At 52.3% G+C, this 56,572-nt stretch carries 60 protein-coding genes, 1 tRNA gene and 1 pseudogene (2 of these 62 only partly in view); 13 read left to right on the top strand and 49 right to left on the bottom strand.

Features of this window, described 5'->3' with window-relative positions; genetic code table 11:
* The 17 genes from QZJ86_RS09890 to QZJ86_RS09810 all read right to left on the bottom strand — a co-directional run.
* On the bottom strand, positions 1-783 hold the beginning of the coding sequence (locus QZJ86_RS09890) for a phage tail tape measure protein (RefSeq protein ID WP_301938584.1). It extends 867 nt beyond the left edge of the window; 783 of the gene's 1,650 nt are visible here — the first part of the coding sequence; its start codon is at positions 781-783; its stop codon lies off the left edge, out of view.
* Between the two features lie 17 nt (positions 784-800).
* A complete protein-coding gene (locus QZJ86_RS09885; protein ID WP_301938583.1) occupies positions 801-1,118 on the bottom strand; it encodes a hypothetical protein in 318 nt (105 codons plus the stop codon).
* Between the two features lie 214 nt (positions 1,119-1,332).
* On the bottom strand, positions 1,333-1,830 hold the full coding sequence (locus QZJ86_RS09880; protein ID WP_301938582.1) for a hypothetical protein: 498 nt from the start codon (positions 1,828-1,830) through the stop codon (positions 1,333-1,335).
* A 62-nt stretch (positions 1,831-1,892) separates the two neighbouring features.
* Complete coding sequence (locus QZJ86_RS09875; RefSeq protein ID WP_301938579.1) at positions 1,893-3,230, bottom strand: phage major capsid protein; 1,338 nt, start codon at positions 3,228-3,230, stop codon at positions 1,893-1,895.
* A gap of 25 nt (positions 3,231-3,255) precedes the next feature.
* A complete protein-coding gene (locus tag QZJ86_RS09870; RefSeq protein WP_301938578.1) occupies positions 3,256-4,041 on the bottom strand; it encodes a head maturation protease, ClpP-related in 786 nt (261 codons plus the stop codon).
* 744 nt (positions 4,042-4,785) lie between these two features.
* Positions 4,786-7,014, bottom strand: coding sequence for a bifunctional DNA primase/polymerase (locus QZJ86_RS09865; protein WP_301938577.1), 2,229 nt, complete (start codon positions 7,012-7,014; stop codon positions 4,786-4,788).
* 245 nt (positions 7,015-7,259) lie between these two features.
* Positions 7,260-7,496 (bottom strand): hypothetical protein, encoded by a 237-nt coding sequence (locus QZJ86_RS09860; protein ID WP_301938576.1) that lies wholly within the window; start codon positions 7,494-7,496, stop codon positions 7,260-7,262.
* 128 nt (positions 7,497-7,624) lie between these two features.
* Positions 7,625-8,671, bottom strand: a complete 1,047-nt coding sequence (locus tag QZJ86_RS09855) for a hypothetical protein (RefSeq protein ID WP_301938575.1) — start codon at positions 8,669-8,671, stop codon at positions 7,625-7,627.
* Positions 8,672-8,783: 112 nt separating this feature from the next.
* Entirely contained in the window at positions 8,784-9,083 is a 300-nt protein-coding gene (locus QZJ86_RS09850) for a HigA family addiction module antitoxin (protein ID WP_301938572.1), read from the bottom strand.
* Positions 9,080-9,394 (bottom strand): addiction module antidote protein, encoded by a 315-nt coding sequence (locus QZJ86_RS09845; RefSeq protein WP_301938570.1) that lies wholly within the window; start codon positions 9,392-9,394, stop codon positions 9,080-9,082. The genes QZJ86_RS09850 and QZJ86_RS09845 overlap by 4 nt, the downstream gene beginning before the upstream one ends.
* Positions 9,387-9,716: a type II toxin-antitoxin system RelE/ParE family toxin gene (locus QZJ86_RS09840; protein ID WP_301938568.1), complete on the bottom strand. Its 330-nt coding sequence runs from the start codon at positions 9,714-9,716 to the stop codon at positions 9,387-9,389. Before QZJ86_RS09840 ends, QZJ86_RS09845 begins: the two co-directional genes overlap by 8 nt.
* Positions 9,717-9,760: 44 nt before the next feature.
* Complete coding sequence (locus tag QZJ86_RS09835; RefSeq protein ID WP_301938566.1) at positions 9,761-9,994, bottom strand: hypothetical protein; 234 nt, start codon at positions 9,992-9,994, stop codon at positions 9,761-9,763.
* Positions 9,995-10,007: 13 nt separating this feature from the next.
* Positions 10,008-11,078 (bottom strand): tyrosine-type recombinase/integrase, encoded by a 1,071-nt coding sequence (locus QZJ86_RS09830; RefSeq protein ID WP_301938565.1) that lies wholly within the window; start codon positions 11,076-11,078, stop codon positions 10,008-10,010.
* Complete coding sequence (locus QZJ86_RS09825; protein ID WP_301938564.1) at positions 11,078-11,620, bottom strand: hypothetical protein; 543 nt, start codon at positions 11,618-11,620, stop codon at positions 11,078-11,080. The genes QZJ86_RS09830 and QZJ86_RS09825 overlap by 1 nt, the downstream gene beginning before the upstream one ends.
* Position 11,621: 1 nt before the next feature.
* Positions 11,622-11,978, bottom strand: coding sequence for a hypothetical protein (locus QZJ86_RS09820; protein ID WP_081733734.1), 357 nt, complete (start codon positions 11,976-11,978; stop codon positions 11,622-11,624).
* A gap of 145 nt (positions 11,979-12,123) precedes the next feature.
* A tRNA-Met gene (locus QZJ86_RS09815) sits at positions 12,124-12,200 on the bottom strand.
* A gap of 130 nt (positions 12,201-12,330) precedes the next feature.
* Positions 12,331-13,155: a GlcG/HbpS family heme-binding protein gene (locus QZJ86_RS09810; protein WP_301938560.1), complete on the bottom strand. Its 825-nt coding sequence runs from the start codon at positions 13,153-13,155 to the stop codon at positions 12,331-12,333.
* Between the two features lie 169 nt (positions 13,156-13,324).
* Here QZJ86_RS09810 and QZJ86_RS09805 point away from each other — a divergent pair, with 169 nt between their 5' ends.
* Positions 13,325-13,948 carry a HEAT repeat domain-containing protein gene (locus QZJ86_RS09805; RefSeq protein WP_301938558.1) on the top strand — a complete coding sequence of 208 codons (624 nt, stop codon included), beginning with the start codon at positions 13,325-13,327 and terminating at the stop codon, positions 13,946-13,948.
* Positions 13,949-13,958: 10 nt separating this feature from the next.
* Here the strand turns inward: QZJ86_RS09805 and QZJ86_RS09800 are convergent, their stop codons facing one another.
* The 10 genes from QZJ86_RS09800 to QZJ86_RS09755 all read right to left on the bottom strand — a co-directional run bounded on the left by QZJ86_RS09800 (position 13,959) and on the right by QZJ86_RS09755 (position 23,417).
* Complete coding sequence (locus QZJ86_RS09800) at positions 13,959-14,456, bottom strand: phosphatidylglycerophosphatase A family protein (protein WP_301938557.1); 498 nt, start codon at positions 14,454-14,456, stop codon at positions 13,959-13,961.
* On the bottom strand, positions 14,440-15,375 hold the full coding sequence (thiL, locus tag QZJ86_RS09795) for a thiamine-phosphate kinase (protein ID WP_301938556.1): 936 nt from the start codon (positions 15,373-15,375) through the stop codon (positions 14,440-14,442). Before thiL ends, QZJ86_RS09800 begins: the two co-directional genes overlap by 17 nt.
* Entirely contained in the window at positions 15,375-15,818 is a 444-nt protein-coding gene (nusB, locus tag QZJ86_RS09790; RefSeq protein WP_301938555.1) for a transcription antitermination factor NusB, read from the bottom strand. The genes thiL and nusB overlap by 1 nt, the downstream gene beginning before the upstream one ends.
* Positions 15,818-16,309 carry a 6,7-dimethyl-8-ribityllumazine synthase gene (gene ribH, locus QZJ86_RS09785; protein ID WP_301938553.1) on the bottom strand — a complete coding sequence of 164 codons (492 nt, stop codon included), beginning with the start codon at positions 16,307-16,309 and terminating at the stop codon, positions 15,818-15,820. Before ribH ends, nusB begins: the two co-directional genes overlap by 1 nt.
* 45 nt (positions 16,310-16,354) lie before the next feature.
* A complete protein-coding gene (ribBA, locus tag QZJ86_RS09780; RefSeq protein WP_301938551.1) occupies positions 16,355-17,467 on the bottom strand; it encodes a bifunctional 3,4-dihydroxy-2-butanone-4-phosphate synthase/GTP cyclohydrolase II in 1,113 nt (370 codons plus the stop codon).
* Positions 17,464-18,120 carry a riboflavin synthase gene (locus QZJ86_RS09775; protein WP_301938548.1) on the bottom strand — a complete coding sequence of 219 codons (657 nt, stop codon included), beginning with the start codon at positions 18,118-18,120 and terminating at the stop codon, positions 17,464-17,466. Before QZJ86_RS09775 ends, ribBA begins: the two co-directional genes overlap by 4 nt.
* A 37-nt stretch (positions 18,121-18,157) precedes the next feature.
* On the bottom strand, positions 18,158-18,418 hold the full coding sequence (locus QZJ86_RS09770) for a hypothetical protein (RefSeq protein ID WP_301938546.1): 261 nt from the start codon (positions 18,416-18,418) through the stop codon (positions 18,158-18,160).
* 4 nt (positions 18,419-18,422) lie between these two features.
* Positions 18,423-19,514: a bifunctional diaminohydroxyphosphoribosylaminopyrimidine deaminase/5-amino-6-(5-phosphoribosylamino)uracil reductase RibD gene (gene ribD / locus QZJ86_RS09765; RefSeq protein ID WP_301938544.1), complete on the bottom strand. Its 1,092-nt coding sequence runs from the start codon at positions 19,512-19,514 to the stop codon at positions 18,423-18,425.
* A complete protein-coding gene (gene nrdR / locus QZJ86_RS09760; RefSeq protein WP_301938542.1) occupies positions 19,504-19,962 on the bottom strand; it encodes a transcriptional regulator NrdR in 459 nt (152 codons plus the stop codon). Before nrdR ends, ribD begins: the two co-directional genes overlap by 11 nt.
* A gap of 83 nt (positions 19,963-20,045) precedes the next feature.
* Positions 20,046-23,417, bottom strand: coding sequence for a mechanosensitive ion channel domain-containing protein (locus tag QZJ86_RS09755; RefSeq protein ID WP_301938540.1), 3,372 nt, complete (start codon positions 23,415-23,417; stop codon positions 20,046-20,048).
* A 43-nt stretch (positions 23,418-23,460) separates the two neighbouring features.
* Between QZJ86_RS09755 and QZJ86_RS09750 the strand changes: the two genes are divergently transcribed.
* Both QZJ86_RS09750 and grxC read left to right on the top strand, forming a co-directional pair.
* Positions 23,461-24,123 carry a class II aldolase/adducin family protein gene (locus QZJ86_RS09750; RefSeq protein ID WP_301938538.1) on the top strand — a complete coding sequence of 221 codons (663 nt, stop codon included), beginning with the start codon at positions 23,461-23,463 and terminating at the stop codon, positions 24,121-24,123.
* Between the two features lie 35 nt (positions 24,124-24,158).
* Positions 24,159-24,413, top strand: a complete 255-nt coding sequence (gene grxC, locus QZJ86_RS09745) for a glutaredoxin 3 (protein WP_301938536.1) — start codon at positions 24,159-24,161, stop codon at positions 24,411-24,413.
* A gap of 10 nt (positions 24,414-24,423) precedes the next feature.
* Here the strand turns inward: grxC and QZJ86_RS09740 are convergent, their stop codons facing one another.
* From QZJ86_RS09740 to smpB, 14 genes are all read right to left on the bottom strand, one after another.
* Complete coding sequence (locus QZJ86_RS09740; RefSeq protein ID WP_301938533.1) at positions 24,424-25,005, bottom strand: PilZ domain-containing protein; 582 nt, start codon at positions 25,003-25,005, stop codon at positions 24,424-24,426.
* 92 nt (positions 25,006-25,097) lie between these two features.
* The gene (locus QZJ86_RS09735; protein ID WP_301938531.1) at positions 25,098-26,282 is read right to left on the bottom strand and encodes an O-succinylhomoserine sulfhydrylase; all 1,185 of its coding nucleotides are present in this window, start codon (positions 26,280-26,282) and stop codon (positions 25,098-25,100) included.
* 12 nt (positions 26,283-26,294) lie between these two features.
* Positions 26,295-27,803, bottom strand: coding sequence for an amidophosphoribosyltransferase (gene purF, locus QZJ86_RS09730; protein WP_301938530.1), 1,509 nt, complete (start codon positions 27,801-27,803; stop codon positions 26,295-26,297).
* A gap of 12 nt (positions 27,804-27,815) precedes the next feature.
* Entirely contained in the window at positions 27,816-28,334 is a 519-nt protein-coding gene (locus tag QZJ86_RS09725; RefSeq protein ID WP_301938528.1) for a CvpA family protein, read from the bottom strand.
* 42 nt (positions 28,335-28,376) lie between these two features.
* A complete protein-coding gene (locus QZJ86_RS09720; RefSeq protein ID WP_301938527.1) occupies positions 28,377-29,186 on the bottom strand; it encodes an SPOR domain-containing protein in 810 nt (269 codons plus the stop codon).
* 11 nt (positions 29,187-29,197) lie between these two features.
* Positions 29,198-30,463 carry a bifunctional tetrahydrofolate synthase/dihydrofolate synthase gene (gene folC, locus QZJ86_RS09715; protein WP_301938526.1) on the bottom strand — a complete coding sequence of 422 codons (1,266 nt, stop codon included), beginning with the start codon at positions 30,461-30,463 and terminating at the stop codon, positions 29,198-29,200.
* Between the two features lie 11 nt (positions 30,464-30,474).
* Complete coding sequence (gene accD, locus QZJ86_RS09710) at positions 30,475-31,416, bottom strand: acetyl-CoA carboxylase, carboxyltransferase subunit beta (protein WP_301938525.1); 942 nt, start codon at positions 31,414-31,416, stop codon at positions 30,475-30,477.
* A gap of 24 nt (positions 31,417-31,440) precedes the next feature.
* On the bottom strand, positions 31,441-32,244 hold the full coding sequence (gene trpA / locus QZJ86_RS09705) for a tryptophan synthase subunit alpha (protein ID WP_301938524.1): 804 nt from the start codon (positions 32,242-32,244) through the stop codon (positions 31,441-31,443).
* Positions 32,241-33,443, bottom strand: coding sequence for a tryptophan synthase subunit beta (gene trpB / locus QZJ86_RS09700; RefSeq protein WP_301938523.1), 1,203 nt, complete (start codon positions 33,441-33,443; stop codon positions 32,241-32,243). The genes trpA and trpB overlap by 4 nt, the downstream gene beginning before the upstream one ends.
* Positions 33,436-34,068, bottom strand: a complete 633-nt coding sequence (locus tag QZJ86_RS09695; RefSeq protein ID WP_301938522.1) for a phosphoribosylanthranilate isomerase — start codon at positions 34,066-34,068, stop codon at positions 33,436-33,438. The genes trpB and QZJ86_RS09695 overlap by 8 nt, the downstream gene beginning before the upstream one ends.
* Positions 34,069-34,190: 122 nt before the next feature.
* Positions 34,191-34,949, bottom strand: coding sequence for a DUF2231 domain-containing protein (locus QZJ86_RS09690; protein ID WP_301938521.1), 759 nt, complete (start codon positions 34,947-34,949; stop codon positions 34,191-34,193).
* 51 nt (positions 34,950-35,000) lie between these two features.
* Positions 35,001-36,026 (bottom strand): FAD:protein FMN transferase, encoded by a 1,026-nt coding sequence (locus QZJ86_RS09685; protein ID WP_301938520.1) that lies wholly within the window; start codon positions 36,024-36,026, stop codon positions 35,001-35,003.
* Between the two features lie 24 nt (positions 36,027-36,050).
* Complete coding sequence (locus QZJ86_RS09680) at positions 36,051-36,617, bottom strand: hydrolase (protein WP_301938519.1); 567 nt, start codon at positions 36,615-36,617, stop codon at positions 36,051-36,053.
* Positions 36,618-36,622: 5 nt separating this feature from the next.
* The gene (smpB, locus tag QZJ86_RS09675) at positions 36,623-37,108 is read right to left on the bottom strand and encodes an SsrA-binding protein SmpB (protein WP_301938518.1); all 486 of its coding nucleotides are present in this window, start codon (positions 37,106-37,108) and stop codon (positions 36,623-36,625) included.
* Between the two features lie 101 nt (positions 37,109-37,209).
* Between smpB and QZJ86_RS09670 the strand changes: the two genes are divergently transcribed.
* The 4 genes from QZJ86_RS09670 to QZJ86_RS09655 all read left to right on the top strand — a co-directional run bounded on the left by QZJ86_RS09670 (position 37,210) and on the right by QZJ86_RS09655 (position 39,799).
* Complete coding sequence (locus QZJ86_RS09670) at positions 37,210-38,568, top strand: sodium-dependent transporter (RefSeq protein WP_301938517.1); 1,359 nt, start codon at positions 37,210-37,212, stop codon at positions 38,566-38,568.
* Positions 38,568-39,005 carry a type II toxin-antitoxin system RatA family toxin gene (locus tag QZJ86_RS09665; RefSeq protein ID WP_301938516.1) on the top strand — a complete coding sequence of 146 codons (438 nt, stop codon included), beginning with the start codon at positions 38,568-38,570 and terminating at the stop codon, positions 39,003-39,005. The genes QZJ86_RS09670 and QZJ86_RS09665 overlap by 1 nt, the downstream gene beginning before the upstream one ends.
* Positions 39,006-39,009: 4 nt before the next feature.
* Complete coding sequence (locus QZJ86_RS09660; protein ID WP_301938941.1) at positions 39,010-39,276, top strand: RnfH family protein; 267 nt, start codon at positions 39,010-39,012, stop codon at positions 39,274-39,276.
* Positions 39,277-39,409: 133 nt separating this feature from the next.
* The gene (locus QZJ86_RS09655; RefSeq protein ID WP_301938513.1) at positions 39,410-39,799 is read left to right on the top strand and encodes a bleomycin resistance protein; all 390 of its coding nucleotides are present in this window, start codon (positions 39,410-39,412) and stop codon (positions 39,797-39,799) included.
* Positions 39,800-39,841: 42 nt separating this feature from the next.
* On the opposite strand, the pseudogene QZJ86_RS21615 reads toward QZJ86_RS09655, so the two are convergent.
* A pseudogene (locus tag QZJ86_RS21615) lies at positions 39,842-40,270 on the bottom strand (transposase).
* A gap of 202 nt (positions 40,271-40,472) precedes the next feature.
* Between QZJ86_RS21615 and QZJ86_RS09645 the strand changes: the two are divergent.
* Positions 40,473-41,075: a GNAT family N-acetyltransferase gene (locus QZJ86_RS09645; RefSeq protein ID WP_301938511.1), complete on the top strand. Its 603-nt coding sequence runs from the start codon at positions 40,473-40,475 to the stop codon at positions 41,073-41,075.
* Complete coding sequence (locus QZJ86_RS09640) at positions 41,068-41,928, top strand: carbon-nitrogen hydrolase family protein (RefSeq protein WP_301938510.1); 861 nt, start codon at positions 41,068-41,070, stop codon at positions 41,926-41,928. Before QZJ86_RS09645 ends, QZJ86_RS09640 begins: the two co-directional genes overlap by 8 nt.
* A gap of 214 nt (positions 41,929-42,142) precedes the next feature.
* Here the strand turns inward: QZJ86_RS09640 and QZJ86_RS09635 are convergent, their stop codons facing one another.
* The 7 genes from QZJ86_RS09635 to QZJ86_RS09605 form a co-directional block, all read right to left on the bottom strand.
* Positions 42,143-42,904: an ABC transporter permease gene (locus tag QZJ86_RS09635; RefSeq protein WP_301938507.1), complete on the bottom strand. Its 762-nt coding sequence runs from the start codon at positions 42,902-42,904 to the stop codon at positions 42,143-42,145.
* Positions 42,901-43,881: an ABC transporter ATP-binding protein gene (locus QZJ86_RS09630; protein WP_301938505.1), complete on the bottom strand. Its 981-nt coding sequence runs from the start codon at positions 43,879-43,881 to the stop codon at positions 42,901-42,903. The genes QZJ86_RS09635 and QZJ86_RS09630 overlap by 4 nt, the downstream gene beginning before the upstream one ends.
* 227 nt (positions 43,882-44,108) lie before the next feature.
* Positions 44,109-44,570: a ProQ/FinO family protein gene (locus QZJ86_RS09625; protein WP_301938504.1), complete on the bottom strand. Its 462-nt coding sequence runs from the start codon at positions 44,568-44,570 to the stop codon at positions 44,109-44,111.
* Positions 44,571-44,696: 126 nt separating this feature from the next.
* Positions 44,697-46,001, bottom strand: a complete 1,305-nt coding sequence (locus QZJ86_RS09620) for a cytochrome P450 (RefSeq protein ID WP_301938503.1) — start codon at positions 45,999-46,001, stop codon at positions 44,697-44,699.
* A gap of 54 nt (positions 46,002-46,055) precedes the next feature.
* A complete protein-coding gene (gene fba, locus QZJ86_RS09615) occupies positions 46,056-47,066 on the bottom strand; it encodes a class II fructose-bisphosphate aldolase (protein WP_301938502.1) in 1,011 nt (336 codons plus the stop codon).
* 325 nt (positions 47,067-47,391) lie between these two features.
* Positions 47,392-50,511 (bottom strand): bifunctional proline dehydrogenase/L-glutamate gamma-semialdehyde dehydrogenase PutA, encoded by a 3,120-nt coding sequence (gene putA, locus QZJ86_RS09610; RefSeq protein WP_301938500.1) that lies wholly within the window; start codon positions 50,509-50,511, stop codon positions 47,392-47,394.
* Between the two features lie 150 nt (positions 50,512-50,661).
* A complete protein-coding gene (locus tag QZJ86_RS09605; protein WP_301938499.1) occupies positions 50,662-51,855 on the bottom strand; it encodes an NAD(P)/FAD-dependent oxidoreductase in 1,194 nt (397 codons plus the stop codon).
* Between the two features lie 699 nt (positions 51,856-52,554).
* Here QZJ86_RS09605 and QZJ86_RS09600 point away from each other — a divergent pair.
* The 4 genes from QZJ86_RS09600 to QZJ86_RS09585 all read left to right on the top strand — a co-directional run.
* Positions 52,555-53,763: a PepSY-associated TM helix domain-containing protein gene (locus QZJ86_RS09600; protein ID WP_301938497.1), complete on the top strand. Its 1,209-nt coding sequence runs from the start codon at positions 52,555-52,557 to the stop codon at positions 53,761-53,763.
* Positions 53,764-53,957: 194 nt separating this feature from the next.
* The gene (locus QZJ86_RS09595; RefSeq protein ID WP_301938495.1) at positions 53,958-54,485 is read left to right on the top strand and encodes an RNA polymerase sigma factor; all 528 of its coding nucleotides are present in this window, start codon (positions 53,958-53,960) and stop codon (positions 54,483-54,485) included.
* Positions 54,486-54,556: 71 nt separating this feature from the next.
* Positions 54,557-55,540, top strand: coding sequence for a FecR family protein (locus QZJ86_RS09590; protein ID WP_301938493.1), 984 nt, complete (start codon positions 54,557-54,559; stop codon positions 55,538-55,540).
* A gap of 169 nt (positions 55,541-55,709) precedes the next feature.
* Positions 55,710-56,572 carry the 5' portion of a TonB-dependent siderophore receptor gene (locus QZJ86_RS09585; protein ID WP_301938491.1) on the top strand. Its footprint extends 1,501 nt past the window's final position, so only the first 863 of its 2,364 coding nucleotides appear in the window; the start codon lies at positions 55,710-55,712; its stop codon lies off the right edge, out of view.

The raw sequence follows: 56,572 nt of genomic DNA, 5'->3' as shown, positions 1-56,572 counted from the left end.
TAGGTGGTTTATTTTGTCCAGGTCGGCAATCAGCTTTGGAATGCCGGAGAATTTATTCAGCTTGGTGGCCTGGTTGATAATCTCACGAATGCCGGTACCGGCCTCTTCACCTGAAATACCCGTGCTGGTAAAGACCGAGACCAACGGCAGCATTTGGTTTGCCGCCTTTAGGCCTTCTTCACCAGCGACTTTCAACGGGCCAGAGACACGGGACATAGCATATTGCAATTCATCCAGCTTGGTGCCGTTGAACAACACCCTTTGGATAGAATCGGAAAACGGCACCATATCACTGTCGGCAATGTTAAACGCCCGGCTGAGCTTACCCATTGATTCCGCCGCACTGTCATAAGTCACATTGATGTCTTTGCCAACGACGCCAAGATACGCAGTGGCCCTCAATACGCCATTGGCGATAGAGTCCGCATTCACGCCAAAGGCTTTTAGTGTTGACGACATCGCGTTAAAGTCGGCTGTTGTTCCGGGTAACTGAGTTCCCAGCTTTATCGCTTCCTCGCTGATTTTCTGGAATACCGCCGGGATATTCCCGTTCTTATCCATCAAGGTGTTTTGCAGGTAGACTGCAGAATTCTCCAAATCCATAAACGCTTTGGCCGGTACCGCCATCGCCGCGACGAAACCAGCGCCAAGCATCGGCGCACCATTACCGACAACTCTTAACTGCCTATGTAATAGGTTTAGGTTTTTGGTGATGTGCTTCAAGCCTGGCGACATCCGGTCAACCATGCTTATCACGGCTTTTAAATCGAAATCTTTTGACATGGTTATTCTCCTGTCAACTATTGGACGGAATACAAGCCGCCGAAGCGCTCGTGTTGGGTTTTAAACCACGGTGGCGCATCGGTCGTTGCCGACCGGCAGAACGCTTTGCCTTGATCTTTAAATAACTCGACTGCCCAAAGCTTTACCTCGGGATGAGCGGCTTCAAGTTTCTGCTTAATTTCAGCTAACTGTTTTAGCTTTCGCACCGTTACGCTTTTCTCGACAGTCTTTTCAAATGTTGTGTCCAGATAGATGCCTTGGCCTTCCTGCTTAAGCTCGCAGCGTGTCAAAAAATGCCCTTCGGCGGTGGTAATGGAAAATCCCATTTTTTTCATAACATAATCCTCGGTTAACGCTTAACCATTAGCTATGGCGTGGCTGACATGCCCGCCCTTGCGCGCGATTTAGTGTCTTGCGCATTTGTCTGCTCAGCCAATAGTCGCCATAGGTAAAGAATCCGGCTCGTTGCCAGGGTGGCCTGTCAATAACGCCAAAGTGAATTACCTCGCCTTTGATATGATCGCCAGCGAGTTTGCTGGATTGGCGCATTTAGTTAAAAATCGCCTGGATGCGGCCGTCAATATCGGCAATACATGAAAGCAAGCGCTTGTCATCGACAACCAGGGGCAAGGTGCGCAATTCTTCAAATATGCCGTTGAGCAGACCCGTTTTGTTGGGCGTTAATGGGCCGGCAGACTGTACCCGTTCATGCAGATTATTGACGGCCTGCTGAATGATTAACGGTTTCAACTGCTGTAATTTTTGTTCCTCGGCTTGAATAGCTGACAACAATTTGCGCCGTCTGCCTTCGATCTCCGTGGCCAGCTCGCTATATTTGCGCTGCGCTTGCGCTAGCTTAAGCGTCGAGTCGGCAACCTCTTTCTCGGCTTGTGTAAGCTGATCGGTAGGCAGTTCACGCAACGCTTTGGACAAGCTATGGATTTTTTCAGCACAAGCCTGTCTGTCGTCCGAGCGTTCTTGCAAATCGTTCTGAAACAGCTCATCGATAATTCGCGATTTTTTCAGGATATTTTCTAAGAATTTCATACTAGCTCTCCATCCATTAATGGCCGGGCTACGACCTAAGCCATAACCCGGTTGCGAGTTGATTACGCTGGTGTTAAATCACCGCCGCGAATTGCCCCTGTTTGCTCGATAGCAAGCGCCAGGCGGCGCTCGGCTTTCACAGTAAGCAAGCCCTTGGTGAAGTTGTCGCCATCGCTATCTGACACTTCAATCCCTACATCCTGCCGATCAAAGATCGACGCGGCGGCTAAGGCATCGAGAACCACGAAGGTATCGATTGTCACCGAGCTTGTCTCGACGACCGGCACACCGAACAACATCTGCTGGAAGCCATTGGCGATATCACTTGAGCTGACAGCCGCCGGCGTGGAGGACAATAGATCTAAATCAAACGCTAACCAGTCCGCCGGATTAAGCAATATGGCGCTCGGCGTATAGCCCGCTGAGCGCAAATCTGCTATCACCTTGCGTATTAAGCGATGCTTTGGCAACGGCGTGCCAACCTGTGCGGCTGTGTAGCCGTGCGCGGTGAAATTCCCGGTTTGCAGCAACCCGTTCATATTCGGTGCCGTACCGTTACCGTTCACAATTTGTGCATCAACACGCCGTTGAACGCCGTACATCAGGCGGGCGTTGATGTACGCGGCCATGAGGGCGTTATCCGCCGCCAGTTGTTTGCTGACCTTCATAAAATGTGTGACGCTCGATACGGGTTGTTGAACCAGAGTGACAGTTAAGCTGGATTCACTCGCCGATCCCCCTTCGGTGGTCTCTGCGGCGGCATTGGTGAACACGTTCTCACGGCTGTATTCAATCAACGGCGAATCTGTCGGAAAATGCTGGAATAAATCCTCAACGCGCAGCGGCGCAAAGGCCCCCGGCACCATGCCGGGGCGACGGTCGACGCCGCCAATATTACCGCTACCGGTTAACGTATTATTCTGAATATCGAATTTCGCACGCGCCCGGCCCCCGCGCATCATCTCGTTAAAGGTAGCGTTGTTAACGATTTGACCACCCCAACCTTGAGAACGCCCGCTAAAACTGCCGCCATCGGCACTGGCTACGCCTTTTTGCTCTATCATTAACAGCCTGTCAGCAAACTCGCGCTGCCTCAACTGGACATCATCTAGTGCATTTTTAGTTTCGGTAGAGACCCGACCAGATTCCTGAAGCTCGCGCTGGGCTTTCATTTGGAAGTCAGCAATCGATTTTTCCACGCCGTCCAGCATTTTCATAACCGCGTCGGAGTTGCCGACCGTGCCCGCCATCAACAAGCCAGTGAATAACGGGCTATGATCCAGCGAGGCCAGTCCGGACAGTCCAGCGGCGACCTCATGAGGTGCGGCACCGACATTGAACGCCAGGATTAGCAATCCAAAGGAAGCCATGCAAAGGCCGATAAATTTAAAAGTCTTCATAAAATAATTCCTGTAAAAAATTTGTTTAGTTGAGGATCGATTTGGGTATTTTTAAATTTTCCAATCGCTCCACAATTTCGTCGTCGGCGTTGTCGACTGCTTGACGATTGACCACGTTTTTCAATCTGCTCACAAAGGCGGTTGCTTCACGCTTGGTGAAATGCAAGTCTCGAAGCAGTCGCTCAAAGTCTCGCTCATTCTCCACTTCATCGAAGTCCGGCTCACTCATGGGCGACATCTTGAAGCGGTGGTCAAAGGGCCGGGATTTGGCTGCCAAGCCAACACGACCTATAACCTCATCGCAGAAGCCTAACGTCTTAGCTTCTGTTGCTGATAACCAGCTCTCTTTGGCCATCATGTCAAGAATGGTCTGGCGGTCCAGGCCGGTACGCCGCACATAGATATCGGCGGCACTGCCCTGGAGCTTTTCCATTAATGCGGCCATGTCGCGCAGTTCCGCCGCGTCGCCGAAGGCACCGCCTTGGGCGTTGTGGATCATGAGGTAAGCATCTTCCGGCATGGTGATCCGGTCAGCGGCCATCAAAATAATTGAGGCCGCGCTGGCCGCCAGGCCATCGACATGGCCCAATATTTTGGCCGGATGGTTTTTCAGCGCGTTATACATCGCCAAGCCATCCAACAGGCTGCCGCCAGGGGAATGAATGTTAAGTTCTAGCGTGGTAACGTTACCCAGCGCCCGTAATTCGGCAATGAATTCTGCCGCTGTAATGCCACCAAGCCCAATCTCGTTAAAGATGCTGATTTTGGCGATAGCTGCCGTTAGGTTTTTAATTTGATACCAGTTTTTCATTGGTTGTCTCGCACAAAAGACGACAGAAATCCGTCGATTAAAATCGTGGTTTAAAAAATACGATTGACATGTGCTTTGCTGCATCTCGCAGCCGAGGGTTTGTCTGATCGCGGCCAGCATCTCACCGGGTCGCTAGTCTTGCCGGAATCACTCCGGAAAAGGTTGATGCCAACATAACATGACCCGCTGCCGTAAAAAGAAAGATAAATCGGAAAATTATCAAACTATCTTTCACTTTTAATATCAATCACATAGTGGGCTTTTTCTTTTCAAAAACTCCTAAATAAAAATTTAGCTGGCTAACGGGTCACGGGTAACGAACCACATGACTTTTCACCCCCATCCCCCATTGCTATACCCCCTCCCAAAACTCGCGCGGCTGCAAGAAACTAATCGCTATCGGTCTAGCCTGGGGTTGCGTTTGACTTTCCACCCGCCCCCTTGGACAGCAGCCCAAGATAACGGGACGGATCACCCGTATTTTTTCAACAAGGGGACGGCTACAAGCCGCGTCGTGCGTGGCTTTGGCGGCAATCCGTCCCCTTGTCCCCTGGTTTTTTTGATACTGCTTTCTTTCGTGTGTTTGCATAAGTGTCCTGTTATTACCGTTACTCTCTATATCTCTAACATGTGTGAAAAATAAGGGGACAAGGGGACACATAGCCCCTCAGCCCACGGATAGCAAGGTCTGAGCGCGTCCCGTTATCTGTCCCGTCGACAATAATAAATAGGGACACATGGTGACTAATCTCTTCGTGCGTCATACTCATCCAGCCACTTGATGGCCGACTGCTGCCGCCACTCCTCAACATCCCGCACCGCAAATAAGGCAACCTTCTCGCGTTTGCCGGTCGAGCGCTTACACATCATCGGCAAACACCCCAACTCAGCCATCACCACCCCGACAGATTTGGCGCTGTATTTATCGCGCATGGCTTTAGCCACATCGATAGACCGCACACAATCAACGTTGAACGGATAATCGCCCGCAGCAATCATGTCCTCAATCTGGTGTTTGAGCGGCGACTTACTGGTGCCAATCAGTTCCGATTTGAACCGAGTCAAAGGCGCTGGTTGTTTGGGATTGAAGTCGCTTAGGTCACGGTCCAGAAGCCAGCGCACCACCAAGCCATTGCCGCCGCCATCAAGCCACCGCGCCAAGTCGTTGTAATATTCCTTAGGTCTGGGTACCGCATCGGTCCAAACCGCAAAATAACGGCCGTCGCCCTCAGATATGTGCAGGGCATCTTTATAGTTGCTCATAAAAATGGCCTGAACAATATTCGGTGTTTCGTAAAATCCCCGCCCGAACAATCGCACCCGCAACATATCCGGCGGCGCGGCCAGCATCGGCTTCAGTTTGTTTTCCAGATTCAAGCCCTCGAAGGTTTGAATCTCCTGGAAAATGACCAGTTTTGAATGATGCAAATAATCGGTGAAGGATTCCTTCAACTCTCCCGCCGGCGGCTCACAAACATTGGCAGAGCCCAGACCGTAGCGCAGCGGATTAAGCAGCATGTCCTTGCCGACTCGCGAGGTTCCCGCAATCAACAAGGCATGATTGATTTTGCACTGTGGCCGCTGCAAGGTGCTGGCCATCCAGTTCAAGATATGGTCTTGCTCAGTCAGATTGGGATACAAATAAGCCAGATGCTCTAGCCACTGTTCCACATCCTCATGTGTCGCTTCATCAGGCAAACTGACGCAGGGATCGCGCCAGATATTCCACAGCACCGCACCGTCACGATGAACCGGGTTATCGGTTTCGCCAGGCAGATAAATCAGGCCATCAACTTTGATAGTGGCCTGATTTTTTAGAAAAATCGCCGAGGGTTTGTGATCAGGAAAGACATGCAGAAACGCACCATCAAAGCCGTCTCGACTCAACTCGTTGCGCGTCACGGTATCGAATATCCGATTGTGATTTTTCAGAAATACAAAGCGCTGAAACTGCTCAGTATTGCCGGATGGCGCCGCATTGGGTTTACGCTTTGATTTATTTGACTGCGCTGGTATTGATGTTTCAATCTGAGCGGCTTCAGCCTCGTAAACAGACAAAGGCGGTTCTGGCTGCCGAGTGACCTCCGGCGGTGAATAACCGTTGCCTCTGGCAATGCCAAACAAGGTCGCCAGGCTTACCCCACCACCCGGCTTGAAAGAATTCCAAACTCGCCGCTGATCAGCCAAGTTGAATTTATCCGACTGCTGCGACCATTCACCCCACAACCCAAAGGCCTGATCACCTGCCCCGGTTGAGTGTAACGCCATGCCTATGGTGCGCCATTGGTCCCGGCTGTCAAAGTCCGAAATAAACGCGAGTGCCGCCCGAATTTTCTTAACCTCGATCACCGGCAAAAGCTTGGCGTTTTCCGCCGGATGCTTCACCGCGTGTTTTTTATCGCGCAACTTTGCCAGCAAATTACGGGGCAACTCTGGCAATTTTGCACCGTCCAAAGGCGATGAACCGTCCCAAAAATAGTCGCCACCAGCGACATGATTTGATGGCTCTACGACAATAAAACCGCCATCGCCGCGCAGATCGATCCCTGGGTAAAAGTTGGTTGTCGATCGACATTCCGGGCCGGCGTATCTGAAGCAGATGTGGCTACCGCCCGAACCCGTGACTTGTACAACATCATCCGGAATTGCGCCTAGTTCGCTCTTCAACTGCTCCAGCGCATCATCACCCCCATGGCGAGGATCAACATCGAGTACAAAAATCCCGGATGCCGCGCCGGTTCGAATGCCGATATTTGCTCGCGGCCATTTGTTAAACCAGGCATTTAATGTCTTTGTATCCGTAGCGGCATCAAGCAGCCCTTTCTGCAATAGCGGATGTTTGCCAGCAGACCGGCAATCAGTTTTGCCACAGCTGCATATACCCCGCTCGGTAATCCAATGCAATGGCAACACTGGCCAGCCCAGCGCCGCATATTTCGACGCGTACTCAAGTCTGGATTCAATTGTTGGCACTGGACAACCTCTTGTAATGCGCGGTAACGAATGCCACCCGGTTACCCCGCAAACAAGTCGCGCAATATCCATCACGCATTAAGCGCTTTTTGCAGGTGCCGCCGCATCGCCGGCATTGCCACATCGGTTCCTGCTTTTTGTAACAGTTCTTAAACTTCATCATCAAAATCACCCATTCTCATTTGCCATCGGTCCGACTCGACCGCAATCCGCGCGGCCACGTTGATAAGTCGTCTGAAAGAGAATTAGGCTTTTTGACTAGCAAACCACTGCGTAAACAATGGCTCGTTGATGTAAAACTTTCTGGCCGACAAAATCACCGCGCCGGACTTCGACAATCCATTGCGTGCGCGATTACGCATGAACCAAGTCAATTGACCGGGCGTGAACTTGTCGGCGTGTTTTTCCTGGAATTTTTCGAGGATGAAGATGTTATCCAGCGCGAGCGCGGCTGGTTCGATTGGGTTTTGGTTCGTTTGCATAAATGCCCTGGTGATTTGTGAAAATCCGCCGCGTTTAGCGGCGTGTGTGCATTATGTGAACGATTGACGGCGATGTAAGAAAGATACAGCAACTGCTTTTAAGTATTATCTTTCTTATTATTTATCAATTAGTTGATAGAGTTGTTGGCGGTATTTATTGCCTTATTTTTGCGTTTATCTTCCTTTTTCTGCTTGCGTTCATATTCTTCAGCAGTTGTATCTATATCTTTCCGCCAATCCGAATCGACATATCTCTTAAATTCAACCACTGGAAAAGGAGGATTGAACAACCTATCGAAGTCAACCCGGCGGAGAGTTTTGATTTTCTCCGGCAACAGCCCATCATCAACCATACGGCTAAGCAACCCGAGAAAACCCCTGGCAAAAAATGCAGGGTTAAACTCCTTTCGTTTTGAAGCCTTCAGCGCATCCCGATAAGGCGAGTTACGACCAAAATCTTCAGCAACTTGTTGCCCATAGGCAAGCATCAAGCTTTCAAATGTCGGCATAGGAAAATCCGTGCCATAAAAAGCCCCAACATCACCACTAAATTTCTGGAATTTTTGCGCCAAGACTCCGTCTGATGCGTCATAAGCGACCCAATCTGCCCACTGTCGAATAGGCTCAGGCAGCGAGTTTGATTGAATATCGACCGCGCGTTGTAGCAATGCAGCATAAATCGAGGATTGAGGGCCACTAATCCAATGAACGCCACCAATTTCAGCCAAACCATTGACTAACCCAACAATTTCCTCCGTTTTTTGTTTGATTTGCCCCCTGATCTCATCAGCTTTTTTACTCCGTGAACAGCCCTTTGCTAGGGGTGATAAGCCTAATTCACACGCACTTTTTTCTTTTCCGATTCCCCAAATCATCCAAGCTCTATGTAAACAGAAACAAAAAATCATCATGTGTTCGTCACTTTCTAAAAGCTCACAAATCTTTCGCAACGACTCGACACAGTGATTTTTTGAGGCAATAAACTGACTGATTATTTCAAGGTGGCCACCTTCGTGCGCAGCATAAACAGTGAATGTACGAATGATATCGTGAGCTTTTTTGAAATCCTGAAAATCAGGATTTTCGAAACCAAGAAACGGATACCGAAACAAATGCCCCGCCCTAGGCGGCAAATTTTGGCTAGCGACCCATCTATCGATCTCGCGCTCAGTCATACTAACTATGACCACATCAACACCTCTCTAGTGTCATTCTCAAAAAAGATACCAAGCCAGGCGGGTGAGATTTCCGCATTTCGCCCCGTCGGGCTAGGCTTGGTAAAACAGGTTAAGCCGCCTCTGGTCGAGGTGCCGGCGTGACATTGGGGCGCGGTTTCTGGCGGGCCTGCCATAGGTCATACTCGGCCTGCATACGCACCCAGGTTTCCGCAGTCTGGCCACTGGTCCAGGCTTCCAATCGAATCGCCATTTCTGCGCTGATCGCCGCCTTGCCGTTGATGACCCGCGACAATGCCACGCGGGACACACCCAATTGCGCAGCCGCCTCGGTAACGCCAATCCCCAGTTCGGGCAAGATGTCCTCTTTCAAAATACTGCCCGGATGGGGCGGGTTAAATTGGGCGGTCATGCTGCCGCCTGCCGATGTACCGACAGTTTCAGCCCAACCGCCTTAGTAACGGCCAGCAGGGTTTTGATGGTGGGGTTACCTTTGGGGGACAAGGCCCGGTATAAGCTTTCGCGTTTAATACCTGCGCGCTCGGCAACCTCTGTCATACCTTGCGCTTCCGCAATCTGCCGTAGCGCCGCCAATAACGCTTCGCGGCCGCCAGGCTGGTCAACCTCTTCTAACGCTGCCGCTAGGTATTCATTGGCAAACTCAGGATCTTCGCGTAATAGCTCGATAACCGTTTGGTCGTGTGGTTTTGATGCTTCACTCATGGTCTGTTCTCTGCTTCCAGTCTTTCCAATAGGCAACGGCTTTGTCGATGTCGCCCTGCTGTTTGCGCTTGTCGCCACCGATCAGTAACAGCAGCAGCTTGGCCCCGGCCTGCGCGTAATACACGCGATAGCCGGGACCGTAATCAATGCGCAGTTCCCATACGCCGTCTTGTAAGGGCTTGCAGTCGCCAAGATTACCCGCAGCCATGCGTTGCACCCTGGTTAATACCCGTGCTTTCGCTTGTCTATCCGCCAAGGCTGACAACCAATCCTTGAAGGGTAGCCGCCCATCGGCGGCCTGGTAGTCTTCAACTTGATACATTGTGAATTATAAGTTACAGATAGGCAACTACAAGCGGTTTACTGTTACGCGCCGGCTTCGCCTGAGGGCCAGGCTTTGATGGTGCGATCGATAGCCGTCAATTCATCTATTACCACCCCAATTGCTGGTAATAATTCGCTGTTCTCTAACGGAACAAACAATAGCTCTAAAATGCAACGCGCCCGCTCGGTTTTAATCACTATTTCATCAAATAGCTCTATCAGGTCGCCCGCATTACTACCATTGTTGGTTTCACGATCTTGATTTTCTATATTCACGGTATTCTCCTAATTATTTTTGCCGAATGGCGGCGGTCATGACGCGTTCCACCAGCTTCGATTTGTGCTCGGTGGATAGGTGCGCGTAGCGTTTGGTGGTTTGGGTGGATTTGTGGCCTAGCACTTCGCCAACCTCATAAAGGGAAGCGCCGGACATGGCCAGCAAACTGGCAGCACTGTGGCGTAAATCGTGAAATCGGAAGTTTTCGACGCCCGCTTCTCGTAACGCCTTGTCCCAATGTTTTTTGAACTCGAACGGTCGTTCGGGCTTGTTCTCGCTGGCAAAGATAAGCGAGACACCGACTTGGCGCAGCGGCCGTAGCTGGTCCACAACAAAGTCAGGCAGAGGACACCAGCGGGGTTCGCCGTTTTTGCTGGTTGCCAACCTGGCCAGGTTGTTATCGAAGTCGATGTCACTCCAGCGGAGGTTAAGCACTTCGGCTTTACGCATGCCGGAAGTCAGCGCCATCAACACCAACAAATGCAGCTTATCCCAGTCTGATTTTTGACACGCCGCCAGCAGCCGTACCCGTTCGCCTTCATCCAGGAATCGATTAATCTGGTTGTTCACCTTGCGAGCGGCGACCCGGGCGACCGGGTTGGCAACAACATAGCCCTCGAAAATCGCATATCTGAAAATCGCCGACAGCACGGTACGATAACGATTGACCGTAGACGGCGAACGGTCTCGATTGATTGCTTTGGTCTTGCCGGCGCCATCGCCACGCAGCACCTTGCCCGCTTCAAAAGCTTTAAGCCTTTGGCGAATCATATCTGCGCTGATGTCGACCAACTTATAGTCGCCGAGGCAGTTTTGCCAATACTGGGCCCGCCTGGCTTGGTTGACCGCGTCCTTGCCTTGCCATTGCCGCATGTATTCGTCGACCAAATCAGCAAACCGCAAACCAGCACCGCGCGAGCCCAAAGCCTCCATCATTTCGTGGTCAGACTCGATGCGCTTTACCCAGGCTTGCGCATCACCTTTGCGGGTGAAGGTTTTGGATTTTATTGCAATGCCGCGCTGGGTGATGATCGCTTTATAGACGACACCCGACTGGCGTTCAATTTTTCGGATGGTGGCCATTAGGCTGGCCTCTCGTCGCTGAAAGCTGCCGAAAATTGCGGCAAAGCGTAGTCTCTCAGGTCGAGTGATAACGCAAGCTGCCGCAATGTTTCCGGATCAGAGTCTACCGGCAGCGATTCAAGCAATCGCTCATATACGTCTCGGCCCCGTGACAGGGAATAAAGTATGCGTTTTCGTGGATCGTCATCACCCTCGCCAACATAAAAGCAGCGCAGATCTTGAAGGCAATATCCTGTCAGGCCAAAAACGTTGCCAAAGCGCCGCGCCTCACCCTCTGTGGGAAAGCCGGGAGAGGCCAACAAATGATTGTCAGGATGATGAACAGTCCAAAGTCGAATGACTGGGTGGTCGTAGGCGCCGCATGTCGTGCACTGCACGCTGCCGCCGTCGGGAAAATACGGATAAACCTCAGCAGGCAAGAAAAACCCTTCAGGATCACCGCATGAAGGACAATGCGCAAACCGGTCAAATAAAAAATAATCTGAAATGACACAAGAAACGACCGGACCCGCGTTGTGTTGACTTTTAGGAATAGTGGTCATGTCATTCCACCCCGCGGCTAGTTAACGGCTCCACGACCTGTGGAAACCTATCGAAGACCAAGGGGCTGCTTTCCGAATAATTGCAGCCAACATCCTCAGCCAAACAATTGATGGTGTTCTGTGCATCACCGGCAATTGAGTGTATTGCCTGGAGCGCATTACGTAAAAGGCGTGGGTTGGTATGAAATTTTGAACTTTCAGACGCGCAAATAAGCAAATCTGAAAATAATTCGATTAAATCAAACGCTTCTTGCGAAGTTTGATCAATATGAGTGATGGTTTGTTTGAACGTTTGGACATCAGCACCAGGTTCTGGCCGTGATGTTGATGGGGTTTGTTTTGAATTTATTGCGGACATAAAAAAAGCCCTCGATGTAACACAGGTTCTCTGGAACCTTTTTGAAAAAATCCACATGTGCCCTAAACGGTGCCCTGTGGGGTTTTTTTCAACGTGTTAAACCGATGGCTTTATGATTCTTATCCTTAAGAGTCAATCAGTTATCTGGTAGCGGGGGCAGGATTTGAACCTACGACCTTCGGGTTATGAGCCCGACGAGCTACCAAGCTGCTCCACCCCGCGATTGATTTAGCTTATTATACAGACCAAAAAAAAATTAGCAAGCAATAAACATGCAATTTATCTCTTAGCGCACCAATTCCAGCATAAACAACACAAGAGCGAAAAAACTTGCCCTTGATTCAGTTTGCTTTTAAGGATTGCTACCGATAGGAGCAGTTAAAATAAGCGAGGCATTTTTAACGTCTTCGTCACCCAGGCATTTGGGATGGCCGAAACCGCTCTGATCAGCTTTTGGCTTATCAAGATCGAAAATAATATTGTCGCCAGCAACACCGGAAAGACCGCTTGGCACAAAATCAAGTTTCAAGGTATCGCGCACGCGCCATGCGATATTATGATCGGCGCATGAGGTGTCGCCGCTTACGCCGACCGCGCCAACCAATTTGCCGCTTTCGTTATAAAGCGCCAAGCCGCCGCCAAAGACATTGACGCCGCCGACTCTGCGACCGGTCATCGGATCATCGGCTCGACCGAATTTTTTAGAATTGCCGGCATATGCCCAGCTGGTATCGACGGGATTACTGTGCTGCAAACCAAACAGGCTGCCGCCAGGTTGAACCGCAGAATAAAGATTGGCTGTCGACAAAGCCAATCCATCCAACGCTCCAGCAGTTGGATTCGCGCCATCGGTCAAGCTGAACGCATTCGCGGTATAGGCTTTTTGCGCCGAAATGACGCGACTGCCCAACCATTGAGCATTTAAGCCATTGCCTGATTTAGCCACGGCGCAAACCACGCCGTTCGCATTCACCACGGACGCCCACATGTGAAAACCCAATCCGCCGTTAGCTTGAGCCTGCGCAGATTTAATGGCGCTTTCCAGAGCCGCGTGACCGACGGGGCAGGCATTATCGAGGTTATCGTCGCTACCATGTCTATCGTCTCTGTCCGCAAATGCAACGTTAGCCGTCGTCAGCGCTAAAATCGAAGCAAAAAATAATAGTTTTTTGTTCATAATTCCACCTAGTTATTGATTGTTATAGATACTGCGGGAAGGTTTGTTGGTAATGTCCGGGGTTGAAATAGTGCACGACAATAACCTACAAATCGCGGCGGATTTTAGCTGCCAGATCCAATTACGGTCAACTGAACGAAAGAAGTAAGCATTTCAACGACACAAGACGATGACGATAGGAAAAATTTTAATTAGCTTGACGATTTGCGGCACCGCGATTGTCTTCGGTTACCAAAGCCAGATCCATGCGTGGATTGTCCATGCTTATCGGCAATTTTCCCCGGAGGACACCACATCTGCGCCCGGCAACACGCCCGCGCAAATCAAAGGTCAAGTCGATCTGCTATTGCAGCAGCAAGCCCAAATGGTGTTGAGCCAACCGCCCTTGGAAGACGAATTAAGCGAGGACGAAAAACTGCAAAAACTGAACGACGCCTTACATCAATTAGATAGCGCCGAGGACGAATACGACCGGGAATTGGCGGTGATGGAATTGGGGGAATTGAAGGGCGCCGAAGCCCAACAAGGAATCCGCACCGCATTGCACGACGCCTCCAATTTGGTCGTCAGCCAAGCCATCCGCCAGATCAATAAGTGGCAAAACCCAGCGGAGAGGACCGCGCTACTGTTGATTGCTTTGCAAAACCAAAACGACGATATCGTCGAGCAAACCCTGCTGACCATCACGGAAGTCGAAGATAAAAAGCTGATCGCCCGCTTAAGGCAACTTGGCAATCACCCTAATCCCGACATTCGCAATGCCGCTAAATTGGCACTCAATCTGGCCCCATAGCGAAGACTTATTAAAACCAGAAACGCAAAACCATCGCCGCGAAAATGCCGGCCACCACATCGTCCAACATGATGCCAAAACCGCCTTCCACATGCCGGTCCAGCCATTTAATCGGCCAAGGCTTAACGATGTCGAACAGCCGAAACAACACGAAGCCGACCAATAAGCTTTGCCAGGAATAAGTGATCCCGAACATGGTAATCAAAAACCCGGCGATTTCATCCCAGACTATCCCTCCGAAGTCGTGGACATCCAGTTTTTTCGCGGCCCGATCGCAGATCGATATTCCGACGACGACAATGGCGAGGGTAATCAGTAAATAGACGATTTGTCCGGTTTGCAGCAAAGCGAGATAGACCGGAATCGCGGCAAGAGTGCCCATCGTGCCGGGCATGACTTTCGATAAACCCGATCCAAATCCAAATGCCAGAAACAGAATGGGATCTTTAACGATCTGCAACGCGCTTAATCGGCTGTTGCCGTAATGCTCTCTAAGAAAAATGCTCAAAACCCTTTGCCTCGAACGTTTCCACACGCCCTGCCTTATCAATCCGCAAACCTGGCGACGATTGAATCTCACCCACGCAATGACAACCGGCTGGCAATAGTCGAGAACAGTCTGCAGGGACGGTAAAACACAATTCGTAATCGTCGCCAGCCGTCAATGGCATGCGCCAATCACCGCTATGTTCGATGTAATCTTGCACTTGCCTAGATAGCGGCAGACTATCCCACTGCAGACAAGCGCCGACACCGCTGCTCTCCAAAATATGCCCTAAATCGGCGGCCAACCCATCGGATATGTCGATACAAGCATGGGCAAGGCCGCGTAGCGCCAAGCCCTCGGCAACACGTGGCTGCGGTTGATTAAAGCAACGTAGCACTGGTTCGGCATCGACACATGCGTAACCTTGGTGGATCTTCAACCCCAAACCGGCATTACCCAGCGGACCGGTGACGTAAATCAAATCCCCGACTTGTGCGGCAGAGCGCAATAGCGCTTTCCCGTGCGGCACCACACCCATCGCCTGCACCGTCAAGGTCAACGGTCCGGATGTCGTGTCTCCACCGATCAGGTCGACATGATGCTGATAAGCCAAACCAATAAAGCCTTCCGAAAAAGCTTGCAACCAACTTTCATCGACTTTCGGCAAGGTCAAGGCCAATGTGACGGCGAAAGGCTCGGCGCCCATCGCCGCCAGATCGCTGAGATTTACCGCCAATAGCTTATGACCGAGCAGTCGCGGATCGGCATCGGCAAAGAAATGCACGTTTTCGACCATGGTATCGGCGGTCACCGCCAATTGATGGCCCACCGGAATATTCAGCAACGCGCAATCGTCGCCGATACTTAATTGGTTGAATGGGTGTTGCGGCGCGTGCACCGCGAAATAACGCCGGATCAGATCGAATTCGGCAATGGCCATCAGTTTTGTGACTTAGCCTTTTTGGCGGCAATCTCCACGGCACGTTGTTTCTGCGCGACTTTATCGAGGATGCCGTTCACATATTTATGGCTGCCGTCCGCACCGAAATCCTTGGCCAGATTGACGCCTTCGTTGATGATGACTTTATAAGGTGTTTCCAAGCGATTGATGAGTTCGTAGGCACCGATACGCAGGATGGCGCGTTCGACTGGATCGATTTTTTCCACTGGCCGGTCGACGAATTCGGCTAGCGCCGCATCGATCACATCCAGTTGCTTGGGCACGCCATGAAAAAGCTCGCTGAAATAAGTTTTCTGCGCGCCTTTCAGATGCTCTTCTTCCAGAAAATAAGTTTCGATACGGGTCAGGCTATCGCCGGACATTTGCCACTGATATAACGCCTGTACCGCGCATTTTCTGGCATTGGTTTTTGCTTGACTCATTAATTGCCCTGGTTGTGGTCAACTAAGGCGTTGAACAGACTAACCATTTCGATCGCCGACAGTGCCGCTTCGGCGCCCTTATTGCCCGCCTTGGTGCCGGCCCGTTCGATGGCTTGTTCGATACTATCTACTGTCAATACTCCAAAGGCGACCGGTACGTCGTATTGCAGAGCAACCTGGGCGATACCTTTCACGCATTCGCCGGCTACATATTCAAAATGCGGGGTGCCGCCACGAATCACCGCGCCCAGCGCGATAATCGCATCGTACTTTTTGCTGGCGGCAATGCGTTGCACCACCATCGGCAGTTCGAAGGCTCCCGGCGCTTTTACCAGTGTAATGTTGCTCCGGTCAGCACCGTGGCGAACTAATGCGTCGATCGCACCGCCTTCCAACTGTTCAACGATGAAGCTGTTGAAGCGCGAAGAGACGATGCAAAATTTGCCGCCTTGCGCGGATAAATTGCCTTCTAGGGTAGTGACTATTGCCATATGTTTACCTGTTGTTGAATGATTGAAATTGTTTGAACCAAACTATCAATGCGCCGCATCGATATGCTCGACCACTTCCAGATCGAAGCCGGACAAGCCTATATATTTTTTCTGCGCGCCCATTACTTTCAGGCGCCGCACGCCCAGATCGGACAAGATTCGCGAACCGGTGCCGGTAGTGCGCCAATCGGCGTCGGCGGTCAGATCTTGGCCGTTCTTGATGCCGTTGTCCTGCATCTGGTAAGCATGAATCAACTCCACTAGCGATTTGTTATCTTCCTTCTGGCGAATGATCACCAACACGCCACGGCCGGCCTCGGCGATTTTCTTCAAGGCCTCGCGCACCGGCAGACTGCAATCGCTGCGTTGGGAAAAAAACAGGTCGTCGATCAGGTTGCGGGCATGCACCCGCACCAGCACAGGCTCGTCACCAGCCACGTCACCCATCACCAGAGCCAGATGCACGTTTTCGTCGTTGTGATCCTGATAAGCATATAACCTGAATTCGCCGAATTCGGTCGGATAAGCGCATTCGCTGATGCGTTCCAGGGTGTTTTCATGCTTGATGCGATAATGAATCAAGTCTGCGATGGTGCCTATTTTAAGGTTATGCTGCTGGGCCAAGATTTCCAGGTCCGGACGCCTTGCCATCGAGCCGTCGTCGTTGAGAATTTCTACGATCACCGCCGCCGGCTCCACGCCGGCCAAGCGCGCCAAGTCACAACCGGCCTCGGTGTGGCCTGCCCGGTTCAATACGCCGCCGGCCTGAGCCATCAAAGGAAAAATATGGCCGGGCTGCACCAGATCGCAAGGCTGAGCATCTTTTGCCACGGCTTTCTGTATCGTCAAGGCTCTATCGGCCGCGGAAATGCCGGTGGTGACGCCTTCGGCGGCCTCTATAGACACCGTGAAATTTGTGGTATGCGAGGCCTTGTTGTCGTTGACCATCAAGGGCAAACGCAATTGCTGGCAACGCTCGCGAGTCAGAGGCAGACAAATCAGGCCTCGGCCGTATTTGGTCATGAAATTGATGTCTTCCGGCCGGGCAAAGGCCGCCGCCATCAACAAATCGCCTTCGTTCTCCCGATCTTCATCGTCCATGATGATGACCATTTTGCCTTGGCGCAGATCGTCTATGATTTCTTCTATGCTATTCATTTAATAAAGCCCGCGTTTTTTAATAAGACCTCGGTAATATTACCGTGGCACTGCGCCGCCGCATCGCCTTTCATCAAGCGTTCCATGTAGCGGGCTAGTAGATCGACTTCCAGGTTCACCTCGCTGCCGACCCCGGTATTGCCCAAGGTCGTTTCTTGCAAGGTGTGCGGCACAATGTTCACGGAAAAATACGCACCGTCCACACTATTGACGGTGAGACTGATGCCGTTGATGCAGATCGAGCCTTTTTCGGCGATGTATTTGGCCAGCGTGTCCGGCGCCTTGAATTTAAACCGTATCGAACGGCCGTCCGCGTGCGTCTCGACCACCTTACCGATGCCATCGACATGGCCGCTGACGATATGCCCGCCCAAGCGGGTCGAAGGCGTCAGCGCCAGTTCCAGATTCACCGGCGTACCGGTCTTAACGGCGTTCAAGGTGGTGCGAGACAAAGTTTCGTTGGAGACGTCTGCGCAAAAATAATCATTGCCCAACTCGACGGCGGTCAGGCAAACGCCATTGACGGCGATGCTGTCGCCCAATGCGCAATCGGCCAGCGAAAGCTTGCCAGTATCGATGGTTAACCGGCAATCGCCCCCTTTAGCTTGGATCGCGGTAATGTTGCCGATGGCTAAAATAATTCCGGTAAACATGGTTGATAGCTTGATGGATGAAAAATGACCATTGCCATTAGCGTGGCGTTTGCTCGGTTGGCGGAGCTTGCTTGGCCGCTTCCGGCGATTTCTTTAGTGTTTTGTCCGGTTTGCGATAAACATCGACTGTCTGATAAGTACCGGTATGATAATCGTAGATTTCGATCTCCTGCTTTTCGCCGATCAATTGGCCGCCCTCAATCCTGATGGTACTAGTCACCGACTTGTCATCCTCATCTGCCGCCGCCCAGTCGGACAACAACAGCAAGGTAGCTAGAATGGCGATCGTGTTTTTCATCGTTTCAATCGGTTTTTGCTTGGTAACGTAATCTCAAATCCGGCCCTATTTGCCGGGATTCGACCAGATGCAGCAGCTTTTTATCCTGCATGTGTTGCAAACCCGGCAGATGAAACAATCCGCGCGCCTGATCGCCCAATATGCAAGGCGCCATATAAAGGAGCCATTCGTCAACCAAGCCGGCATCCAGCAACGCCCCGTTTAAGGTGGCGCCCGCTTCGACCCAGACGGTGTTTATTTGCAACTCGGCGAGTAATTTAAAGGTTTGCGGCAGATCGGCGCGACCTTCCCGCGCATCGACCCGAAACACTTTGCAGCCGGCATCCCGCAGCTTCTGCTGTTTCGCCGCATCGTCGCTACAGGTGATAATCCACACTTCCACCGCCGTTTGCAGCATTTTTGCCGACAGCGGCATCCGCAATTGGGAATCCAATACGACTTTGACCGGTTGCACCAAATCAAAATCCACCCGCGCATTCAGTTGCGGATCGTCGTACAGCACCGTGTCGATGCCGGTGACAATCGCGCTGCTTTGCGCCCGCCAGCGTTGTACGTCTTGTCTGGCATATTCCGAGGTAATCCATTGGCTCTCGCCGGACGCCATTGCAGTGCGGCCGTCCAGACTCATTGCCAACTTGCTGCGTATCCACGGCAAGCCTTGGGCCATGCGTTTGAAAAAGCCCTGATTCAATTTCTCGGCTTCCTGTTGCAACACCCCGGTCACCACCTCGATACCGGCATCGCGGAGTTTTTGCAGACCACGCCCAGCCACCAACGGATTGGGATCCTGCATTGCCACCACTGCCCGACGGATGCCGGCCGCGATTAAAGCGTCGCTGCAAGGTCCGGTTTTACCATGGTGGCTGCAAGGTTCCAGCGTCACATAAGCTGTCGCACCGCGAGCATCGACGGCTTTCGCTAGCGCGTCGATTTCCGCGTGGGCAAAACCGGCGCGTTGAGTCCAGCCCTCGGCAATGATCCTGTCGTCCTTAACCAACACGCAGCCAACATGCGGGTTAGGATCGGTGGTGTAAAGGCCATTTTCAGCCAGTTTAACGGCACGGGCCATATAGGCCGAATCTGAACTAAGCATCATGCTTTTGCAAATGCTCGATCATTTGGGTAAATTCGGAAACGTCTTGAAAACTGCGATACACCGAGGCGAAACGCACGAAAGCCACATGGTCCAGCGCTTGCAATTCCTGCATCACCAACTCGCCCAGTTCGCGGGCCGGAATCTCGCGCTCGCCTTTTGCAGTCAGGGCTTTCTTGATACGGCTGATGGCGGCCTCGACCGCGTCGACTTGCACCGGCCGTTTTTCCAAGGCCCGTTGGATACCGGCCCGCAGCTTGCTTTCGTCGAAGCTTTGCCGGGCGCCATTTCTTTTAATAATGCGCGGCAGCGTCAATTCGACGACTTCGAAAGTGGTAAAGCGCTCCTTACAGGCCACACACTCGCGGCGGCGCTTGACCTGATCGCCGTCGTCGGCCAAGCGGGTATCGATCACCCGGGTATCTTGTGCAGAGCAAAACGGACAACGCATATTAAAGAGCCAAGTCGGTGTTCAAAGGGCCGCTATTTTATTACAGAATGGCTTTATATTGAAATCGGCTAATAAACTATGTATCACTCGTTCAATATCTCCTTGGCGACCGAACGGATATGCACGTCGCGTTGCGGATAAGGAATTTCGATATGATGAGCCAGCAGAGCCTCGTATATTTGCGTATGTAAACGATGGGTGACGACTGCCCTATCGCTGAGTTCGCGGACAAATACATGAATTTTAAATTGCAGGGCACTGTCGCCAAAACCCACAAAAGTCACCACAGGTTCCGGGTCGCAGAGTACCTCCGCTATGCTTTTTACCGCATCGGTCAAAATCTGTTCGACCATTTCGACGTTGGTACCATAGGCCACGCTCACCGGCACCACCACCCGCGTCACGGTATCGGACAAGGTCCAGTTGATCAAGCGGTCGGTGATGAAGATTTTATTCGGCACCACCAATTCCTTTCTGTCCCAGTCGACGATATGCGTCGCTCGCATCTGAATCCGGCTAACCCGACCGGTGACATCGCCGACCGTGACCGTATCGCCAACCCGAATTGGCCGTTCGAACAACAAAATGATACCGGACACCATGTTGGCGAAGATTTCCTGCAAACCGAAACCCAAACCCACGGAGAGCGCGGCTACTAACCATTGCACTTGCGACCAACTGCCGCCCATCTCGTTGGCCACCGCCAGGAAGGCAACAGTCACCAAGGAATAACGCACCAATTGAATCAACGCGTAGCGGCTGCCGGCTGTCATCTCGAACTTGCCGACGGTGATCAAATCAACCAGCGCCGGAAAGTTGCTGGCAAACACGAACGCCAAACCGCTATATACCAGGCAAGCTAGCAGATTGATCAAGGTAATCGGTTGCAATATGTCCTTGCCATCGACAACTTGACTATGCTGCCACAGCACCACCTGATCGAATACCGTTAAGGCTGGTAAGATGTCGCTCCAGATCATCCAGCAACCCACCAGCAAGCTTACCATCACCATGGTCGTCAGCAACTTATGGCTTTGCTGGTTGATTTTGGAAATATCCAGCAACTCCTCTTCCAAGGGATAACTGCCTTCAATGCTTGCGCTGGCAACCGCCGCTTGTTCAACCTGTTTACGTTTTTGCCGAGCATTTTTTAGTGCCAATTTCCGCTCGGTGTTTCGTAACCAACGCAAAACCAAACCCTGGAATAATACGGTCAAGAAAAGCAAGCGTAGCGTCAGCACCAGTTTGCCTTGCAATTCCAACGCGCTTTGGTAATAACCGGTCACCGCAAAACCGATGATGACCACAGGCGTCAAAACAGCAATGGCGTACCAAACATAACGCAAACGACTGATCCAACCGGTCGATTGTAGATAAAAATTCTTCCCCAATCCCGACTGCGGCTGGGTTAGACGGTGAAACACATAAGCCAGCGTCGCCATCATCACAATCAATGCGGTTCTACCTAAGGCATAACTGTGTTCGGAAAACAGATCGCTAGCGGTCATTGAAATAATAAATACAGCGGGCACCAAGATGAAGCGCGCCCATTTCATTTGACTGTACAGCAACGCAATCGCGTGATCCGGCCAGTGAAACAGCGTATCCGCCACCCCATCGGGCTTAAACAAGCGATAAAAGAATTGAATCATGCATAATGACACGGCCGCGGCGATTAAACCTTCGGCAAACGAGTGACTAAAGAAATCCGCTCGGCTGTTCAATATCAGCACCCCGCCTATCCACGCCATCAGCAAGGCGCCGTAAAGAGACATCAGCAACAGATAAAGCAGACTGGCGACAATATCGCCGAAATCGTGACTAATCGCCTTTTTATTGAGCAGCATAGCCAGTTGCAGCTTGATTCGCGTCTTGAAACGCCAGTGTAATACCACAATGCCCAAGCCGACCAATACCAGCAAAGGGAAATGGCTAAGGCTATCCCAAAACCCGGTTGCCACGCCCAGCCAATTACTCGGACTCATCAGCCACAGTAATGACGAAAAAATATCCTTTAGATAATATTTGCCGATGACCGGCGCGCTCGGCACCCACAACAAACGTTGGTTCAGATAGGCGCTGAATTTGTCGGCTATCGTCAGCATTTGCTGCAAGCTGAAATCGACATCGCCCAAGATTCGGCCATATTCGTTATAGCCGCCGGCCAATCGCGTCACCAAATCCTTTTGGTCGTTCAACAACATCCGCAGTTCGGTGCGTATCCGCAGTTTCTCGGCTTCGTCGGTTTCGGCGGGCAGTTGGGCAACGCGTTTTAACAATACCTGATTGATATCGCTTAGATTTTTCTTCGCCTCGTCCAGTTTGAACATTTCCAGGCTAGCCAAGGCGATCTGGCTCTGAATTTCTTCGTTCAGGCCGTTGTAGGTTTTGCGTTGCGGGATGTTTCGACGTTGCTCGCGCAATAAATTACCCAAAGCCGGACTTAAACCGGCCAACGTGATTTTTTGCTCCGCACTTTGAAAATCTTTCTCGAGCTGTTTATAGCGGACATCAATTTCGTTTTTTTGCAGCAAATACTGCTCCGTATTTTTATTGATTTCCTGCAAGCTACGGTTGTATTGACTATTTTCCTTGGTGACCTGTCGAATCAATGGGTGCTTACCCTCTGCTTCTTTTTCCGCTTGCAACAGCTCGATCTGTTCCTTATCGATCTCTTGTTGCTTGCGGTCCAACAGAAAATTATCCAAATCGGCAATCAATAAACTTTGCTGCTCTCGTTGCAGCGTCAGCAAATGTATCCGGTCCTTGTGGGCTTGCAGCCGTAACGGATTACTGATGTTTTCCAACTCCAGCGTTTTCAAGGTACTGTTCAACAAACGGATCCGAGTCTCCAATTGAATCTGTTTGGCCTCTTTTTGATACAGGTTATCGCCGGCCCTGGATGCCAAGCTTTGTTGTTCCTGCTGGCTGGACGCCTGTTTACTCTTGATTTCCGAGACTTTCTCGCGAATCAATTGCGGCCTGTTGCTGAGATCGCCTATCTGGACTTCGATTCGGCTGATTTCGGCGTCCAAATCGCTGAGCCTGGTTTTTTCGGTAATCAGGCGTTGTTCCAACTCATCGGTCGGAAAAATCGCCAACTTCTCGGCTTTGCGGTTTTTTAAATTGTTCTCGGCTTCGGCTATCTGACGGGCCAGTTGTTTCGCTTCCAACGGCAAATCGTTCAAAGCCAGTTTGAACGATTCGGCTTGCGCCTCCTGGGCATCCAATTCGCTAAGGTTATCCTCGCTTTCGTAATATGCTGCCAGGATCCGGCTTTTCAGCTCGTCGGCCAGATTTTGCTTATCCTTGATCACTTGGACACGCTGCTGAATATCGGCACCGGAGACGAGTTTAATGGCTGGTTTTTGATTTGCGGAATGCGCTAGATTTAAACTGATCAGCAACACGAACAAACAAAAAGCGCTGCCGGATTTTAAGAAATTAGGTTTCATGCGTTGACTGGATAACAAAATAAATCTAAATAGGCGTTAAAGAATGGAAAACATGATCGGCGAACCAGAAGGTGTTATCAAATACCACCTTGATCATCAATATAGGGAACTGCCGACGGCCATCGATGTCCGCGAGCTTTGCGCTTGGCGCAGTATACTGTACCGCTTACGATTGATCGGCCAAATCGCCGAGAAATATCATGGCCTGGGTTTCGGCAATATCAGCCAGCGCCTGGTTCCCGGCGGCGGCGAATTTTTAATATCCGGCACCCAAACCGGCCACCTAGCCCGGCTCGGCAAATCGGATTTTGCCTTGGTAAACAGTGCGTCCCCGCGACGCAATTACCTGCAATCGTTCGGTTTGTCGCAACCGTCTTCGGAAGCCTTGACTCATGCCAGCGTCTATTCCCAAGACAAAACTATACAAGCCGTCATCCATGTCCATGCGCCGGAATTATGGCATAACACCTTGCCGCTGAATTTAGCCCATACCGCCGAAGATATACCTTACGGTACGCCGGCGATGGCACAGGCGGTCGCGCAATTGTTCGCGTCCGGCCAACTGCAAACCAAGGGTTTATTCAGCATGCTCGGCCACGAAGACGGGATTGTGGCGTTCGGCGCTAGTTTGACGCAAGCCGCCAGTTGCTTGATCGAGCAACTGGCCAACGCCATCGCTATTGAGCAAAACCGGCCTGACCGTTAAAATGCAGCCATTTATTAGCACTTATTAATTTTATCATGCCACAAATCATCATATACACCGCCAAGTTTTGCCCTTATTGCACCATGGCCAAAAAACTCTTCGAACGTAAGGGCGTGGGCTATACCGAAATCAATGTCGATGCGGAACCCGGATTGCGTGAGCAAATGGTAGAAAAGACCAAGCGCCGCACAGTGCCGCAAATCTATATCGGCGAACGCCATATCGGCGGTTTTGACGACCTGCATGCATTGGACGTGAGACAAGAGCTAGACCCGCTGCTGCAGGTTTAAGCGGCTTAATTTATTTGATGGTGAGCAACTGCAATCCGAAACGGGTGGCTAGTTCGTTACTTTCCACCCAAACCACCTTACCCAATGCACTCAAGCCAAGCTCGCCGACGTGCACTTTAACCGGTGTATTGGCTTTAATGGCCGGATGATTGCCTGTTAGCCTCAAGCACATGCCGTCCACCGAGCGATTGATACCTTCAGCGATCACTCGCTCTTTATCGATGAATACATCTGCGGTAAACGCTCCAACTTTGCGGTAACTGCGGCGTTTACGCCAGAGTTTCTGGGCATTATGCACTACATCGCGGAACTCCATGCCCATCATGATGCGATTGTGTTCCCGCTTGACCCAGACGATATCGACTTCGCCAGCCAACATCAGTTCTTCGACGAAAATTTCCGCCTGCCGGCCTTGGTTTAATAAGGCTTCGAAATCCTGGATGGTCGTCAACAACTCTCCCGGACTGATTTCCACCATTGCACCGTTTAAGGAGACATCATAGCAGTTCAACTGCAATACCTCGCCAGCCACATATAGCAGGCCTTCGGCGTTAAAGTTTTTTCGGTATTCTTTTCTATCCTGAAACATCATCGGAATCTCTCTATAACCTTGGTCAAAGATAGCTTATTTTTCGATTTGCGCTTACCGACCAATAGCTGCTCGCCACACCGAACGGTTCAATGTTACGCCAAACCGTTCAGTAAATCGGCTTTGATATCGTCGATATTTTCCAGCCCCACCGATATTCTGACCAAACTATCCTTAATTCCGGCTTCCGCACGCGCTTCCGGCGGCAGGCGGCCATGGGTAGTGGTGGCCGGATGAGTGATAGTAGTTTTCACATCGCCCAGATTTGCAGTGATCGACAGCATTTTAGTGGAATCGATCAATTGCCAAGCTTGGTCCTTGCCACCATGCAGCTCGAAACTGACGACCGCGCCGAAATGGCTTTGCTGGCGTTTTGCCAATTCGTGCTGGGCATGCGAAGCCAAGCCCGGATAATGCACTTTGGCTACCGCCGGTTGTTGCTCCAGCCACTTGGCCAGCTCGAAGGCGTTGTCGCAATGGGCCTTCATCCGAATCGCCAGCGTTTCCAATCCGCCCAGGAACACCCAGGCGTTGAAAGGACTCATCGTCGCGCCGCCGGTGCGCAAATACGGGTAAACGTATTTTTCGATCAACTCTTCGTTGGCAACTACCGCCCCACCGACGCAACGGCCTTGGCCGTCGATGTATTTGGTGGTGGAATGCACTACCAAATCGGCACCCAGCGTCAACGGCTGCTGCAAGATCGGCGTGCAGAACACATTATCGACCACCAGCAGCGCGCCGTGTTTATGGGCAATATCCGCCAGCGCCCGAATGTCGGCGATTTCGATCAACGGATTTGACGGGGTCTCCAGAAACAAAAATCGGGTATTGGGTTTGATCGCCGCTTCCCAAGCCGAAGGGTCGGTCAGACTGACAAAATCAGTCTCGACGCCAAATTTGCCGAAGTAATTTTGAAAGGTCAGCACGGTATTACCGAACACGCTACGCGAACACACGACATGGTCGCCGGCTTTCAGCAAGGCCATACCCACTGCCATGATCGCCGCCATGCCCGACGAAAACGCCAAACAGCGCTCGCCCTTTTCCAGATAGGCTAAGCGCTCCTGAAAAGCGCTGACGGTCGGATTGGTAAAGCGCGAATAGATATTGCCGGGCTGCTTGCCGGTAAAACGTAGCGCCGCTTCCTCCGCCGATTTGAACACATAGCTGGAAGTGGCGAAAATCGGCATGCTGTGTTCGTCTTCATGTGTGCGTTTATGCCCGGCGCGAATGGCCTGGGTTTCCGGAGCATAATCTTGCCAGTCGAAATCGTTCATCTGTCGTCCCTTTTATTTTGCTACCTGCATTTCGATAATAAAATTACTGCTGTTGCGCGTTTCCTGGGCATGATCGTTGCGCAAGGCTTCGATCCGCGCCAGATAAGCGTCGTCGATGTCGCCGGTGATGTAATCGTGACTGAAACAAGAGGTATCGAAATGCTTGATATTCGGATTACCCTTGCCAACCGCGTCGATCAAATCGTCCAGGTCTTGGTAAATCAGCTTGTCGGCACCCAAGGCCTGGCAAACTTCCGCCTCGGTACGATCATGCGCAATCAATTCGTGCGCGGCCGGCATGTCGATGCCATAGACGTTGGGATAACGCACCGGCGGCGCAGCCGACGCGAAATAGACTTTCTTGGCGCCGGCATCCCTAGCCATTTGAATGATTTGCTCGGAGGTGGTACCGCGCACGATGGAATCGTCAACCAATAACACGTTCTTGCCGTCGAATTCCAAGGCAATAGCATTCAACTTTTGCTTGACCGATTTCTTGCGCATCTTCTGGCCAGGCATGATGAAAGTCCGGCCGATATAGCGGTTTTTCATGAAACCTTCGCGGAACTTGACGCCCAGATCGTGGGCAATCTGCGAGGCGGCGGTGCGGCTGGTATCCGGAATCGGAATCACCACATCGATATCGTGGTTCGGCCATTCCCGTTGAATTTTTTCGGCCAGTTTTTTACCCATCCGCATCCGGGCTTTGTATACCGAAATATTGTCGATGATCGAATCCGGCCTAGCGAAATACACATATTCGAAAATGCACGGACAATGATCCACTTCCTCTGTACATTGCCGGGTATGCAATTGACCGTTGGCTTCGATAAACACCGCTTCGCCCGGCTCGATGTCGCGAATCAGATGAAAATCAAGTACGTCCAATGCCACGCTTTCCGAGGCAATCATATATTCGGTGCCCTCTTCGGACTTGCGCTCGCCGAATACAATGGGGCGAATACCGTGCGGATCACGAAAACCCAGCACGCCGAAACCGGCGATCATCACCACCACCGCGTAAGCGCCTCGGCAACGTTTATGGACCGCGCTGACCGCCTGAAACACGTCGTCGACAGTCAGTTTCAGCTTGCCGAATTGCGCCAATTCATGGGCAAATACATTCAACAACACTTCCGAGTCCGAATCGGTATTGATATGACGCTGGTCGTCCATGAACACCTGGTATTTCAGTTCTTCGGTGTTGGTCAGATTGCCGTTGTGCGCCAAGGTCAAACCGAACGGCGAGTTGACGTAAAACGGCTGCGCTTCCGCGGAACTGGTACAACCGGCCGTCGGATAACGCACATGGGCGATGCCCATATTGCCCGTCAATTTCATCATTTGTTTGCTGGAAAACACGTCGCGCGCCAAACCGTTATCCTTGCGCAGATGCAAACGCCCGCCGTCGCAGGTGACGATACCAGCGGCATCCTGGCCGCGATGCTGGAGTACCGTCAGGGCATCGTATAGATCCTGATTAACACTTTGATATGAAACAATTGCAGCAATACCACACATAGTTGACCCGAGTTATCGATAATGGATGTAATCCGCCAAACCGGCCGGCATATGGTTTTTCAGCCAAACCGCCAAGGCTTGAAACGGAGGAATGAGAAGGGATTGCTTCCACCAGGAGTCTTCCGGCAACGGCGTCAAGCCGGCCAGCATGACCAGTAGAGAAACCAGCACCGCCCCACGGGCGATACCGAACAACATGCCCAGCAGACGGTCGCTGCCGGTCAATCCGGTTTTTTCAATCAGCTGACTCAGCAAAAAACTGATCAAGCTGCCGAGAATTAGCGTAGCGAAGAACAGGATGGCGAATCCGGCGGCAATCCGCGCGGACGGATAGCTGATAGTCGATTGCAACAGCACCGACACATCGCGGCTATACTGCGTCGCCACCCAAACCGCGACGATCCACAAGACCAAGGCGAAGGCTTCCTTGATGAAACCGCGCAGCAAACCCATAACCGCCGAGATGGCAATAATGGCGATCACCAGATAATCGACCCATAACAACTTGGACCAAGGCAAAAAATCCAACATGACTTAGCCGGCTACTCCCGGCAACCCGTCTGCCCAGGATACTTATTCATCGGCGGACACAAAGCTGTTAACGTTGATTTGCGCGAGTTTAGCTTTAACGGCCTGGGCTTTGACTTTATCGACGATAGGGCCGATGCGCACCTTGAATACTGTGCCCTTATCGGTCGCCACTTCTCTTACCGAGGCGGCAAAACCTTGCTGTTTCAGATTATCCTGCAAGCTGATAGCGTTGGGCTTTTGGCTGAAGGTGCCAACTTGTAGATACCAGCGATTGGTTTCCTCGACGGCGGGCAAGGATTTAACCACCGCAGTCGGCGCGACCGATGCGGGTGCCGGTTCGGCTTTGACCACTGGCAATTTATTGCTGGGCTTCAAGGGTTTCGGTACCGGACTGGTTTGCAACGGCTGCACCGCCGGGGCAGGAGCCACAGCCGGCAGTTTACTAGGTTTGCTGATCACCGGCACATCCTCGGCTTCGGCGGGTTCCTCGTCGATCTGAGCCACGGCAGCCGACGGGTTAGCAGTCGGCAATTTACGCTGAATCGGCGCGGGCAACTTCGCTTGCGGCTGCGGCGCTGCCAATTCGGCTTCCGGTTCGCCTTCTTCGACCACTCTGGCCGGTGCTTTCACCGGCGTTTCGGCCGGCAGGTTTTCGGCGACGTCTTCGACCTTCTCCGGCAGCGGCATAATTTCCACATCCTGCGCCTTCGCCGGCAACTCGGGGATTTTCAACTCGTTGATACTCTTGCCGGTTTCGTCGATCGGATCGTCGAATAACATCGGTACGAAAATCGCCGCCAACGCGGTAATTACCGCCGCACCAATCAATCGTTGCTTTAACTCTTGATCCATTTTCATCACCTCTAGGAAAATTTTGATAAATATTCGGATACCAGAAAAAAAGAGCCAAAAATCAAGATTAGCTCGTCTGGCCGGGCATTTTGCTGCGCCGCGACAAATGCCTCGGCAAAGTCCGCGAATCCGCTCTGGAGATTCTGCATGCCTTGTTGCTGAAAATAAGTCTCCAACTGTTCCGGACTCGCCGCGCGCGGATTGTTAAGCGGCGCCAGATACCAAACGGCCACTCGATCGCGCATCATATTCAATACACCGGCGATATCCTTATCGCGCATCATCGCAAACACCGCATGAATTTTGACCTTCGGAAAATAATCACGCAAATAATCGATCAAGGTTTGCACGGCTTGCGGATTATGGCCAACATCCAGTAACACCGGGATGGCACCGTCAATCTGTTGAAAACGGCCTTGCAGCCGCGCCGACCGCAAGCCTTGCCGGATCGAATCGTCGGCGACTTTTAATAAAGGCTGCAAGGCTTGGACGGCCATGATCACCGCCGAGGCATTTTTATATTGATGTTCGCCTTTAAAGGCCGGCATCGGCAAATCGGTAATCCGGCTGTCGGCAGATTGCCAATCCCAACTATCCGCGTGCTTTTGATAGGTAAACGCCTTACCCATCTGCAAGGTCAGGGCGCCGATTTGCGTGGCGACTTCGGCTACCGAATCGGGAGCGTTACCATCGCCTATCACCGCCGCCACTCCCTTCCGAAAAATACCGGCTTTTTCCCGGCCGATGGCGGCTTCGGTATTGCCCAGCCAATCGACATGATCCAAGGCTATCGTCGTCACCAGCGCCACGTCCGGATCGACGATATTCACCGCATCTAATCTGCCGCCCAAGCCGACTTCCAATAACTGTATATCGAGATCGGCATCGGCAAAAATGCTCAATGCCGCCAAGGTGCCGAACTCGAAATAACTGAGACTGGTATCGCCGCGCGCGGCATCGATACGGGCGAAAGCCTCGCAAATCAGCGCATCGTCGACCGGCTGACCGTCGATGCGAATGCGCTCGTTATAGCGCAAAATATGCGGCGAAGTATACGCACCAACCTTATAGCCTTCGGCGCGGTAAATCGCTTCCAGAAACGCCACGCACGAACCTTTACCGTTGGTGCCGGCGACCGTGATGGTAGGCGGTTTCTTCCGATGAGGATCAAGTTGTCGATAGACACCGGCGACCCGACCCAACCCCAGGTCTATAGGCCGTGGGTGTAGTTGCTCCTGCCAATTCAGCCACGCTTGCAGCGAATCAAAACGCGCCATTTCGACCGGACTTAACCCTGTTCTTCCAAATCGACTGTCCCGCTCTGTTGATCGGCATCTTCGGCATTAACACTGGCTTCGACCACATTCGAATTGGCGCGCTCGGCGCATAATACCGCCAAAATGCTAGCCATTTTATCGCGCATCTCCCGGCGATCAACAATCATATCGATCGCGCCGTGCTCTTGCAAAAACTCGCTACGCTGAAAACCTTCCGGCAATTTTTCCCGCACAGTCTGCTCGATGACCCGCGGACCGGCGAAGCCAATCAAGGCATCGGGTTCGGCGACATTGATATCGCCCAGCATCGCCAAACTGGCAGAGACACCGCCCATGGTCGGATCGGTCATGAACGAAATATAAGGAATGCCGGCGGCGGCCAGTTTGGTCAACGCCGCGCTGGTTTTGGTCATTTGAAACAGCGAATACAAAGACTCTTGCATCCGCGCACCACCGCTGGCGGTAAACACGATGAAAGGCACACCCTGACGCAGGCTTTCGTTGACGCCGCGCACGAAGCGCTCGCCGACCACCGACCCCATAGAGCCACCCATGAAACCAAAATCGAACGCCGCGGCGACGATGCCGTGCCCGAGCAAGGTGCCGCTCATCACCACCAGTGCGTCGTTTTCGTTACTCTGCTTCTGGGCTTGAGTAATTCTGTCCTTGTAACGCTTGCTATCCTTGAATTTCAACGGATCATTCGGTTTCAGACCAGCGCCGATTTCCTGACGGCCTTCTTCATCCAAAAACATATTCAGCCGCTTGCGCGCCGAAATCCGCAGATGATGATCGCATTTTGGGCAGACGCTAAAATTTTTTTCCAGCTCCGCGTTGAATAAAATTGCGTCGCAGCGCGGACATTTATTCCACAAACCTTCCGGCACCGTGGTTTTCTTCTGACCGTTGTCCGTCCTGATCACGGACGGCACTAATTTTTCAAACCAACTCATTCGTTGTCTACTCCGCTGAAATTCTTAACTATCCATTGCCTGACGCATGGATTTTAACAAGGCAATTATCTCGCTTTTGGCCTGCGCGGGATCGTCGAGATTGGCTTCGATTTTACTGATCAGCGCACTGCCCACCACCACGCCATCGGCGATATTGGCGATGGTCTTGGCGGTTTCGGCATCCTTGACGCCAAAACCGACACCGACCGGCAAACCGGTATTGGCGCGAATCAGTTGCAATTTGTCCTCGACGTCGGCGGTATCGAGATGGCCGGCGCCGGTGACGCCTTTCAGCGATACGTAATACAAATAACCGCTACCCACCGCATCCATTTTCTGAATGCGTTCGGCGGTGGTATTCGGCGCCAGCAGGAAAATCTGATCGATGCCGCGCTCGCGCAACAATTCGACGCAGCCTTCGGCTTCTTCCGGCGGTAAATCCACGGTCAGCACACCATCGACATCGGCGCGCTGAGCGGCGTTGGCGAAGTCCTGGTAGCCCATGATTTCGATCGGATTCAAATAGCCCATCAATACCAGTGGCGTGGTTTGGTCGGTTTTCCTAAACTCCATCGCCATACTCAACACCTTGCGCAAGCCAACGTGATGAGACAAAGCCCGTTCGCTGGCGCGTTGAATCACCGGGCCATCGGCCATCGGGTCGGAAAACGGCACGCCCAGTTCGATCACGTCGGCGCCGGCCGCCACCATTTCATGCAACAGCGGCACGGTAAACTCCGGATACGGATCGCCGGCGGTGATGAACGGGATCAAGGCCTTACGGCCAGAAACTTTTAATTCGGCAAATTTGTCGGCTAAGCGGCTCATAAACTAATTCCTTCGCGCTGCATGATGGTGTGCATGTCCTTGTCGCCGCGGCCGGACAAGTTGACGATAATGATTTGATCTTTACGCATGGTCGGCGCCAGTTTTATCGCATAAGCCAGTGCATGGCTGGATTCCAGCGCCGGGATGATGCCTTCCATTCTGGTCAAGGCATGAAAACCTTGTAAGGCCTCGTCGTCGGTGATGCTGACATATTGAGCGCGGCCGGTATCTTTCAGCCAGGAATGTTCGGGACCAACGCCGGGATAATCCAGGCCGGCAGAAATCGAATGAGTCTCGATGATTTCGCCGTCGTCATCGGCCATCAGATAGGTGCGATTGCCGTGTAACACACCGGGACGCCCAGCGGACAACGGCGCGGAATGCCTTCCGGTTTCAATGCCATCGCCGGCGGCTTCAACGCCTATCATTTTTACCGATTTATCGTCGATGAACGGGTAAAACAAGCCGATGGCATTGGAACCTCCGCCGACGCAAGCAACCAGCGCATCCGGCAAGCGGCCGGCTTGATCGAGACATTGCTGGCGAGCTTCGCGGCCGATCACGGCCTGGAAGTCGCGAACCATGGCCGGATAAGGATGCGGACCGGCCACGGTGCCGATGATATAAAAAGTATTGTCGATGTTGGTCACCCAGTCGCGCATCGCTTCGTTCAGCGCATCTTTCAGGGTCTTCGAGCCGGATTCGACCGGCACCACCGTCGCGCCCAGCAATTTCATCCGGTAGACGTTCAAGGCCTGACGAGCGACGTCGACGGCGCCCATGTACACCACGCATTCCAAACCCAGACGCGCCGCGACAGTTGCGGTCGCCACGCCGTGTTGGCCAGCGCCGGTCTCGGCAATGATGCGGGTCTTACCCATCCGTTTAGCCAACAGCGCTTGCCCAACGGTGTTGTTGACCTTGTGCGCGCCAGTGTGGTTTAGGTCTTCGCGCTTCAGATAAATCTGCGCGCCGCCCAGTTCACGGCTCCAGCGTTGAGCGTGATACAGCGGCGACGGCCGGCCGACGTAGTGTTGCAAGTCGGCATCGAGTTCGGCGATAAATTCCGGATCTTTTAAATAGCGTTGGTAGGCTTCGTTGAGTTCGGTAATAGCCGGCATCAGCGTTTCCGCTACAAAAATACCGCCATAAGGCCCGAAATGGCCCCGAGCATCCGGCATATCGTAATTGTCAGTCATAATTCTCTATCGCTTGATTAGTTTTTCTTATAAACGCAGCCATTTTCTCCGCGTCCTTGATGCCTTTCCCAGCCTCGACACCGCTGCTGACGTCCAGCGCATACGGTTTTACGGCCTTTACCGCTTCCTCAGCGTTATCCGGGGTCAATCCCCCCGCCAATATGATCGGCAAGCGGCAATCTTTTGGAATTAAATCCCAATCGAAACCGCTGCCGGTACCGCCCTGCACGCCGGGATGATAGGCATCCAACAGCAAGCCGGCCGCGTCATGGTATTGCTGTTCCAGTGCGGCGATGTTCGTATCCGCCCGCATCCGAATCGCTTTAATATAGGTTTTATCGTAGAGCCGGCAACTTTCCGGCGTTTCGTCACCATGAAACTGCAAGCAATCGACTCTAACCTTATTTAATACGTCGCGGATCAGTGTCGGCTCGGCATCGACAAACAAGGCTACCACGCTAACGAAAGCCGGCAATGCCCTACTGATGCGCGCGGCTTGCTCTATATCGACGTTGCGCGGGCTGGGTGGATAAAACACCAAACCTATCGCATCGACACCCAATTCTGCGGCACGGAGCGCGTCTTCGACGCGAATAAAGCCGCAAATTTTAACGCGAGTACGCATCGACAGCCTCACAAAAAACGGCGGCGTAGGATAACACAGCTATCCGATATGTCGTGCCCGGACCAATAAAAAAAGGCTGACCGTCGTCAGCCTTTGTCCGCCGGCTTATCGCGACGATTCCGTCAGTGTGCATGCTGATGGTCGTGGTGGTGGTGGCCGGTCGCCTCGTGAACGCTTTCGTCATGATGACCTGGATGCTCGACGTCATCATGGTCGGATTCCGGATGATCCACCGTCGCGGGAGTATCGGATTCATCGTGTTCATGTGCGAGCGCCGCCGCTTGATTGAACTTATCGGCAGCCTCGACCGCAACGCCGTACTTATACACCATTAAGCCACCCAGATCGGCGGTAAACACCAACAGACCGCATAAAATCGCCGCCAACAGCAAATACAGGGTATTGGCAACGCCGACGATCACGCCCTTGCCGACTAAGCGCCAAGCGGACAACGCTGCGGACAAACTCAATACCGAAATTCCCAAGTGTTCGTGATGTTCCATAATTTCATGAACATCGCCACCGTGTACCACCGAATTGGCCGCCAGCAAACCGGCCGCCACGGTCATGCCGGCAAAAGCAGTGCCCAAATATAAAAACCAACTGGCAACCTGCCGCCATTCGGCGCGATCTGCGAAGCTGCCGACGGCATCTATTAAAAAAAACAAGGTCAATAAGACAATGGGAAAATGCACGAACAGCGGGTGCAAATTCTGCAACGCGGAAATGCCGGGCAACAAACTGGCGAAGGTTTCCGACGGCGTTTGCCGCACCAAACCTTCGATGAATGTCAATAAACCGGCCACACCGCTGGCTAAACCGTCGCCGCTATCGCCGCCGCCATGCACGGCAAACGTCAAATGATCACTAAGCCCCAACATAATCTCCCCCGATTCGTTTGTGCGCGGATACTACCACGAAACCACACTGGCTTAATTAATCGTCACCAGCGTCGAGGTGGTCAACGCCCTGGTCTTGCTTTCCACAAATTCGGTCCCTTGTTGCTGAATGAACATCGCCTGTAATTTTTCGGCGTCGGCGAGTTTCATACCTTCTTCCTGCCCCAAACACAACAAAGCGGTAGACCAGGCATCCGCGACCGTCGGGTCATCGTGAAAGACGCTGACAGCGACTAAATCGTGAGTCACCGGCCGGCCGGAGCGAGCATCGAGAATGTGACTGTAACGCTGGCCTTTGACGTCGAAATAATGCCGATAGGTGCCGGAGGTCATCACCGCCATGGGTGTTTCTTTCGGCATCGTCACCACTTTATGCATCGTCCGCTCGCCCGGTAATGGTTTCTCTACCGCAATCCGCCAGGCTTTGCCGTCCGGCTTGTGACCCAATGCTTTCAATTCGCCGCCGATTTCCACCATATAATTGACGACCCCCATTTGCTCCAGCAACTGACTGATTTTTCCGACGCTATAGCCTTGCGCAATCGAAGACAGATCGACCCTCACGTTGGGCAATGTCTTCATCATGTGGTTATCGTCGGCCAATAGCAGCTTGTTCATACCGACATTCGCCAGCGCGGCGTCGATCGTGGCCTGGTCGGGGATATTCAATTGATCGCCCTGAAACCCCCATAAATCGAACAAGGGTTTGATGGTCAAATCGTAACATCCGGAACTTAATTGACTGACCGACTGGGCAATTTTCACCAGCGAGACGATCTGAGGATCGATCGCCTGACTTTCTACCGTTTGATTGGCATTGAATTGTTCGATAACGGAATCGGGCCGATAGTTGGAGAGCAATTTATCCAGATCGGCGAAGGTTTTTTCCACTTCGGCTGCCAACTGTGTGCCGTCCACCGCTTGCGGCGACCAATAACTGATGTGGTAAGTCGTGCCTTGGGCGAAACCTTCGAATTTCTGCACCGGCAGCGGCGGCTCGCCGCAAGCCGCCAACAATAACGATCCCAGTAATGTCCCGGTCCATGCTTTCCGTATCATTTATCCCCCATAAATTTTTATTATTTAACGCAATAACGCCGAAATCGTCTTGAACTCGCCATGTCGCGCATCCCGCAACCACTCGAATAATACCGACTCGTGACAACTCAATGTCGCGCCTTGCTGTTGCATGCGTTGCAAGGCATAAGTCTTGTGCTCGGCCCGCCGCGAGCAGACCGCGTCGGTCAAAACATGGACTTGATAAGCTTGGTTTAATAGCTCCAATGCAGTTTGCAATACGCACACATGCGTTTCCTGACCGATCACCACCACTTGCTTGCGGCCGGTATTGGCCAAGGCTTGATTGAAACCATCGGCGGCGCAACAGGAAAATCCGGTCTTGGCGAATATCCTGCTGGCATCCGGCAAGCACTCGCTAATTTCCGGCTGGGTAGGTCCAAGACCTTGCGGATACTGCTCGGTCAACAATACCGGCACGCTGAGTAAACGGGCAGCCTCCAGCAATCGACGACCATGGATGAGCATCTGTTCGAGATCGGCCGCCGGCATCGCCGTCGACAAACGGCCTTGAATATCCACGACCAGCAATACGCTGTTATTTACGTCCAATAAATTCGGATGCGTAGTCATCGTCATTAACCGTGCTTCATGATCCGCGCTTTATCACGCTGCCAATCCTTATCCTTGGCGGCGGCGCGTTTGTCATGCAATTTTTTACCTTTCGCCAGACCGATTTTCAACTTGGCGCGGCCCTTGATCCAATACATCGATAACGGAATCAGGGTATAGCCCTTACGTTCGACGGAACCGATCAATTTATTCAGCTCGCGCCTATGCAGCAGCAGTTTTTTCTTGCGCACCGCGTCCGGGTTGACATGGGTCGATGCCGACAACAAAGCCGACACGTGCGCACCGCACAACCAGGCCTCGCCGCGCCGGATATCCACATAGCTTTCCTTAAGCTGAATCCGGCCGTCGCGCAAACTTTTTACTTCCCAACCTTCCAATACCAGACCGGCTTCGAATGTCTCGTCTATGGTGTATTCGTGAGAAGCCTGGCGATTAACCGCAATGGTGTTATCGGTGGCTTTGTTGTCCTTCTTGGATTTTTTAGCTGCCATTCTGTAGCGAAGATTTTTTAAACTGACTGAAAACGTGAATTTTGATATTTTACCCACACACCCGTTAAATAACGATATAAAAACACACAGGGCTCCCCAACATGACCGATAAAACCCCATCCATCCACGGCGAATGGTCTTCCCGCTTCGCCTTTATTCTGGCCGCCACCGGTTCGGCCGTCGGTTTGGGCAATATCTGGAAGTTTCCTTACATCGCCGGCCAAAACGGCGGCGGCGCCTTCGTGATGGTGTATTTGCTCTGTGTCGCCGCCATCGGCATACCGATCATGATCGCTGAAATCATGCTGGGCCGCCGCGGCCGGCAAAGCCCGATCAACACCATGCAAAGCCTGGCGGCGGAAGCCAAGGTCGATCCGCGCTGGGGCTATTTGGGCTGGATGGGCATGATCGCCGGTTTTTTAATCCTGGCCTACTATAGCGTGATCGCCGGTTGGGCAATGGCTTATATTTTCAAGGGCTTTTTCGGCGGCTTCATGAACAGCAGCGCCGAAGAAATCCAAAGACTATTCGACAATCTGATGGCCAGCCCCATCCAGCAGATTTTCTGGCACACCGTATTCATGGTTACCACGATGCTGGTAGTGATGCGCGGCGTCAAAGCCGGCCTGGAAAAAGCCGTGCGCTTCTTGATGCCGGCTCTGTTTTTTATCTTGATCATACTGATCGCTTACGCGATGGCTTCGGGCGCTTACGAACAAGGCATGCACTTTTTGTTCAGCCCCGATTTCAGCAAAATCGACGCCGATGCCGTGCTGACCGCGATGGGCCACGCCTTCTTTACCCTGAGCCTGGGCATGGGCGCGATAATGGTCTACGGCTCCTACTTACCCAGCCATGTCTCCATCGCTAAAACCACCTTCTTCATCGCCGGCGCCGATACCATCGTCGCACTGCTGGCCGGTATCGCCATTTTTCCGTTGGTGTTCGCCAATAACCTGGAAGCCAGCGCCGGGCCTGGTTTGATTTTTCAAACCCTGCCGCTGGCTTTCGGCCACATGAGCGGCGGCTGGTTATTCGGTTTGCTGTTTTTCCTGTTGCTGTTTTTCGCCGCCCTCACCTCATCCATTTCCTTGATAGAACCGGCGGTCGCCTGGCTGGTGGAAAACAAAAATATTGATCGGCAAAAAGCCTGCGTCTGGTCCGGCACCGCATGCTGGGGTTTGGGCATCGCCGTGGTGTTTTCATTCAACATCTGGTCCGGCTTTAAACTATTCGATAAAAACCTGTTCGAGTTGCTGGATTATCTGACCGCCAACCTGATGCTGCCTTTGGGCGGTTTATGCATCGCGGTGTTTGCCGGCTGGATGATGACCCAAACCCATGCCGAACAAGAACTGGAAATGCCGGCCGAAGGCTTTAAAGCCTGGCAGGTTTTAATCAAATATGTCGCCCCCGGTGCGGTATTTATCGTGTTCCTGCATGTGCTCGGAGTGCTGTAATGATCACCGTCGTCCAAAAAAGCGCTTTGGTTAAATTCTCCGCGAAGCAAATGTTTGATCTTGTAGACGACATCGAGTCGTATCCTAAATTTTTACCGTGGTGTTCCGGCAGCAAGATATTGAAGCGTGAAGGCGACATCGTCGAGGGTCAAATCGATATCGCCAAGGCCGGTTTTCATAAATCCTTCACCACCCGCAACCGCATCGATCGCGGCGGTAAAATCCAGATCAGCTTGCTGGATGGGCCGTTTTCATCATTAGAAGGCTTTTGGAGCTTCATGCCCTTGCGCGAGGATGCCAGCAAAATCTCGCTGGACTTGGAATTCGAAATCTCCGGCATGCTGGCCAATCTAGCCTTCGGCCCAGTGTTCAATCAGATCTGCAACACCATGGTCAGCTCCTTCACCCAACGAGCCAAAGCCTTGTATGGCGGATGATTTGATCGCGGTGGAAGTGGCTTACGCTACGTCCGAGCGGCAAAGGCTTATTGCTGTCAGCTTGGCGGCGAATAGTACTGTCGAACATGCGATAGCAGCTTCCGGCATCTTGCGGGAATTTCCGGAAATTGATTTGAGCCAACAGAAGGTTGGGATTTTTGGGCTGGTTTGCAGTTTGGATAAAACCGTCAGTGCTGACGACCGTGTGGAGATTTACCGACCGTTACGGCAAAATCCGATGGATGCACGGCGGGGGCGATTACAGAAATAATCTGGGTAAACCGTTGACGGCCATCCAATTTGATTTAGTCTATGCCGAACAAATCCAAATAGCTGAAATAAAAAGATATTTCTATTATTAAAAAATTTAGTCATCCTAAATGACGCAAACGCGAGGAGGAATCATGGCAGAACTAAAGAAGGCGCGAAGCGTGTTGGCGGTAAGGGATCTACGAACCTCTGTTGCCTTCTATTGCGAAAATCTTGGTTTTGCAATCAACGCAGAATTCGATGGGTGGTGTTTTCTATCAAGAGATGGAATTCAGTTGATGTTGGGTCATTGCCCCGATGAAATTCCAGCTAGCCAGATCAACGACCACTCGTATTTCGCATACATTGAGGTCCAAGGGGTCGATGGCCTTCACAAAGAGTTTCTCGACCGTGGCCTGAAGTCATTCTCAGCTCCAGAAAGCAAGCCGTGGGGAATGCGGGAGTTTATGGTCACAACGCCTGATGGCCACCGAATCATGTTTGGCGAAGACGTTGATTCACCGCAAAGACGCAGATCCGATTAGCCCGCGTAGGTCCGATTTTAGCGTAGCGTAATCGGACGCATGTTATTCATCGCCATCAACCAAGGCATCACTATCGGCGCACCAATCGACCGGATAAATTCCTTTCGCGACATAACGATGAAAAGTGGAATAAGGCCAATCAACAACACGCTTGACGCACCCGTATTTCAAGGGATTACATGCACATAATCGACATGACGTTGATGTTCGGCATCGTCGCCAATAAAATGCTCCCAAAAATGCCGTTGCCATATACCACGCTCCCCAGCGGCTTTTCGTACCTCTGACCGCCGCTCGGTTTTGGGGAGCCCACGCGCCGATTCGAAATGGGTGGCGCTCCTGAACCACTCTCACCGTTTTGCGTAACAAGCTAATTTCTCGGACCAGCAAATCGTTGTTATGCCGTTGCAATAGATTGACAGTAAAAAACCAAGTCCCTCCAGGGATGAATGCGCGTCGAGAATTGGGCATGGCCAGTCCTGATTTCGATAAAGGAAAATCATTGGCACAAAGCTTACACAACATGCGTCCGATTACGCTACGCTAATCGGATCTACGCGTGTTAACCAAACGATTCACCATAGGCAATTCGCCGCAGCCTGCAATACAATACCGCTTTTAACCGCCAAACTGGCGACCTAAATTTTGTTTTTTCATTCAACCGCAAACCAGCATGAGCAAAGACATCCGCATCCAGCGCCTCAGCGGCGAAGCCTTGATTCAATACATTCCTGAACTGGCGCGGCTGCGCATCGAAGTATTCCGCGACTTTCCGTATTTATACGACGGCGATTACGAGTACGAGAAAAAATACCTGCAAACCTACATCAACTGCCCAGAAAGCGTGATCGTGTTGGCCTTCGACGGCGATGCCATCATCGGCGCCTCGACCGCCATCCCGTTGAAATATGAAACCGACGAAGTGAAAAAGCCGTTCGTCGAAAACGGCTACAACCCGGATGAAGTGTTTTATTGCGGCGAATCGGTGTTGAACAAAGCCTATCGCGGCCTGGGCATTGGCGTGCGATTCTTCGAACAGCGCGAAGCCCATGCCGAAGATTTAGGCGGCTTCAAACACATCACCTTCTGCTGCGTCGAGCGTCCGACTGATCATCCGCGCCGGCCAGCCGATTACGTGCCGCTGGATGCATTCTGGAACAAGCGCGGCTATGTCAAACATCCCGAGCTAAAAACCACTTACACCTGGAAAGACCTCGACGACGTCGCGGAAACCCCCAAACCCATGACTTTTTGGTTGAGAGAAGACCGTGCCTAAAATCGCCAGCGCCCAATACGACATCAGCTTCCTGGAAACCTGGGGAAACTTTGAAGCCAAAGCCCGCCGCTGGGTAAAAGAAGCGGCCGACAACAAAGCCGATATTCTGTTGTTTCCGGAATATGCCTGCATGGAATTGGCATCTTTGTTTCCGAAGGAGGTTTATTCCTCCTTGAACGGCCAGCTCGACGCACTGCAAACCTTGCTGCCGGATTATCTGGAGTTGTTCAAAACCCTGGCCGCCGAGCACCGGGTTTACATCCAGGCCGGCACTTATCCGGTCAAACACGACAACGGCGAATTCCGTAATCACGCCTATTTCTTTACGCCGCAAGGCGACGTGGATTATCAGGAAAAGCTGACGATGACCCGCTTCGAGAACGAGCAATGGCATATCAGCCGAGGCCTGGAGATCAAGTTATTCGACACCGTATTCGGCAAGGTGGCGATCAACATCTGCTACGACAGCGAATTTCCGCACTACGCCAGACAGCAAGCCGAACGTGGCGCGACCTTGATCTTGGTGCCAAGCTGTACCGATACCGAGGCCGGCTATTACCGGGTGCGGATCGGCTGTCAGGCTCGCGCCTTGGAAAATCAATGCTACGTGGTGCAAGCATCATTGGTGGGTATCGCGGAATGGTCGGAAGCGGTGGACGTCAACTGCGGCGCGGCGGCGATTTACACGCCGGTGGACAGAGGCTTTCCGAATAATGGCATATTGGCGATCGGCGAATACAACCGGGCGCAATGGGTTTATGCCGACTTGGACTTAGCTGCGGTCGATACCGTGCGCCAGGAAGGCCAGGTGTTCAATTACCGGGATTGGCCCAAGCAGTTCGATTGCAAGTAATCGCTGGAGAGCAATTTCGTAAGGTATCCGAAATTGTGGCGAATCTCGGGCGACTGGTTACAAAGGCAAATCCAAGTGAACGAGTCGGCGATACGAGGGGCTTTTGAGCGCCGGCATCCTCGACCGAATATAGGCTAAAGTGCGAAGCCCGTCTTTCCAAACCGATGGGCAGCTCATTGTTTGAGCCATCCGATTATTCGGCGCCATCGCCATCTCAGTTTCTAATCTTGTACCCGCTCTTGAACACCCACCAGACGAAAGTCAGACAGATCAGCAGAAAGCCGAAAGTCATGCCGATACTCAGGCCGACACGCACGTCGGCAATGCCGTAAAAGCTCCAACGAAAGCCGCTGATCAAGTACACCACCGGGTTGAACAAGGTGATCTTCTGCCATAACGGCGGCAACATATTGATCGAATAAAATGCACCGCCGAGGAAGGTGAGCGGAGTGACGACCAACATCGGCACCACTTGTAACTTCTGAAAACTATCGGCCCACAGGCCGATGATGAAGCCAAACAAACTAAAGGTAACGGCGGTCAGCAACAGAAAGGCGATCATCCACACCGGATGGGCGATCTCGTAAGGCACGAACAGGCGCGCGGTGCCAAGAATCAGCAGGCCCAACATCACCGACTTAGTCGCCGCCGCGCCGACATAACCGAGCAGAATTTCGATCCACGACACCGGCGCCGAGAGCAACTCGTAAATTGTACCCGCCCACTTGGGCATATAAATGCCGAACGAAGCGTTGGAGATGCTTTCGTTCAGTAGATTCAGCATGACCAGGCCGGGAATGATGAAGGCACCGTAACTGATGCTGTCGATGTCGCCCATTCGCGAGGCGATGGCCTTGCCGAACACGATGAAATACAGTGATGTGGTCAGCACCGGCGCGGCAATGCTTTGCGACAAGGTGCGAAAGGTGCGCGCCATTTCGAAATAGTAAATAGCGCGTATGCCGTAAATGTTCATGCCCGCGCCTCCTTAGGCCGGTGTACCAAACTGACGAAAATGTCTTCCAGCGAACTCTCGCTGGAGCGTAAATCCCTGAATTCGATGCCGTGTTCGCCAAGCGCGCGTAATAATTCAGCGATACCGGTTTCGTCCTCTTGGCTGTCGAAACTGTAGACCAAGGCGTGTCCGTTATCGGCAATCTCCAGCGGCCAGCCGCCGAGTTCGGCCGGAATAGCGGCGAGGGGCTGACGCAACGTCAGCGTGAGCTGCTTCTTGCCGAGCTTGCGCATCAAAACCTGTTTATCTTCGACTACAATCAATTCGCCTTTGCTGATCACGCCGATGCGGTCCGCCATGTCTTCGGCTTCCTCAATGTAATGCGTGGTCAGAATGATGGTGGTGCCCTGCTCTCGCAGTTCGCGGACCATCCGCCACATATCGTGCCGTAACTCCACATCCACGCCGGCGCTGGGCTCGTCGAGGAACAATATCGACGGTTCGTGTGCCAGTGCCTTGGCAATCAGCACGCGGCGCTTCATGCCGCCGGATAGCGTCATGATTTTTACGTCGCGCTTATCCCACAGAGACAGATCGCGCAACACTTTTTCCAAATAAGCAGGGTTGGGCGCCTTACCGAACAGTCCTCGGCTGAATTTTAGCGTGGCCCCTACCGACTCGAACGCGTCGGTATGCAATTCCTGCGGCACCAGGCCGATAGTGGCCCGCGCCGCGCGGTAGTCACGGGCAATGTCGTGGCCGTCGGCAATGATGGTACCGGAACTGGCCTTGACGATACCGCAGATTATACCGATCAATGTCGTCTTACCGGCGCCGTTGGGTCCGAGCAAGGCAAATATCTCGCCGCGATTGATGTCCAGGTTGACGTTTTTCAGCGCTTGAAATCCGCCGGCATAGGTTTTATTGACGCCACATACGGAGATGATAGGGCCGGATTGATCGGTGGGTGTGGTTGGGGAAATAAGCGATGTATTCATGAATAACGGCAAACTCCGGAGTTTATTTTTCAGAGTTTACAGAATTACCGCTGTAGATAGAAATTTGACGCCAAGCATTCGGTGAATGCTGACATTCTGTTTCCTGGTTACGATGATTCGCCGCCGTTAAACGAATCAAAGCAAAATTTAATCTGCCGTTATTTTGGAGTTTTTGATCGGCCACTTCTGGCCGATATTACTCGCCGACTTCAATGACCTGACAAATACTAGTCACCCTCGGCCGGCAAAGCTGTAACCGTCTCGGATTGTTTCCGCCGCCCTGCTTTCAGTTTTTTCGCCTGTTCGGTATCCGCTTTCGTCACTTGCCCCGCCGCATTGCCATCCAGATCGACTCTGACGGCATCTTCCGTCAGGCAATCCCAGTAACGATTACCCCAACACCAAGCTTTAATCGCCTTGCGCAAATCGTTCTTATCGGTGCCAAGCCGCTCGGCTTGCTCCAGAATGTCTTTATGGATGCCGATTTTAAGGGGTACTTTGGGAGCAGGCTTTTTAGGGAATGCCAGCGGAAAGGTCTTTTGTAGCAAGCCGATGATGGCCAGTAGCGCGTCGACTTTGCCACCCTTTTTTACAGATGCTTCCACCTTCTTTTGCCGAATAACGGATTTCTCGGCGGCCGCTTGTTTTGCGAGTTCATCTCTGAGGGACGCTAGTTGTTCAAATCCCATAATTTATCCACACTTTTTTCCAGGAATAAAAATAGATTGTACATCGGGAAACATCGGGCCAGTAAAACAATCGATTTGCCGACACTGGCGTTGCGATGATTTTCATAAATAAGGCTGCGAACCTAACTAATAAATTGGGGTAATCGAAACCATCACATCGCGTTCCGGTTTATAGGTGATGCTTAATCCCGGCTTGATGTTCACATTGGTTTTAATCGTGAAATTTCTGAGTATCGCTACAATGGTCATCATCATTTCCAGCTCGGCAAAATGCCGGCCAATGCAGTTGTGTATGCCGCCGCCGAATGGTAGAAACGCGTTTTTATGACGTTCGGTTGCCGCGCCATCTAAAAAATGTTCCGGATAAAACGCTTGGGGTCGCTGCCAAAGCCTGCCATCACGGTGTGTGGCAAATACACTCATGATAACCGTGGTGTTCTTGCCAATATTTTCGCCGCCTACGCTAATGTTGTCGGTGGCATCCCTGCTGAGAGCAATCGCTTGCGGATATAGTCTTAATGTTTCATAGAGGGCGGCCTTGGTATAACTCAACATTTCTATATTCTCCAGGCTTAACGATTCGGCGGCATATTGTTGAATTTCGTCGGTAATTCTTTGATGTATCGCTTCATGTTTTCCCAGCAGATAAAAGAACCAAATCAAGGTATTAACACTGGTGTCTTGGCCCGCTAGAAACAAGGTCACCGCTTCATCCTTTAACAGCTCTTTTGGCATGGCGTAACCGGTTCTGCCTTGTCTTTGAATCAGCATGGAAAGTAGACTCTGATTGACTGATTCGCTTGGGTTACGATTAATTTCCGCATCGACATAACCAGCAAAATGACGGATAGCCAGCTCCATTCGCCTATTTTGCAAAACAAATAGTTGCTTTAATTTTCCTTTCCCCAGCGTTTCCGTGACCAAGTGTGGAAACAATCCCTTCACAATGGTGTCGATGGCATTCATCAGTTGCTCGTCACCGCGCTCAGATTTTAACCGGCCAAACATGACCCGGATTAAAATTTTTTGAATGACCTCCTTCATTTCCCTTGAAATATTGATTTCAGAACTATTGCTATTTTTAAGCCGGCTGACAGTGCTATTGGCTTCTTCCAGCATGATGTCTTGCCATGCGCCGATGGCTTGCTTGGTAAATAATGGCTGCATCAGCCGACGCTGGTTTGTCCAGGTATCGACCTTGCTATTAAACAGACCATCGCCAAACATCGGTTTCTTGGCCTCATAAAGTGCGTCCCGGCTCACTAAGCCTCTGGCTTCTTGACTGAAAATTTCTTCAAAATGTTCGGGCTTGGAAACAAACAATAGTTTCTTATTGAAAAAACTGGCTTGAACAAAATCACCATGCTTGTTGTGGATGGCGGTTAATGCGGCCGTTGGATTAATGATTAATCGAAGTAGATTGAAAAACATTCATCGTTCCTGACATTAGAAAACCGCTTTAACTTGCGCCATGAAGCCCATTTCCTATCGATATGTTTTAGCCATTTCGGCCAATGGCATGGCTTTAATTTTACCGGCGTGCCCGGCAGAGCCGAATGCTTGGTAACGAGCCTGGCAAAGTGCCTGCATCGCATCTCTGACAGCTTGATAGGTCTTGCGCGCATCGAGCTCCGCGGCATTTTCGGGTTGGGCCAAAAATCGGCGCATCGCCCCGGTAGAGGCCATGCGTAAATCGGTATCGATATTGACTTTGCGGACGCCGTATTTAATGCCTTCGACAATTTCTTCGACTGGCACGCCATAGGTTTGCGGAATGTCGCCACCGTATTCGTTGATGACTTTCAACCAATCTTGGGATACGGAACTGGAACCGTGCATCACAAAATGCGTATTCGGCAAACGCTGTTGCAAGGCTTTTAATCGGCTGATCACCAACACTTCGCCAGTAGGCGGTTTGCTGAATTTATAAGCGCCATGGCTGGTGCCGATAGCCACCGCCAACGCGTCGATCTGGGTTTGCTTAACAAATTCCACCGCTTCATCGGGATCGGTCAGCAACTGGCTGTGATCGCCGTTCTGCTGGTTTTCCAACGAACCCAAGCAACCGATTTCACCTTCCACCGATACACCGCAGGCATGCGCCATCCTGACCACAGTGCGCGTCACCTCGACGTTGTAATCAAAAGACGCCGGGGTTTTCATGTCTGCCAGTAAAGAGCCATCCATCATCACCGAGCTGAAGCCGGATTGAATGGCTTGCGCGCAGATGTCCGGCGTGGGTCCGTGATCCCGATGCATGACGACCGGAATATGCGGATATTGTTCGACCGCCGCCAGAATCAAATGCCGTAAAAATACCTCGCCGGCATAACGATTCGCGCCGGCCGAGCCTTGCATAATCACCGGGCTATCGCAGGCGTCGGCCGCTTGCATGATGGCCTGCACTTGTTCCATGTTACTGATATTGAACGCAGGTACGGCAAAGCCATGCTCCGCCGCGTAATCCAAAAGTTGTCGTAATGATATTAAAGCCACTATCGGCTCTCCTTAGCTTGGTTTTATTTTAGGTTCAACCTTCTATTGCCAGACGCAACGATCATTTCTGGTGTGTGACTGAAGTAGAAGCAGTGTAATCGGTTTGCTTAGAAACGCCCCAGATCAAAGCTAACGCGATGAATTACAAAGCGATTTTTTTCAAATGGATTGCCAAGCCAGCATTTTATTTGAAATAACGAGTGTTATCACGACAGCCTCGCGTGATGGCATATCAAAAACCACAAAACGGCGGAATTAGGCGTCGCGACCGCATACCCACGCTAAACGACATAGAAAATCAATCATAAATTCAATTTTCTGCGTGCTAGCGAGGTTTTGTACTTTCATTCAACAACCAAGGATTGCCGCCAATGGCGGCGATATTGGTGGTCACGGTTTGTTCGGTCACAAACCGCTGCAAATAGTTGGGACCGCCCGCTTTAGGTCCGGTGCCCGACAAGTTCATACCGCCAAATGGCTGCACACCGACCACCGCGCCGATTATATTACGGTTGATATAGATATTGCCGACGCGGGCATGTTCTTGCACATATTGCATGGTGGCTTTGATGCGGCTGTGCACGCCCAGCGTCAAGCCGTAGCCGGTGGCATTCACTGCGTCGACAACGTTTGCCAAGTCACCCGATGCATAGCGGACGATATGCAGGATAGGGCCAAATACCTCCTGCTCAAGCAGCGATAAAGCAGGAATCTCAAACAAGGTGGGCGGAAAGAAATGCCCTTTAGCCAACTTGTCCTCCAAAGGCAGTTGATACAGGAGCTTGGCATGAGCTTGCAGTTTTTCGATGTGTGCCGACAAGGCGGCGATGGCACGTTGATCAATGACAGGGCCGATGTCGGTGGCCATGTATGCTGGCGAGCCTACTCGTAACAACTGCATGGCGCCAATCAGACGAACGATGACTTTATCCGCGCTTTCTTCGGGTAAAAATAACACCCGCAGCGCCGAACAGCGTTGTCCGGCACTGTTAAACGCCGAATGCAATGCGTCCGCGACCAATTGTTCTTCATGCGCCGAACTATCGGCGATCATCACATTTTGTCCGCCGGTCTCGGCGATCAAGCACGCGATGGCCCCGGAGCGATTCGCCAATTGCCGGTTGATCGTCTGCGCGGTGGCGCTGGAGCCGGTAAAGGCGACGCCGGCAACCCGTTCGTCGCTTAACAATAAGCGGCCAATATCGGCGCCTTCGCCCGGCAAAAAATGCAATACGTTTTCCGGGATACCGGCTTGATGCAGCAGGCGCAAGCATAGCATGGCCGTCAGCGATGTCTGTAAGGCTGGCTTGGCAATGACGGTATTACCCGTGACCAGTGCCGCGACGATTTGGCCCATGAAAATTGCGACCGGAAAATTCCAGGGACTGATGCAGACGAATACCCCGCGCCCATAATACAACAGGTGATTGCTCTCGCCGGTCGGACCAGGCAATACTTGCGGTTGGCCGAATAGCTCAACGGCGCAGGCGGCATAATAGCGGCATAGATCGACCGCTTCGCGGATTTCCGCCAAGGCATCGACCACGGTGCGGCCGCCTTCGCGGACAATCAAAGACACCAGTTCCAGTCTATGCTGCTCCAACAAGTCGGCTGCCTTGCAACAATAAGCGGCCCGGGTTTCCACCGGGCATAAGCGCCAATCTGCAAAGGCTCGCGAGGCATGTTGCAAGGCTCGTTCAATGGTTTCCGGCTGGCTGACAACCACGTGGCCGACAAGCAAGTTTCGATCGAACGGGCTGAATATCGGGTTTGAATGGCCAGTACCTATTTGGCCGCTGACCAAGGGAGACGCCTGCCACGTGCGTTCGTCAAGCACATCCAGGTCTGTTTGCAACTGCGTAATCAGTTCCAGGTCGTTTAAATTAAGCCCCTGAGCATTCTGGCGGCGACTGCCGAACAAGTCGGGCGGACGGGCGATGGGCTGCGAAAAATTCTGACGTAATTCATTCAAAGGATCGCGAATCAGCGATTCAACGCTGATGGCTGGGTTTTCGATTTGATGAACGAACGAGGTATTAGCGCCGTTTTCCAATAAGCGCCTGACCAGATAGGGCAACAAATCCCGATAGCTGCCGACCGGTGCATACACTCGGCAATTCAATGTCTGTGGATAGTGCGATAGCAATTGCTCATACAACGCCTCGCCCATGCCGTGCAAGCGCTGAAACTCAAAGCCTGGGTGTTGCTGTCCGAACCAACAAATGGCGGCGACGGTATGCGTATTGTGGGTGGCGAATTGCGGATAAAACCGTTCCGGATTCGCCAGGAGCAAGCGGGCACAAGCCAAGTAGGAAACATCGGTGGCGGCTTTACGGATGAAAACCGGATAATCGTCCCAACCGTTTTGCTGGGCGCGTTTGATTTCAGTATCCCAGTAAGCGCCTTTGACCAGGCGAATTGGAATCAACCGTTTTTGCTGCTCGGCTAAAGCCGCCAGCCAGTTTATCAGCGGGACGGCGCGCTTTTGATAGGCCTGCACCGCCAAACCCAGGCCCGGCCAGCCGGCCAACGCCGGGTCGCCCGCTACCTTGGTAAAAATATCCAGTGACATCTCCAGGCGTTCGGCTTCTTCCGCGTCGACGGTGACAGTGATATTGGCATCGCGGGCTCGCTTGGCGAGTGCCAATAATTTTACGCTCAACGCATCGATCACATCGCGATGCTGTAAGGCTTCATAACGCGGATACAAGGCGGACAATTTGATGGAAATGCCCGGATTGGCATACAAATCAGCCTGCGCGGCTTGGGCCAGGGTTTCGATGGCTTGAAAATAAGCTTGGTAATAGCGCCGCGCATCGTCTTCCGTCAGGGCCGACTCGCCCAACATATCGAAGGAATAACGATACTCAGCATGGCAAGCCGCTTGGGTCAGGGCTGCGTCGATAGTCTCGGCCATCACAAAATGATGTGCCAGTTGTTGAATGGCTTGGGTAATCGCGGAGCATATCAGCGGCTCCCCCAGTCGAACCAGCAAACCGTCTAAAATGCTTTGTCCGTGTTGTTGGGCATGACGGATTCTATCTTCTATTTTGGCGCCCACCAGCAAGGCGCTACTCGCCAAATTGACCAGCAATGAATCGCTATGCAACCCATGGCTCCGCCAGTTGCCATCAATCAACTTTTCCTGCAGAAAATGGTTGCGGGTCTGAATATCCGGTATCCGTAACAGCGCCTCGGCGATTCCCATCAATACGATACCTTCGTCGCTGTTCAGGCTATATTCCTGCAAAAACGCTGCAAATGGTGTCTTTGAACTACGCTGAGCGCGGATAGCCGCTATTAGTTGGCTGGAAAATTCGCCTATCCACTGCTGGTCATAATTGCCCAGGCATTTTTCCAGATCAATCAGACTGTCGGGTTCGGGCCGGATAAAGGCCCGGTTAATTTGGCTGCGGAGGTCGTACAAATGCGTTGCGTTGATCATTTCGGTCACCTGTAAGAGGTTTAGGGAAACGCACCCGCCCAAGCTATAAAACTGCGTTTTCCGGAATTTTCAGGTGACCAGGCGTATCAATGCAAGCGACTAATTCTTGATGGATGAATTGGATGCATCGTTAATCATGAGCATGACTTTTCAGGTCAATAATTTTCCCTTCAAATCAGCCGGCGTGAACGGACCCGGTTCGGCAATCAAGCTGCGCGCCGCATCTACTCTATCCCAAACGTTCCATAACAATACACCTCGCAGCCGATTCTGCTGAAGGTAATAGACCACGCCTTTTTGGTAGGGCTCGGCCCAATCCTCCAGCGTTTCCAGCCGGGAGTCGGTCTTGCCCACGGCTTCATACCCCAGTTCAAACAGATCGGAATAAAAATAAGGCAGATGATGATAAGGCTGCGAGTCGCCGGCCATATTCCGCCCGGCGCATTCGCCCATGGTCAGCGCATTGTCCTCGTGTTCCGCCCGCATGCGGACAGCTAAACTGGGGTTGTAGAAGTTGGCGACATCGCCGGCCGCGAAAATATCCGGGTCCTCGGTACGCAACAGTTCGTCGACGACGATGCCGTTATCGACAGCCAAACCGGCTTGTTCCAGCAAGCGGACATTGGGCTTGATGCCGATCCCGGCTACCACCGCATCTACGTCGATACTGCATTTATCAGTTCCATCGACAGCTCGGGCATCCAGGATTAAGCGGTCCTGGCTTCGTGCCAGTCCCGTGACCATCCGGCGGGGCAGGACGTCTACCCCTTTGCCGCGGTAATAGTCGTTCAGGAACTGATTCAAGTCGTGTGGAAACAGAGCCGCGCCTATACCTTCCTCCGGGAACAGCATCGTCACGTGTTTGCCGTTCATGGCCAGCGCCGCGGCGATTTCCGAGCCGATAAAGCCGCCGCCAATCACGGCAAAACGTTGTTGGTGTTCGCTAAGGTCGCGAAGTTTCAGATAGTCATCCAAGTCTCGGAAGTAAATGATCTCATCGCCGCCAAACGGCAGTTTTACGGGATTTCCGCCGGTTGCTATCAGCAGTTTTTCGTAGCAGTAACTATTTCCCTGATCATCGATGACGGTTTTATCGGCCGCAATCAAGGTTTGCGCGTGGCTACCCAAATGCAGCGATACCTTCTGCTCTTCTAGTGGATACCAGATTTTTTCCAATGGCTTGCCCTTCCATAAACCTTTGGAAAGAGGTGGGCGCTTATAAGGTGGATGGGATTCGGCGCTGATCAAGCCGATAGAGCCGATTGAATCGATGGCGCGAATGCCGTTGATAGCGGCATAAGCAGTCATGCCGCCGCCAATGATTAGGTATCGATAATTTAACATTTTCCCCTCCTCATTGATCAAAACCCGCTCACCCGAATCGGGTTTACAGAGATGCATTTGGACTGGGCAATTAACTAACAGTTCCTGAGGTTCTATTCCTCGATGCAATACCCCGAAAACAGAATCCAGCGCGTTGAAAGGGATCGGCTGCCGTTGATCGAGGTAGCGGAAATGCGTCGCCCCTCACAATCCCACCGGCAATGTTTTTTTCGCGTGAGACTCCATGAACGCCTGGCGGGGCGTCTCGCAACGGCGTATCGCAATCTAGCCAATGGTCATCAAAACTGTGGGAAAAACTTATCGATCGTAAAGTTGATCCACCAGATTCTTAAACCAGATTGGCCGGAAAATCATCACGTACAAAATTAGTATTTCTAAAATTGGCAGAGGTATGACGTGTAAAACAATCAATACTAGCAATACAAAAAAACAAACCACCAATTTAGAAAAAACAGAAATTTTATTCATATTGTTTATATGGATGGGTTTCTCGTTCGTTGAGTTTCATAGGACTGTTCAGTTTCAGAGATTACGCTCTTCGCGGGATGCCAGTGACATTTTGGCACGATCAGGTCCTCTTCCCCGGACTTTTCCTTACCACCCCGAATCGGGAGCAGACAAAAAAATCGATTTAAAGTGGGGAAAACGCCCCCGTTAACCGTCTTATGAATATCTTCACTTCATCATCAGATACTCGATATGAACAGCATCGCCGCAGCAGTTCCCGCCACTCCCAAGATGCAAAACCTGCAACGCCTAAAAACCCGCCGAAAATTTTGGCTAAAAGCGCATTTATGGCTGGGCTTGAGTCTAGGCCTGTTTCTGGCGGTCATCGGCCTGACCGGGTCTGTACTGGTGTTTTGGCATGAGATCGACGCAGTACTGAATCCTACTCTTTACCGGAATACGACACCATCTAACACGCAAAAATCCCTGGACGAAATTTTAGACGCCGCCAAACACGCCGCGCCACCGGGCTGGGCCTCGACCTGGACGCAGATCCCGGAAGAAGCCAACGGCAATTATGTGTTCGGTTTTTATTACCCCAACATCAGCCCGCCGCCGGAACAAGCACAATCCTTCATGTTAGGCGTCAACCCCTATACGGCCGAAGTGACCCACAAGCGAGTGTTTTATCACGGCAGCAATCCCTTGAAGCACAGCTTCGTCGGCTTTTTCTTCAAGCTGCATTATGCACTGCTGCTGGGCGAAACCGGCGGCACTTTGGTGGGCATCCTGGGCGTGCTGTTCCTGATTTCGGCATTGAGCGGCCTGATTTTATGGTGGCCGTTGACAGGAAAATGGCGGCGGGTGCTGACTATCAAACCTAGAGCCAGCATCGAACGCTTCAATCACGACCTGCATCAAACCGCCGGTTTTTACAGCCTGATCGTGTTGTTGGCTGTGTTGGTGTCCGGCATCTATTTCAATTTGCCCGATCAATTCCGCTGGCTGGTGGAACGTGTTTCGCCGCTGACGCCGGAAGCGGAAGCCCAAACGCCGACCGCAACCGCCTCGATAACGCTGGCAGCCGCGTTGCAACAAGCCCGACTCACCTATCCGGGCGGAGTACCGCGCAATTATGATTTTTCCGGCGGCGATTCCGGCCTGTTCAGCGCCTGTTTTGACGATGTTCCGGAATTGCGCCGCTATGTGCTTGCCAGCCGTTGCCTAGTGTTCAACCGTGCGGACGGTAAACTGCTGCAAATTAGGGATGCCGTTCACGGCAGTGGCGGCGATCTGTTCATGCAATGGCAGTGGCCGCTGCATTCCGGAAAGGCGTTCGGCTGGACCGGGCGGATATTGGTGTTTATTTCCGGCCTGATTTGCCCTTTGCTGTTTGTGACCGGCACAATCCGTTGGCTGCAAAAACGACGCGCGAAAAAATCTGTCGCAAGGTGTCGTTAATGCTGTGTGATATGCCGCGATATATTCCAGAAATACGCCATATCCCACAGTTAAACTTTTTCGTCTCACCAAGGACGAAACGCAGCCGGGCGAGCTATTGCGACAATCTCAAGCTAACAGCGAAATTCATCGCGCTGGCTTATTTATTGCTGGGTTAGCGAATTTAATCGCTGCAAAAGCTATCCTCATTTTCAATGTCCAAAGACTCGCCGGGATTCCTGCATAAGCTGTTTCTGCAACACGCTCACGAAATAGGCGCATTCGTGCGCGGCCGCTGGCCGAGAGAACCCGACGTAACCGACATCGTGCAGGAAACCTTTCTGCGGTTGTCGCAATATCCCTCGCCGCAATCCATTCAAAATCCCAGGGCCTTCCTGTTCCAGACCGCCGCGAATCTGACCGTGGATCGCCATCGCCGCCGCGAAACCCGCGAACGCTTTGCTGCGCCAAACGCAGAGATTGAGCAGGTTGCCGACCGAGATTTATCGCCGGAGCATTACTGGCAAGCCCATCAACAACTGGAAAAATTTTCGGCATGGCTGGATGAGTTACCAGAGCTGCGCCGCCATGCCTTCGTGCTGTACCGTATCGAAGGTTGTTCGCATGCCGAAATCGCCGCCCGACTGGGGATTTCGACGCGTTGCTCGGAGCGCTATGTGATGCTGGCGATGCAGCACATCAGTGCGCGGCTTAGCGCCGATCAGGATCAGGATTTGCGGTAATCTCAGTGTTACCCGTCTATGACGATGTCCGGTAAACTGTTTCAATCTTAAGCAAATTCCATCAACCCAGCGTGTCCGATAACCCATCCTGCAACCAAGCCCAACGAGACCAAGCGATAGCCTGGCTGCTGCGCTTGCGCGACGCGCCCGCCAACCCGAAAATCCAGCAGGACATTGCCGACTGGCTAGCCGCCGACCCTGCCCATCAACAGGCTTATCGGCAAGCGGAAGCGCAATGGGCGTGGATGGAACCGTTCAAGCAGCAATCGTATCGGGCCCGCGACAAAGCGTTGCGTTACCGCCCCCCTACCCGTCGGCCGGCTTGGCGACGCCGGGTCGATTATGGCGCGGCAGCGGCCGTGTTGCTCGGCATCGGTTTGGCTTTATTTTCACCGCAGGGTTGGTATGGCCTGTCGCGAAGCTATAGCGTCGGTAAGGGGCAACGGCAAACCATCGCTTTATCGGACGGCTCCACGTTGGAAATGAATACCGACACGGAAGTGCGGGTACATTTCAATCGGCGGCAACGCCATATCGATCTGGTGCGCGGCGAGGCGTTTTTTAATGTCAGCCATGACGCCGAGCGGCCATTCACCGTACATATCGGCAACGTCAGCCTGCATGACATCGGTACCGCCTTCGATGTCTACAAACAAGCCGAGCAAGTCAGCGTTGCCGTCCAGGAAGGCGTGGTGGCAATGGAAGGCCGGAGCGAACGCCGAGAATTGAGCGCCGGCCAACAACTAGCGTATAGTCATGATGGCCGTTTCGTCGCGGTGCCGCAATCGGATATAACCGCAGCCACCGCCTGGCGGCAAGGACAACTGGTATTTCGCGGCCGGCGCTTGATCGAAGTCATGGCCGAGATCGGCCGCTATCACGACGTCAACATCCGCCTGCCCGACCCGAAACTGGCGGAATTGCGCGTCAACGGCAGCTTCCGCACCGAGCAACTGGACAGCATGTTGAATGCGGTTGCCACGCTATTGCCGATTAAAGTCAAACATCTTGGCGAACGGGAAATCGTGCTGGAACCCTCGGACGGCCAGCGTTAGCGCTTTGTAGGGGCGGATTAAATCGCCCCTACAGTACCTAATTCCACGAAGAACCCTTGCGACAACACGACTGACCAATGCCGTGCCGAAAAAACTATTAAACCGTTGGCGGCTTTTTAAAACACCCGCGTCTATGCCCATGAACCCTTAAATAATGGAGACATGGAGTATGACATTTATGATGAAACGGTTGGCGGCCGTCGCCGTCGCGCTGATTTCGGCGCCAGCCTACGCCGAGGATGGCAAACATCACTTCAACATCCCGGCGCAAAGTTTGGCGTCGGCATTGCAACAACTGGCCAACCAATCCGGCGCGGCGATGCTCTATGCGGAGCAATCCGCCGCCGGCAAAACCAGCCCGGCGCTATCCGGCGATTACACCGTCGCGGAAGCCGTCCGCAAATTGCTAGCCGGCAGCGGTTTGACTTTCAGCATCAACGCCGACGGCACTGTGACGCTAAAACCAGCCGGCAGCGACAGCGGCGCATCGATGCTAAACGCCGTCACGGTGGTCGGCAAAGCCGCCTACGATGCCACCGATCCGTATAACCCGGATTACAACCGTCCCAATGACACGACGGCCACCAAGACCGATACGCCTATCATGGAAACGCCGATTTCGGTTCAGGTCGTGCCTAAGGCGGTGCTGGCCGACAAACAGGTGATGACCTTGCCCGATGCGGTCAACGGCCATGTCAGCGGCGTATTGGGCCGCACCGGCGGCGGTTTTCTGTACGACAATTTCATTATCCGCGGCCTGGCGGGCTCCGGTTTTGGCGATGCCTATCGCAACGGTTTGTTCAACCGCCAGGATATTTACGACATCGCCAACATTGAGCAGATTGAAATCCTCAAGGGACCGGCGGCGGTACTGTATGGCCGCATCGAGCCGGGCGGTTTGGTTAACTATGTCACCAAGAAACCGCGCGATACGCCTTACTATTCACTGCAACAGCAGTTCGGCTCTTACGACCAATACCGCACCTTGGTCGATGCCACCGGGCCGATTGACGACAACAAGACCCTGCTTTA

Origin of the sequence: Methylomonas montana (genome assembly GCF_030490285.1) — a bacterium.
Classification (GTDB): domain Bacteria; phylum Pseudomonadota; class Gammaproteobacteria; order Methylococcales; family Methylomonadaceae; genus Methylomonas; species Methylomonas montana.
Note: the sequence above shows the minus strand (reverse complement) of the source record. Positions and strands in the feature narration are given on the sequence as shown.

Excerpts from the sequence above, each read along its gene's own strand:
- QZJ86_RS09885 (WP_301938583.1), bottom strand. The coding sequence starts at position 1,118 with ATGAAAAAAATGGGATTTTCCATTACCACCGCCGAAGGGCATTTTTTG.
- QZJ86_RS09880 (WP_301938582.1), bottom strand. The coding sequence starts at position 1,830 with ATGAAATTCTTAGAAAATATCCTGAAAAAATCGCGAATTATCGATGAG.
- QZJ86_RS09875 (WP_301938579.1), bottom strand. The coding sequence starts at position 3,230 with ATGAAGACTTTTAAATTTATCGGCCTTTGCATGGCTTCCTTTGGATTG.
- QZJ86_RS09870 (WP_301938578.1), bottom strand. The coding sequence starts at position 4,041 with ATGAAAAACTGGTATCAAATTAAAAACCTAACGGCAGCTATCGCCAAA.
- QZJ86_RS09860 (WP_301938576.1), bottom strand. The coding sequence starts at position 7,496 with ATGCAAACGAACCAAAACCCAATCGAACCAGCCGCGCTCGCGCTGGAT.
- QZJ86_RS09855 (WP_301938575.1), bottom strand. The coding sequence starts at position 8,671 with ATGACTGAGCGCGAGATCGATAGATGGGTCGCTAGCCAAAATTTGCCG.
- QZJ86_RS09850 (WP_301938572.1), bottom strand. The coding sequence starts at position 9,083 with ATGACCGCCCAATTTAACCCGCCCCATCCGGGCAGTATTTTGAAAGAG.
- QZJ86_RS09845 (WP_301938570.1), bottom strand. The coding sequence starts at position 9,394 with ATGAGTGAAGCATCAAAACCACACGACCAAACGGTTATCGAGCTATTA.
- QZJ86_RS09840 (WP_301938568.1), bottom strand. The coding sequence starts at position 9,716 with ATGTATCAAGTTGAAGACTACCAGGCCGCCGATGGGCGGCTACCCTTC.
- QZJ86_RS09830 (WP_301938565.1), bottom strand. The coding sequence starts at position 11,078 with ATGGCCACCATCCGAAAAATTGAACGCCAGTCGGGTGTCGTCTATAAA.
- QZJ86_RS09825 (WP_301938564.1), bottom strand. The coding sequence starts at position 11,620 with ATGACCACTATTCCTAAAAGTCAACACAACGCGGGTCCGGTCGTTTCT.
- QZJ86_RS09820 (WP_081733734.1), bottom strand. The coding sequence starts at position 11,978 with ATGTCCGCAATAAATTCAAAACAAACCCCATCAACATCACGGCCAGAA.
- QZJ86_RS09810 (WP_301938560.1), bottom strand. The coding sequence starts at position 13,155 with ATGAACAAAAAACTATTATTTTTTGCTTCGATTTTAGCGCTGACGACG.
- QZJ86_RS09805 (WP_301938558.1), top strand. The coding sequence starts at position 13,325 with ATGACGATAGGAAAAATTTTAATTAGCTTGACGATTTGCGGCACCGCG.
- thiL (WP_301938556.1), bottom strand. The coding sequence starts at position 15,375 with ATGGCCATTGCCGAATTCGATCTGATCCGGCGTTATTTCGCGGTGCAC.
- nusB (WP_301938555.1), bottom strand. The coding sequence starts at position 15,818 with ATGAGTCAAGCAAAAACCAATGCCAGAAAATGCGCGGTACAGGCGTTA.
- ribH (WP_301938553.1), bottom strand. The coding sequence starts at position 16,309 with ATGGCAATAGTCACTACCCTAGAAGGCAATTTATCCGCGCAAGGCGGC.
- ribBA (WP_301938551.1), bottom strand. The coding sequence starts at position 17,467 with ATGAATAGCATAGAAGAAATCATAGACGATCTGCGCCAAGGCAAAATG.
- QZJ86_RS09775 (WP_301938548.1), bottom strand. The coding sequence starts at position 18,120 with ATGTTTACCGGAATTATTTTAGCCATCGGCAACATTACCGCGATCCAA.
- QZJ86_RS09770 (WP_301938546.1), bottom strand. The coding sequence starts at position 18,418 with ATGAAAAACACGATCGCCATTCTAGCTACCTTGCTGTTGTTGTCCGAC.
- ribD (WP_301938544.1), bottom strand. The coding sequence starts at position 19,514 with ATGATGCTTAGTTCAGATTCGGCCTATATGGCCCGTGCCGTTAAACTG.
- nrdR (WP_301938542.1), bottom strand. The coding sequence starts at position 19,962 with ATGCGTTGTCCGTTTTGCTCTGCACAAGATACCCGGGTGATCGATACC.
- QZJ86_RS09755 (WP_301938540.1), bottom strand. The coding sequence starts at position 23,417 with ATGAAACCTAATTTCTTAAAATCCGGCAGCGCTTTTTGTTTGTTCGTG.
- QZJ86_RS09750 (WP_301938538.1), top strand. The coding sequence starts at position 23,461 with ATGGAAAACATGATCGGCGAACCAGAAGGTGTTATCAAATACCACCTT.
- grxC (WP_301938536.1), top strand. The coding sequence starts at position 24,159 with ATGCCACAAATCATCATATACACCGCCAAGTTTTGCCCTTATTGCACC.
- QZJ86_RS09740 (WP_301938533.1), bottom strand. The coding sequence starts at position 25,005 with ATGATGTTTCAGGATAGAAAAGAATACCGAAAAAACTTTAACGCCGAA.
- QZJ86_RS09735 (WP_301938531.1), bottom strand. The coding sequence starts at position 26,282 with ATGAACGATTTCGACTGGCAAGATTATGCTCCGGAAACCCAGGCCATT.
- purF (WP_301938530.1), bottom strand. The coding sequence starts at position 27,803 with ATGTGTGGTATTGCTGCAATTGTTTCATATCAAAGTGTTAATCAGGAT.
- QZJ86_RS09725 (WP_301938528.1), bottom strand. The coding sequence starts at position 28,334 with ATGTTGGATTTTTTGCCTTGGTCCAAGTTGTTATGGGTCGATTATCTG.
- QZJ86_RS09720 (WP_301938527.1), bottom strand. The coding sequence starts at position 29,186 with ATGGATCAAGAGTTAAAGCAACGATTGATTGGTGCGGCGGTAATTACC.
- folC (WP_301938526.1), bottom strand. The coding sequence starts at position 30,463 with ATGGCGCGTTTTGATTCGCTGCAAGCGTGGCTGAATTGGCAGGAGCAA.
- accD (WP_301938525.1), bottom strand. The coding sequence starts at position 31,416 with ATGAGTTGGTTTGAAAAATTAGTGCCGTCCGTGATCAGGACGGACAAC.
- trpA (WP_301938524.1), bottom strand. The coding sequence starts at position 32,244 with ATGAGCCGCTTAGCCGACAAATTTGCCGAATTAAAAGTTTCTGGCCGT.
- trpB (WP_301938523.1), bottom strand. The coding sequence starts at position 33,443 with ATGACTGACAATTACGATATGCCGGATGCTCGGGGCCATTTCGGGCCT.
- QZJ86_RS09695 (WP_301938522.1), bottom strand. The coding sequence starts at position 34,068 with ATGCGTACTCGCGTTAAAATTTGCGGCTTTATTCGCGTCGAAGACGCG.
- QZJ86_RS09690 (WP_301938521.1), bottom strand. The coding sequence starts at position 34,949 with ATGTTGGGGCTTAGTGATCATTTGACGTTTGCCGTGCATGGCGGCGGC.
- QZJ86_RS09685 (WP_301938520.1), bottom strand. The coding sequence starts at position 36,026 with ATGATACGGAAAGCATGGACCGGGACATTACTGGGATCGTTATTGTTG.
- QZJ86_RS09680 (WP_301938519.1), bottom strand. The coding sequence starts at position 36,617 with ATGACTACGCATCCGAATTTATTGGACGTAAATAACAGCGTATTGCTG.
- smpB (WP_301938518.1), bottom strand. The coding sequence starts at position 37,108 with ATGGCAGCTAAAAAATCCAAGAAGGACAACAAAGCCACCGATAACACC.
- QZJ86_RS09670 (WP_301938517.1), top strand. The coding sequence starts at position 37,210 with ATGACCGATAAAACCCCATCCATCCACGGCGAATGGTCTTCCCGCTTC.
- QZJ86_RS09665 (WP_301938516.1), top strand. The coding sequence starts at position 38,568 with ATGATCACCGTCGTCCAAAAAAGCGCTTTGGTTAAATTCTCCGCGAAG.
- QZJ86_RS09655 (WP_301938513.1), top strand. The coding sequence starts at position 39,410 with ATGGCAGAACTAAAGAAGGCGCGAAGCGTGTTGGCGGTAAGGGATCTA.
- QZJ86_RS09645 (WP_301938511.1), top strand. The coding sequence starts at position 40,473 with ATGAGCAAAGACATCCGCATCCAGCGCCTCAGCGGCGAAGCCTTGATT.
- QZJ86_RS09635 (WP_301938507.1), bottom strand. The coding sequence starts at position 42,904 with ATGAACATTTACGGCATACGCGCTATTTACTATTTCGAAATGGCGCGC.
- QZJ86_RS09630 (WP_301938505.1), bottom strand. The coding sequence starts at position 43,881 with ATGAATACATCGCTTATTTCCCCAACCACACCCACCGATCAATCCGGC.
- QZJ86_RS09625 (WP_301938504.1), bottom strand. The coding sequence starts at position 44,570 with ATGGGATTTGAACAACTAGCGTCCCTCAGAGATGAACTCGCAAAACAA.
- QZJ86_RS09620 (WP_301938503.1), bottom strand. The coding sequence starts at position 46,001 with ATGTTTTTCAATCTACTTCGATTAATCATTAATCCAACGGCCGCATTA.
- putA (WP_301938500.1), bottom strand. The coding sequence starts at position 50,511 with ATGATCAACGCAACGCATTTGTACGACCTCCGCAGCCAAATTAACCGG.
- QZJ86_RS09605 (WP_301938499.1), bottom strand. The coding sequence starts at position 51,855 with ATGTTAAATTATCGATACCTAATCATTGGCGGCGGCATGACTGCTTAT.
- QZJ86_RS09600 (WP_301938497.1), top strand. The coding sequence starts at position 52,555 with ATGAACAGCATCGCCGCAGCAGTTCCCGCCACTCCCAAGATGCAAAAC.
- QZJ86_RS09595 (WP_301938495.1), top strand. The coding sequence starts at position 53,958 with ATGTCCAAAGACTCGCCGGGATTCCTGCATAAGCTGTTTCTGCAACAC.